A 57,671-nucleotide genomic window follows, 5' to 3' on the forward strand; every position below is an offset into this window, starting at 1 on the left:
TAACGGTCGCGGTATACCGGCTCCAAAACGCCAGGCGATGCTGGAACCCTTTGCCCGGCTTGACCAAAGGACGGAGGGGCTTGGCCTGGGATTAGCCATCAGCCAGCAAATTGCCAGACTCCACGGCAGCCAACTCGCTCTGGAAGATGCAGAGCCAGGCCTGAGGGTTTGCCTGACGTTTGACCACTTAATGCAAAGTTAATATTCCCACCGGCATACTGAACCTGTTGGTCATTCCCAAGGAGTTCAGTATGCGATCTACCAATTTCATTCTTTTCCCGGCTTTAACCATCTCTCTGGCAACGCTTTCTCTGACAGCACATGCAACCCATGCTGTACCGGACCATTGTCCAATCCTTTCTCTCGCTCAGGCCCAGCAAGCTCATGACGACAGTCAGGTCTGCGTTAAGGGCCGTATTATCAAGCGGCTTTCAGATGAAGACTATCTGCTTAAAGACAATAGCGGCACGCTAACCGTCGAAATCAGCAACCACCTATGGCGCGGTCTGCAACTCACGTCGGAACAAACCATTCTGCTCTGGGGTGAGATTGATCAGGACCCGGGGCATACCAGCCTGGAAGTGGATGCTCTGGAAAAAATCATCGCAGACTGAGATCTCTTTTACCGGGCTTTCTTAGCAGACCAACTAAAACATCAGACACATATGGAGTTAACCCATGAAAAAATATCTGCCTCTGGCACTGCTGGCTATTTCACCGCTCTCTCAGGCTGACGCTTATCTGCAACTGGGCTTAGGCACCGCTGAAATGGATCATGATGAAGCGGTTGTATTTTCCGATAACACTCGTCTGAAGCCCGACAGCAATGACAGCTCGCAACAGATCACCCTGGGCTATCGCTTTGAAAGCTTCGGGATTGAGATCAGTCATCGGAATATGGAGGGAAAAGAAGACCATGAGTTCTCAACACTCACAGCTATCCCATCTCTTCCTGGTGGTGTAACAGGGGGTACACCAAATGAATATGAAGAGGATAAAGATGCTACGTTTGATGCCAGCCAGGTGGCTATTAAAGGCGTCTACTATTGGGACCTGGATCGCCAATGGTTACTGAAAAGCGGGCTCGGCCTGACCTATACCGACTACGAGATGCGAGCCTCCTATGTGCGCTCATGGGAGGAAGACAAGCCCGGAGAGGATTGGGAATACGATCAGGTTGTCAGTCAAAGCAAAGAAACCGATACCGCATGGGGTGGCATCGCCAGTATCGGTGTTCACTACACACCACTGCCGGATAGTGTGCCAGGGCTGAACCTGGGCGTTGAAGCATCTGTTGCCACGGATAAATACAACACCGCCAGCGCTCTGTACGGTACTCTGGGTTGGACATTCTGATTTAAAAGAAGGGGCTGGTGACAGCCCCTTAACTTTTAACGCCACCTTGTTCACCGCGCAATATAGAAATCCAACCCTCAACGACTCCTACTCTTCTCTCCGTGATATCTCATTGACATACTCTGCTGGACATTAAAACGCCTCAGCGACGGGTATATTGGATAAATTCTCTGGTATTTCACCTGTAACCCTCTGACACATTTCAGTAAAATGGCCGATTCGAATTCAGCCTCCTTTCGCCCCTGATTGGTCATCAAACCGCTGCCTCAAAAGCAGCCTGAACAGATAGGAAATGCCGTGTCCAGCGAAAAGCATACGCCCATGATGCAACAGTATTTCAGCATCAAAAAAGATCACCCGAACGAGCTTGTTTTTTATCGCATGGGGGATTTTTACGAGCTGTTCTTTGATGATGCAAAAAAGGCAGCCAGCCTGCTGGATATTACACTGACGGCCAGGGGGAAAACCGGCGGGCAGCCGATCCCAATGGCAGGTATTCCGTTTCATGCTGCGGAGAACTATCTGTTTCATGCTGCGGAGAACTATCTGGCACGCCTGGTGCGGGGCGGTCTGTCAGTGGCGATTGCTGAACAGGTCGGTGATCCGGCAACGAGCAAAGGCCCCGTCGAACGCAAGGTAGTTCGCATACTGACCCCGGGCACAGTGAGTGATGAGGCACTACTGGACGAGCGTAAAGATAACCTGCTGGTTGCCCTGACCCGTCGCGGGGAGATATTTGGCCTATCGGCGCTGGATGTGACCAGTGGCCGTTTTACCGTACAGGAACTGAGTGATGATGCGGCGTTGCTGGCCGAGATTCAGCGTCTGGACCCTGCAGAGTTACTGCTGGATGAAGGTGAAGCATTTGAGTCTCAGATCAGTCAGCGTAAAGGTGCCCGTCTGGTTCCACCCTGGCAGTTTGATACCGAAAGCGCTACCACTCAGCTTTGCCGTCAGTTTGAAACCCGTGATCTGGCCGGTTTTGGCTGTCAGCATCTGGACGTGGCAATTGGTGCCGCAGGTGCTTTGTTAGACTACGTGAAAGATACGCAGCGCAGCGGTCTGCCTCATGTGCGTACCCTGCAGGAGGAGTCCCGGGATGAGTGCATTCAGATCGATGCCGCCAGCCGCCGCAATCTGGAGATCGACACCAACCTGGGGGGGGCACCGAGAACACACTGGCCTCGGTACTGGATAACACGGCAACCGCTATGGGCAGCCGTCAGCTGCGCCGCTGGCTAAACCGTCCGATTCGCTGTCACGATCAGCTGCACTTGCGTCAATCCTGTGTGCAGGCGATTCAGGACAGTTTCCAATGGCAGGGTATTTACGACCACCTGAAAGCGATCGGCGATATTGAGCGCATTCTGGCCCGTGTTGCATTACGCAGCGCCCGTCCCAGAGATCTGGCCCGTCTTCGCGATGCTCTGCAGGAACTTCCAGAGCTAACAGCACTGCTAAGCAATATTGAAGAATCCGCTCTCGATCACCTGCGTGAGACCATCATTGACTTCCCGGTTGAAGCAGATCTACTTTCTCGGGCGATTATTGATAATCCGCCGGTGGTCATTCGTGATGGCGGTGTGATTGCTGAAGGTTTTGATGCCGAACTTGATGAATTACGCCAACTGAGCGAACACGCCGGGGATTTTCTGATCCGCTTGGAAGAGCAGGAGAAAGCCACCACAGGTCTGTCGACGCTGAAAGTGGGTTACAACCGGGTGCACGGCTATTACATTGAGATCAGTCGCGCGCAGTCCGATCAGGCTCCGGCACACTATATCCGCCGTCAGACTCTGAAAAATGCCGAGCGTTTTATCACGCCGGAACTGAAAGAGTTTGAAGACAAGGTTCTGAGCAGCAAATCCCGCGCTCTGACCCGGGAAAAAGCGCTGTACGAACAGGTGATCGAACAACTGAATGAAAACCTGATGGGACTACAGAATCTGGCAGTTTCCCTATCTGAACTGGATGCACTGAATAACTTTGCCGAACGGGCGGAAACCCTGAACTTCTCACGTCCAACACTAACGCGTGATAACGGTATTCTGATTGAAGGTGGCCGCCATCCAGTGGTTGAACAAGTATCGGATCAGCCCTTTGTGCCCAATGACCTTACCTTTAGCAATGATAACCGTATGGCAGTGATTACCGGCCCGAACATGGGGGGTAAATCTACCTATATGCGGCAAATTGCCCTTATTGTACTGCTGGCACACACCGGGTGCTATGTGCCAGCGGAAGGTGCAAAAATCGGCCCTATTGATCGTATTTTTACCCGTATTGGCTCCTCGGATGACCTGGCCAGCGGCCGCTCGACTTTTATGGTAGAGATGACAGAAACCGCCAACATCCTTAATAACGCAACACCGTGTTCTTTGGTGCTGATGGACGAGATTGGCCGGGGTACCAGCACCTTTGATGGCCTGTCGCTGGCCTGGGCCTGTGCTGCACACCTGGCACAGAAACTACGGGCTTATACTCTGTTTGCCACCCACTATTTTGAGCTGACCGCCCTGCCGGAGCAGTTTGACGGTGTTATGAACCTGCATTTGAACGCCACGGAGCATAATGACAACATCATCTTTATGCACAAGGTTCAGGAAGGGCCAGCCAGCCAAAGCTATGGACTGCAAGTGGCTAAACTGGCAGGTATTCCCCATGACGTTGTTGGACAGGCCCGGGAAAAACTGGTGCAGCTGGAGCAGCAGGAAAATCAGAACGGTGACCAGGTACGAACCATTTACACGCCAGTGCAGAATGATCTGTTTTCTGTGGCAGAGCCTGCTCCGGCTCTGGAAAAACTGGAAAGCATCAGCCCGGATGACCTGACACCACGACAGGCTCTTGAACTACTCTATGAGTTGAAAGCGTTGACCCGATAAAGGATACCAGCATGGCATTTGTCGTAACTGATAACTGTATTCAGTGTAAATACACCGACTGCGTAGAGGTCTGCCCTGTAGACTGCTTCTATGAAGGGCCAAATTTTCTTGTGATTCACCCGGATGAGTGTATCGACTGTGCGTTATGTGAACCGGAATGCCCGGCAAACGCGATCTATTCAGAGGATGAACTGCCGGACAGTATGCAGCATTTTTTTGAACTGAATGAGATGTTGGCAGAACACTGGCCAAATCTTGCTGAACGCAAAGACCCGTTACCGGATGCTGAAAAGTGGGACGGTGTTGAAAACAAACTGGATAAGCTGGAAGGGCTGCCGGAAGATTTATAATGGGCTGGAAGGTTTATAGTGGGTTGGAAGATTTATAGTGGGCTGAGGCTGGTATGAGTTTTCCATCAGAAAAAGAGAAGGGCGGCCCCGCCGCCCTATGTCCCTTTGCCATCCAATCCATGACAGCGCCATCGTCCTGATAGCAGACTTATCCTAAGTCTTCCCTGTGGCCTCCATGAACGTATGCATCCTGCATCCCTGTTCGCCACGCGTTTCCATTCCTTTTCCCTTAATCCCTGTACCGGTCTCCATTCCGGCTTGCTGCCACTCCCTGACTGCAGGTTCATATTAACAAATATCCGTCATTTAATAACACAATTTTTATGTGGTTAATTCTGCCTCAGCCACCCCATAAAAATATAACCATTTGATTTTAAACGATTAAAATTAATGTCTTATCGATTAAGAGCTTTATACCCTGCTCCGTGGCGCTGATATCTTAGTGTTTTGTAGGAAATATCTTACAAGCTGAGAAGAGATCCGCCCAAGAGCCAAGGGGAGTTAAAATAAAAAAGCCAGCACCCAAGGGCGCCGACCTTCTTTAATCTCCGGCAATCACAGCCGTACAACCTTAAGAAAGAGGTTATTCCGCATCGTTTACATCGAGCCGGTCAACCTTTTGGAAACCACGGGGTAGCTTATTCCCCCGTCGTCCACGTTCACCGAGGTAATGCTCAAGATCGGAGGGCTTCAGCTTAAGGTGGCGCTTTCCTGCAAAAATGGTTAAGGGTTCTTCGGCCTGCATCACGATCAGATCACGAACAAACTCTTCCCGACCCGATGATTTGGCCGATGGAATATCGATCATTTTATTCCCCTTACCTTTACTCAGCACCGGAAGCTGATCCAGGCGAAAGACAAGAAGACGTCCTTCAGTCGTCACCACGGCAACTCGGCTTTCAGTACCTTCCGGGATCAGCTTAGGTGGCAGAACCTCACACCCTTTCGGCACGGTCAGCAGTGCTTTCCCCGCCTTCTTGCTGGCCAGCATATCCGAAGACGCCACAACAAAGCCGTACCCTGCATCACTAGCCATCAGAAAGTGACGTTTATCTTCTGCTATCACCAGCCCCTGGAAAGTTGCACCGGATGGCGGGTTGATACGCCCGGTCAATGGCTCACCCTGGCCTCTGGCTGAGGGTAGCGTGTGCACCGGCAAGGAATAACTTCGGCCACTGCTATCAACAAAAACGGCTTGCTGGTTAGACTTACCCTTACAGGCCAGGTGAAAACTATCACCGGATTTATAGCTCAGGCCTTCCGGATCAATATCATGTCCTTTAGCAGCTCGTACCCATCCTTGTTTTGACAAAACAATAGTCACAGGATCAGCACTTACCAGAGCCGTTTCATCCAGCGCTTTAGCTTCTTCACGACACACCAATGGTGAACGGCGGAGATCACCAAACCTATCGGCATCTGTGGTTAATTCGTCCTCGATGAGCTGATTCAGAGCACTATCGGACCCCAGCAGATGCTCCAGCCCTTCCCGTTCATTCTGCAGCTCATCCTGCTCGCCACGTATCTTTATCTCTTCCAGTTTCGCCAGCTGGCGTAGACGCAACTCAAGAATCGCTTCTGCCTGGCGTTCACTGAGAGCAAAGCGGCCGATCAGCTCCTGTTTTGGCTGATCTTCTGTACGGATAATATCAATCACTTCATCAATATTCAGATAAGCGATTAGAAGCCCTTCCAGCAAATGAAGGCGGTCATTCACTTTTTCTAACCGGTGCTCAAGCCTGCGTTTAACCGTTGCCCGCCGGAAGTTAATCCACTCTCCCAGAATCTGTAATAAACCCTTAACCTGTGGCCGCCCATCAATACCGATCATATTCAGGTTAACGCGGTAACTTTTTTCCAGGTCTGTAGTGGCAAAAAGATGGGCCATCATCGAGTCTGTATCGATCCGGTTTGAGCGAGGAACAATAACCAGGCGCGTCGGGTTTTCATGATCCGACTCATCGCGCAAATCAACAACCATCGGCAATTTCTTAGCCTGCATTTGTGCCGCAATTTGTTCCAGGACTTTGGCCCCGGAAACCTGGTGCGGTAAAGCAGTTACAACGACATCACCGTCTTCAATCTGGTAAACCGCTCTCATTTTCAGGCTACCCTTACCTGACTCATACAGCTTACGAATATCAGCTTCAGGCGTAATAATCTCAGCATCGGTAGGGTAGTCCGGTGCCTTAACAAAGCGCATCAGGTCTGATATCCCTGAGGCTGGATTGTTCAGTAAGTGTACTGTCGCCTGAACCACCTCATTTAAATTATGGGGTGGGATATCGGTTGCCATCCCTACTGCAATACCGGTAGAGCCATTTAAAAGCACATGGGGAACCCGGCTCGGTAATACCGCAGGCTCATTTAAGGTACCATCGAAGTTAGGCAGCCAGTCAGCTGTACCGTGGCCCAGTTCAGATAGCAACAACTCAGAGAACTTAGCCAGTTTAGCTTCGGTATAACGCATGGCAGCAAAAGACTTAGGGTCATCCGGTGAACCCCAGTTGCCCTGCCCATCCACCAGAGGATACCGGTAAGAAAAAGGCTGAGCCATCAGTACCATTGCCTCGTAGCAGGCGCTGTCACCGTGGGGATGGAATTTACCCAGGACATCACCGACTGTACGTGCAGACTTTTTATGTTTGGCACTGGCTTTGAGACCCAGTTCAGACATCGCATAGATTATCCGGCGCTGAACAGGTTTAAGCCCATCACCAAGATGAGGAAGTGCACGATCAAGAATGACGTACATAGAGTAATCAAGGTAAGCTTTCTCGGTGTACTGTTTGAGCGAAATCTGCTCAACACCATCGAAGCTGGGGTCTGCTGGGTTAATTGGTGCACTCATCCGATTTGGTAATCCACTGATTGTTCACACGGAAAATTTTAGCCAAGTCTATCTAACATCTGGTTATTTTTACAGGATTCATCGCCACCAGATCATCAGATACTGGACTTAATCAATTTTCATGCTTTTTAGTCGTTAAGATTTCTGCAAAGCAGCCGATAGATTAAATCTACTAAAATTGCGCGATTTCTGACTACAATCAGTAGGATAAGACTTCACTTTAAGCGTAATATTTTTACCAGAGCCCATTAATAATGATTCTGACCGAATATAAATTTCGTCCTGAAAGTGACTCACGAGCAGAAGAAAGTTGCGCCGATGTCGCTAACAAGCTGAAAACCGCCTTTGCTGAAAGCACTGATATGATTGTGATTAACAATCTTCAGATTGAAGTATATGACCGGCAGATTACCGTCGACCATGCAGTGCTTCATACATATGGCATGACATTGATCAGTAGCCGTACCCTCTATGGCAAGATTGAAGTGAACTATCGCGGCGAGTGGTCACGCAGTGTTAAAGGCCGTGATATTCCAATGGAAAATCCCATTGACCTCTACAAGCACGCCAGCAAAGCTCTTCGGGATGATTTGGTAAAAAATGTTGAAACCATTATGAGCAAACATAATGGCGTTCAGAAAACCTTTGATGGTATGCCCATTGAGTTGATGTTTATTCAGGCTCCCAAGAGTGGATTGCAGGGTAATGGCATTAACTCATCTGCTATCCTGTTCTCTGAGCAACTGACACAAACAATTACCCGGCACTTTAATTCCTATAAAAAGCGGGTGTATCAACAGTTTGGTGGCATGGATGTTTTTCGCTTTTTCTCTTCAGATATGTTTGCCTGCGCAGATTATCTTGTTGGTAACGAGATTGATAGAGAGAGCTACCCTGTAGCCCAGCCAGACCAGACCGCATCCGGAGCAAGCTCGGGCAGTGGGCAGTCGGGAAAACGAGTAATTGTACGTACAAAGCAGATAGGCGGCGGCCCCGGGGTTATAAAAGCCAGCAGCATCAAACCCAGCCGCAAAAAACCGGAGCAAATGGTCAACGAGTCGGATTAAAATCACTTGACTGTTTTATCCTTGCAAGGCCTGGCCTGTAAGCGACAAAAAAAGGGCTGATCAGATCTGATCAGCCCTTTTTCATAAGAATTGTCACACTGGGAAAGCCCCCCATAAAGTGAAGCTTTTTATGGTGTATTCCCTGTAAAACAGATCACTAGCGTAACTTAAACTGATCAACCATCTTCTCAAGATCAACGGCCAACTTCAGCAGGCTATCACTAACAGCGACACCTTCATTAGCCTCTGCAGAGGTCTGCTCCGCAATGGCACTAATCTCTTTCACGTTACGATTAACCTCTGCAGAAGCAATTTCCTGTTGTTGAGCGGAAAGCGTCATCTGACTGTTCAGAGCGTTAATTCCAGTCACGGCCTCGGCGATTTCCTGTAGAGAAGACGCTACTTTTTCGACCTCACTAACACTGTTGTGGGTACTCTCCTGGGCGCTCTGCATCACCTCAATAGCTTCTGTCACTTCTTTCTGTAACTGTTCGATGGTCTGATGAACCTCCTGAGTAGACTCATGGGTTCGGGTCGCCAGTGAGCGTACCTCATCAGCCACAACAGCAAAACCACGACCGGCTTCACCGGCCCGGGCAGCCTCAATAGCAGCATTCAGAGCCAATAAGTTAGTTTGCTCTGCAATTGAGGTGATAACATCCAGGACAGTCCCCACCTCATTACTGTAATTGCCCACCTTACTGATAACACCTGCAGCCTGCTCTATCTCTCCGGTCAGGCGGCTAATAGCTGAAATAGCCGTCCCTGTAAGGGAGGCACCCAATCTGGCTTGCTCATCAGCACTGGAGGACGCACCGGAGGCACTTTCTGCGTACGACTTTACCTCATGGGCATTATTCTCAACCTGCTGCATGGCTGAAACAACCGTTTCTGTACCCGCCTGCTGATCCCGTACTGCAGAGACGGTGCTCTCAGAGACTTTTGATATACGTTCTGCGGCCTCTTTCAACTGATGGGTTGTTCCGGAAACCTGCTGCATACTTCCCCGGAACCGGGTCAGCATATTGTTAAAAGCGGTCGCCAGGGCACCTATCTCATCATTACTCTGGACATTACTGACTTCTACGGCAAGATCTGACTGGCGCTCAACCTGCTGCATTACACTTCGCACCCGGTTCAGAGGCGTTACAATAAGACGTCGTAGCAGGTAGATAATGACCAGAAAACCGACAAAGAAGAGCGCAACTTGTGTAAGCCCAAGACGCCACAAATTAGCGCTGATATGGCTATCCAGGGTCGCCAGTGAGTAACTGACACGCACGGCCCCCAAAACAGTCCCTTCTTCTACAATGTGGCAGGCAAGGCAGTTCGTACCCCGATAATCCTTACTGGCCCGAACAGGGTTCAGGACGGTAAGAACTCTTCCCGTTTCAGTTTCACTGATATGCGTTATTTTTTCACCGGAAAGAGCACGGCGATCCAGTTCATCCGATGCTTTTTCCTCGGGGCGCCCAGGGCCAAAAAACTTATTGATATCCGGGCCCCGAATAATACGGGCATCCACAACATCCGGCTGACTCATCACTTTTTTGCGTAAAATATCCCGATTTTCCAGAGTACCAGTTATCATCATGATATTAACCGCGTCAAAATAAGAGTCAGCAGTATCCTGAGTATGCTGCCAAATAACCTCTTCAACCATCTCCCGCTCATTGCGGACGCTGAAAATCATGGATACAACAAGTACCAAAACAAAGACCAAAAGCAAGGCTACAGTGATTTTGGTTTGAATGGAGGTTCCTGGGGAAGTCTGACTCATTATACTCTCCGCCTTTCCAGCGCTATTTTTTAATTCTGGCTCGTTTTGTGATTATCATGCTTGGCTTAACTTTAACGGTAAAGTTAAGCTATAGAAGTAACCAACCATATATTTTTTGTTAATTCTTTTATGGCTGCTCAGTGTTAACACAACATGCCATGACTTACTCCGTTTGTACATCATCTAACCTACGGCTTTCACAGGAAAATGTCAGTGTCTGAAATCAAAACATCGCCATCCAAATATGATCAGGTTATTGCATTCCAGGGTCACCTTGGCGCGTACTCGCATCTTGCCTGCCGTAATGCACGCCCTCATCTCTCACCCGTGCCCTGTGCAACCTTTACCGAAGCGATGCAAAAAGTAGAAAGAAAAGAAGCGGGTCTCGCTATGATTCCAATCGAAAACTCGACTGCCGGGCGTGTAGAGGAGATCTATCGGCAGCTGCCAAAAACACAGCTCTCAATTGTTGGTGAGCACTTTGAGGGTATCAGCCACTGCCTGATCGCGCTTAAGGGCAGCAGCCTGAGTCAGATAAAGACCGTCTGCTCCCACCCTCAGGCCTTAGCTCAGTGTGATAGCAATATTATGCAACTGGGGCTGGAAACCGATGTGAAATCTGATACCGCAGGGGCGGCCCATGAAATTATGCAGCTACAGGATCAAAGCCGTGCCGCTATCGCATCTTCTCTGGCAGCAGAACTTTACGATATGGATATTCTGAGGGAAAACTTCCAGGATCATGATGGCAACACAACCCGTTTTATTATCTTGTCGCGGGAAGCAGACATGCCGGAGTATCGTTCTGGTCAAAAATATCTGACGTCATTGATGTTCAGAGTGCGCAACCTGCCTGCAGCTCTTTATAAGGCAATGGGCGGGTTTGCCACCAATGGCATCAATATGGTGAAACTTGAAAGTTATATGGACACGGGTAGCTTTCAGGCAACGTCTTTTTATATGGATGTTGAGGCACACCAATGCGAACAGGGAATGATCAATGCCCTTGAGGAACTCTCTTTTTTTGCAGAGGATATCCGTATTCTGGGAACCTATATCCCCAGCCCATGGCGACAATCCAAGGGAGCTATTTCTTAACCCAGTCAGGCAACATTGAGCAGAAAGAAAATACCTGGTACGACAAAAACAAAGCAGCGGGAGCAATGCTCCCGCCAGTATCAGCAGCAGAAAAATTACTGGTTATACGTCGCCGGGTCGATCCAGACCCCAAGAGAGTTGCGGTCAATCCAGTTACCCTGCTTATTCTCTTTGTAGCGAAACACAACAATATCACCCTCACTCACAGAGAGTTCGGGGTCTTCAGTCTGGTAAGAGTATGTAATACCATCCACAATCAGAGCGTGGCGATACAGCTCAGGCATTCCCAGCCATTCCTGAAACGGTCCTTCCGTAACAACAGATTCCAGTTTTCCCTTTCCTTGAAGCTTAGGTGCGCGTTGTCGGCGTGCACCGGGACGGAAGTTACCAGCCATGAATGCTCCTTTTATGTTGAGCCAAATATTTTAAACAAAGTTGCCTGAGCAGAGAAACGTAAAATCTAATCTGTTCACCCAAACGAAAGGCGATGGATTATAGGGCTTATTTCGCAAGAGACAAGTTACAAAACAACAAAATGCCATAAGTCGAAATACAATCCGTCAAAGGTTCTTACTTTTTTAGCTGGTGGTTCAAAAAGCAATCAGTAAACTAACTCTTTTCCCAAACAAGGAATCTGACTCTATGGAAATGCTTCGCGAACTGCTTCTGGCTATGGCTGACTGGATCCGCCCTCACAGCGATAATATTGCACTTGCACTTATTGCTACTTTATTAGTTATTTATGGCGATGAGATAAACCGTATCGTCAAGCAACAACTCCGCCCCTATCCATACATCATCCGGCTGATCGGTTTTGTTGTGTTATGTGCGTTTGGTTACGGTGCTCTCACGGTATATGCAACACCCGTATTGGAAGACATCATTAATCGTATACCAGGTCTTTACCTGGCACCTGCCATCATGCTTCTCTTCCTACTGGTTGGTTTACTGGCTGAAAGGCGCCGTCAGATCTGACCAGTAGCGCCTCAGAAACAGAGAATACGACAGACTTCAACCGTCAGGTATACCCATGATATTTCACCGGAAAAGACACCAGGTCAACCTACAGCATGGATAAACATCATTGTATTTTCCGTAAAAGCTATTCTGCCGCAGGCATCCGGCAAACCCCCGGAGAGCTGGCGGCATTCTCTGATCAGGAAAGGCAGAATTTTGCACTTTTCTGGCTTGCTGATCAGGCTGAAGACAGTCTGATGCTAGGTTATTTTACGTCGGAAGCAATATTAGAAGAGCATGCGAAACGCTTTATACTAAAGCCTTTGACCACACCAGCTATCGCTTTGGGCCAGGCTGAAGCTCAGCAGCTCAGAAGGCTGGATACGCCACCTGTGCTCCCACCCCTCCATGGAGTATTTGGCACAGCGTTTAGCGGCTACCTGCTAAAGCCAGACAGTGAAGAAGCATCAGACAAACTGATGCTTTTCTATACAGCGGATTATCGCTCAGAATTACTGGGGGTGTTTGATGCTGCCGAGGCAACTCAAGTGTTGACTGAACACTATGATCGCCGCCGACAACAGTGCATGCTCTGCTGAGGGGGGAACGGTCTATTCGTCACCGCCCATGGCTTCAACGTACTGAGCATAATGTTCGGGAGCCAGATCTTCAAAACGGGTAAATTGCCCCCGGAAAGCGAGTTTAACACTACCGATAGGGCCGTTACGCTGCTTACCAATAATAACTTCTGCAATGCCCTTATTCGCTTCATCCTCTTTGTTGTACACCTCATCACGATAGATAAAGGCGATAACGTCAGCATCCTGCTCGATCGCACCGGATTCACGCAGATCTGACATCACAGGTCGTTTATTCGGACGCTGCTCCAGACTCCGGTTCAACTGAGAAAGTGCGATTACAGGGCAATTAAACTCTTTTGCGAGTGCTTTAAGAGAGCGGGAAATCTCTGAGATCTCTCCGGTGCGGTTATCCGCTAAACCCGGAACACGCATCAGCTGAAGATAATCGATCATCACCAGCCCTATATCGCCATTCTCCCGATGCAGACGGCGTACACGGGAGCGCATCTCACTGGGGCTTAAACCCGCTGTATCGTCAATAAAGAGTTTTTTCTTTTCCAGCAAGTTAACTGCAGACATAAGCCGCGGCCAATCATCATCATCCAGCTTACCGGTACGCACCTTAGTCTGGTCGATACGTCCCAGGGAAGATAGCATACGCAGCATCAGAGAATCACTGGGCATCTCCATACTGAACACCACCACCGGTTTCTCTTGGGTCAGGGCCACATTCTCGACAATATTCATGGCAAAGGTGGTTTTACCCATCGATGGACGCCCGGCAACAATAACCAAATCGGAGGGCTGCAGGCCGGATGTCATACCATCAAGATCCGTGAAGCCTGTGGCAATACCGGTCATAGAAGAATCCAGGCGATAAAGCTCATCAATACGGTCGACTGTTTTCTGCAGAATAGAAACCACACCTTCCGGCCCCCCCACCTTAGGCCTGTTTTCAGCGATGGAGAACACCAGCTGTTCAGCCTCATTCAGCAGCTCATCAGATGTCCGCCCTTCAGTATCGTAGGCGCTTTCAGCAATCTTATTAGCGGCATGAATCATCTGGCGCAGCGTCGAACGCTCCTGAACAATTGAAGCGTAAGCGGCAATATTGCTGGCAGATGGTGTATTGCGAGCCACTTCAGCCAGATATGCTAACCCGCCGACCTGGTCCAGCTCTTTACGATCATCAAGCAGCTCAGAAATAGTAATCACATCAAACGGCTGAGCGCGTTCAGCAAGCTCCATCATCGCGTTAAAGATCAGCTTATGGTCCCGGCGATAAAAGTCATGGGCACTGATACGTTCAGCTACAGCATCCCAGGCTTCGTTATCCAGCAGCAGACCACCCAACACCGATCGTTCCGCCTCCAGTGAATAAGGAGGGATTTTGAGAGCTTCGGTTTGCTTATCGGTATCAGTTCGTTCGGACATAAACCTGAGATTCTCCTGGGTAAAGATGAAGTGGTGACTAAGTGTATCTGAAAATTGATGCCCGTAAAGATGACAAAAAAGAGGAAGGGACAACACCGGAAAAGGCTTTCGTTAATTTTCCAGGCGCTTAACGATATACCAAAAAAAAGGAATAAAAAAAGGCACCCGGGAAAACCCAAAGTGCCTTTCAGAGCTGATCAGCAGATCTTATTCTTCAGATGTCACGATAACGCGAACTGAAGTCATAACATCGCTATGCAGCTGGATTGCAACGTCGAATTCACCAACGGTGCGAATCGGACCTTCCGGCAGACGAACTTCGCTTTTCGCTACATCGATGCCAGCAGAGCTAATTGCTTCTGCCAGATCACGTGTACCGATAGAACCGAACAGCTTACCTTCGTCACCAGCTTTAGCACCGATAGACAGTTCAATCTCACCCAGAGCAGCAGCACGAGCTTCTGCTTCAGCTTTGATCTCTGCAGCCTGAGCTTCAAGCTCAGCACGGCGGGTTTCGAACTCAGCAATGTTTGCTTCTGTTGCTACAACAGCTTTGCCGTATGGCAACAGGAAGTTGCGGCCATAACCAGGCTTAACGGTTACTTTGTCGCCTAAGCCACCCAGTTTGCCTACTTTCTCGAGCAGAATAACTTCCATCTCGTTAACCTCTTTCTATTTTATGGCGCTTCATCATCTGAAGGCTTCATCAGCCTTTTACGGAAATTCAGACTACTATCAAGCAGCGCCACAAAAATCATCAATACGTACAGTGAGTGTCCGGCAAAAAACAGCACAAAATAGAAGGCTGTCAGCCAAAACGAACTCAGTTGTTTGATCGTTACAACAGCATGTACTAAAGCGATACAGGCAAAAACCAACGGCAGTGTCAGTGAGGGAATCCACTTGATCGCCTCGGGGGTAATACCCGCACCGAAAACAACCATGCCACCCAAAATAAGACCTGCCCAGACCGGAAGACGCAGCTGATGAAATTCTTTCTGGAAACCACCCGGATTATACAGGGCAGCTTGCCAGAAACGGGCCAGCATAAGGCTCCCCGTCATCATCAGCGCATGCACCGCAGAGATAACACCGGAGAAAAGCCCGACCAGAAACTGATCAAGCTCAACACCAGGACTCTCCGCCAGCTCAGCTTCACTCAGAATCATTTCCCGACTTGCCTGGGCAAGATCAAGCATTAATTCCGGCGGTAACCACTGAACTGTACTCGCGGTAACAGCTCCGATACCAGCGCCCACCAATAGCGTTTGCGACCAGCTGACGCTGTGCCTGAGTACCAGTGCCATAATATAGGCACCGATTATTACAAACGCAGGGGTTAGGTCGCCCTGAGCAAACCAAAAGAGAGCAGGCAGCGAGCCCCAGAGCATCACCTGACTGCCATCTTTGCCACCCTTTCTCAGAGTGACCACACTGACAACAGCGGCAGCAATCCAGAATAAAAATGGAATAGCTGCACTTAACGCTGTTGCTATAATCGCGTTAGTCCGCGATTTTAGTGCATATTGTGCGATAGAACGCATGCACCTGCCTTATATCGTTTTAAATCTTACTGGTGGCCGTCGGTGTACGGCAGCAGAGCCAGGTAGCGGGCGCGCTTAATAGCGGTAGCCAGCTGACGCTGATAACGTGCTTTAGTACCCGTGATACGGCTTGGAACGATCTTGCCAGTTTCAGTGATGTAGCTTTTCAGAGTTTCGATGTCTTTATAATCGATCTGATCTACACCTTCAGCGGTGAAACGGCAGAACTTACGACGACGGAAAAAACGTGCCATGGAATATACTCCCAATAAGTCTGTTAAAAATTACTCTTCAGAGTCAGCAGCCGGAGCTACTTCTTCTTTAGATTCAGCCTGGGCTTCCGGAGCACGCTCTGGTTTACGATCGTCACGACGATCTTCACGAGAGGCTTCTGCTTTTACCGGAGATGCTTCAGTTACAGCATTTTTGGTACGAACAACCAGATTACGGATGATCGCATCGTTGTAACGGAAGATCTCAGTCAGCTCATCAACAACCTCACTGGTTGTCTCTACGTTCATCAGAACATAGTGAGCTTTGTGAATCTTGTTAATTGGGTATGCCAGATGACGACGACCCCAATCTTCCATACGATGAACCGAACCACCATTGTCCTGTACCAGGCTGGTGTAACGCTCGATCATTGCTGGAACCTGTTCGCTCTGGTCCGGATGAACCATGAACACAACTTCGTAATGACGCATTATAGCTCCTTACGGTTTTACAGCTTCTCAAAGGGTTTGTTCCCCAGAAAAGCAAGGAGTGGAAAGAAACGTTGTTTAAAAACAACCGCGAGATCTTACAGACCCAGAAAATAAGACGCAAGAGAAATCATCCTGCAAAAGAATATTTCCTGAATAAAGTATATGCGCAGACCGTGTCTAAGCGGTCTGCGAGCGCTGGCGGACGGCTTCGTACAAGCAAACACCGCTGGCTACAGAAACATTCAGACTGCTGACTTCACCGGCCATCGGCAGATTGACCAACAGATCGCAGTGCTCACGGGTCAAACGGCGCATCCCTTTACCTTCAGCTCCCATCACCAACGCAGTCGGGCCGGTCAGATCCGTTTCATATAACCCCTGATCCGCCTCGCCAGCCGTTCCCATGACCCAGACACCATGCTGCTTTAATTCATCCAGGCAACGGGACAGGTTTGTGACACTAACAACCGGCATCACTTCAGCCGCCCCGCAGGCTACCTTACGTACCGTGGCGTTCAGGGTTGCTGATTTATCCTTGGGAACAATAACCGCATCAGCACCTGCCGCATCAGCCGTTCGTAATACCGCCCCCAGATTGTGCGGGTCAGTTACGCCATCTAATACCAGCAGTAAAGGTGACGATCTCTCTGCCAACCGATCAAACAGCCATTGCTCACTATAGGTTTTCAGCGGTTTACAGACAGCAACAACCCCTTGATGGACCAGGCCGCCGGTCATCTCATCCAGCAGGTCTCGCTCCATTAGTTCCTGCTGAAGGCCGATTTGGGAGGCCAAACGAGCAATCTTATCCAGCTTATCATCTTCACGCCCTTTCATAAGATGAAGACTGATCACCTGTTCAGGCTGACGCTCCAGAAGGCTGGTGACAGCATGGATACCAAACACCGCTTCAACCGCTGGCTTCCTGGACGCTTTACGTCTGCCCTGCTGCTTTTTGCCACCGCTATGCTGGGGACGTTCACTTCTGTTTTGGGGGCGTTCATTTCTGTGCTGTTTCACTAACGTACCTGATTACAGTTTCTGGCAGCCCGATGCTGCGCTATCGATTTCTGCCGTCTTGCGGCCTGATACGGAAACAGGGCTCTGATTCAGAGCCCTGCCGGGAAATATTAAGACAGGCAGACAACAACAGGAAGCCGGATGCGCCCATTGCTGCTAACTGCTTGCTCTTAATCTTTTTTTACTTTTTTCTTCTTGGGTCGCTTTTTCCTGATGTCATCATTCAGGCCAGAACGTCCCTTTTCAGCTGGCTTCAGTTTTTTCTTTCTGCCACCTTTATGCTTCGGCTTGCCGGATGCATCGTCACGATCATTTTTCCGTTTCGAATCCGCTGCATCATTAGAAGCGACAACCTTTGAAAGCCGGTCTTCAGCATCCGTCATATTGCGCTTACGGGGCTTACGCTTACGTCCCACGGCATTATCAGGCTGACGGGTATCCAGTTCAAAGTCGATCTTGCGTTCATCAAGATCAACCCGGGCCACAATGACGGTCAATTCATCATTCATACCGTAAACACGGCCACTACGGTCACCGCGCAAACGCTGGGTCAGAGGGTCAAACTGATAGTAGTCCGATGGCAGGCCGGTGATATGTACCAAACCTTCAACATAGATCTCATCCAAACGAACAAAGAGCCCAAAACCGGTAACACCTGTCACTTTACCCGTAAAGCTTTCCCCTACGTGACTGGCCGTGTATTCACACTTCAGCCAGGCAAGAACATCATAGGTGGCATCATCTGCACGCCGCTCTGTCATAGAGCAGTGTTCGCCAAGCTCGACCATCTGAGCTTCATTGTATGGCAACCATTTATCCCTGGGTTCTGTCGGCGTTGTCTCACAACGCTGCAGATGACTACCGGTCAGGTCACTGCGAATCAGAGCCCGAATCGCGCGATGCAGTAGCAGATCCGGGTAACGGCGAATCGGCGAAGCAAAGTGTGTATAGGCTTTGTAGTTCAGGCCGAAATGGCCTTCATTCTCCGGTGTGTAAACCGCCTGCGACAACGACTGTAGCAGCATCGTTTGAATGTTACCGGCATCAGGACGGTCACCGATCGCCTGAAGCACTTCCTGATAATCTTCCGGTGTTGGCTTTAAGCCACCGCCCAGTTCAAAGCCCAGTTCACCCAGAAAAGACTTCAGTTTTTCAAGCCGTTGCTCTTTAGGGCCTTTGTGGACACGGAACAGCCCCGGTATTTTGTACTTCTCCAGCAAACGGGCAGAAGCGACGTTTGCGCAGAGCATGCACTCTTCGATCAGTTTATGGGCTTCATTACGCACCACGGGAACAATACGCTCGATTTTACGGTGCTCATCAAAGATGATGCGGGTTTCCACCGTTTCAAAATCAATTGCACCACGCTCACTACGGGCAACACGAAGTTGTTTATACAGCCCGTACAGCGTTTCAATCGGGTGAACCAGGTCCGTATATTTCTCTTTAAAAATAGCTGCATCCGGCAGTTCTGGATCGTCCAGAAGCGCACCCACCTGGGTATATGTCAGGCGTGCCTGAGACTTGATAATAGCCTCACAGAAACGGTAGCGACTGATCTCTCCTTTAGCACTGATACTCATCTCGCAAACCATCACAAGACGGTCTACGTGGGGGTTCAATGAGCAGAGGCCATTGGATAACAGCTCCGGCAGCATAGGAATCACCTGTCCGGGGAAGTAAACGGAGTTCCCTCGGCGGTGCGCTTCCTGATCCAGTGGCGTATTAACGCCGACATAGTGTGAAACATCAGCAATAGCAACAAAGAGCTTCCAGTTGCCGCTGCGCTTCTTCTCACAATAAACCGCATCATCAAAGTCTTTCGCATCTTCACCGTCAATGGTGACAAACGGCAGGTGGCGAAGATCAACGCGATCACGTTTATCCGCTTCCTGAACCTGGTCAGACATATTGCGGATCTGGTCCAATACGTCTTCAGGGAATTCATTTGGCAGATTATGCTTGCGAATGGCGATATCAATCTCCATTCCCGGAGCCATCTCATCGCCCAATACTTCCTTAATGCGGCCCTGGACATGGGCACGACGGGCCGGTTGCTGGGTTACTTCAGCACATACCACCTGACCATCTTCAGCCCCGGCTTCCTGTCCCGGCGGAATCAGTACATCGTGATGCAGCTTAGGGTTGTCAGGACGGACATAGCCAATACCGTTGTGTTCAACAATGTAGCGGCCGACAATTTCGTGTGTATTATGCTGCAGAACTTCAACAACAGCGCCTTCTTTGCGATTACGGCGATCAACACCAACCACACGCGCCAAGGCCAGATCCCCGTGGTACACGGTCTTCATCTGAAAATTGGACAGAAAAAGATCTTCCCCGCCATCATCCGGCACCATAAAACCAAAGCCATCAGCATGGGCTTCGATTCGCCCTTTGACGAGCTGCATCTTTGAAATCAGGCCATAAGCACCTTTACGGTTACTTAACAGCTGACCATCACGCTCCATCGCCTTCAACCGGCGACGCAGTGCTTCAATATCATTTTCACTGGTCAGTCCCATGCGCTCACAAAGCTGCATATGCGTCAGGGGACGCCCGTAGTTTTCAAGCCATTGCATAATAAACTCTCGGCTCGGCACCGGATTATCATACTTATTAGCTTCACGATCGGCCTGAGGATCCTGCTTCACTGACCAGCGTGTCATATCATTTGCCTTTTTTATCAATCTATATCTTCTTTAATTTATCATTTGTTTTTTAACTACCCCACCAAAGTACCACTGATTATAAGACTTGGCGAAGAAATTTGCTTTTTATACTGTTTTTTCTGCAAAAAAGTATTGCAAGAGAGAAAATCCTCCTTATAATACGCCCCCAGTTGTCCAGCCCAGGTGGTGGAATTGGTAGACACGCTAGCTTCAGGTGCTAGTGGCCGTATGGCCGTGGAGGTTCAAGTCCTCTTCTGGGCACCAACTCTTAATCTTAGGCAGATTAAGCGGTTGATGTGACAACTAGGTTGTAATAAGCAACTTTTTGTTTTGCCTGTGCATTGCGCCCAGGTGGTGGAATTGGTAGACACGCTAGCTTCAGGTGCTAGTGGCCGTATGGCCGTGGAGGTTCAAGTCCTCTTCTGGGCACCATTCCCAATGCAAGCAAAACAAAGACAAGCCTAAAAGAAAATAAATCCCGCGATGGGATTTTTTTCGTTTCTAACACCTGTATTTCCTATCCCGAACAGCTCTACGCCATACAGCCAACCGCAAACCTTTCCAGAGCCCCCTTAACAACAACAGACTCAGAACAAGGCATTCCGGCACTCAACCGTTCAGCCTTAATTTATTTGTCTGAAGTCCGACAGGGCAACTCACTGCCGGCCAGTAACTAAATTGTGAACCAACTAATACCGTGAAGGCTTCCGGGCAACATCATTCAAACGCCAGAGGGAGCTATCTTTCATCGCCTCCAGCTTCACTTCCTGGCTGTCCGGCAACGCATTGAAGAAATTAAGCCCAGTCACTTCCTCTACCTGATCGACACTGACGACAAACTTTGTCAATGGCTCACTACCCCGAACATTTTGCGGCATCAGGAAGGCCAGCATACTTTCTGCTTCACCCTTGCGATTCAGGCCAACAAAAATTTTGTAAAATGCATCCGGCACCTCAACCCAGCTATCCAGGCGCTCTGTTTCCTGATCAAAGACAGGCCCGGTTATAACCGCAATCCGGGCAAACTGGCCTGTAAAATGGTCAACAGCGGCCTCTTCAAGGCGCTGCCAGACTTTACGATTAAGATTCGGCTTCTGCGGCACAATATTGGTCATCAGAAACGTTTCTGTCTGAGCCTGTTTACCATACAAGCGCGAGATCGCATAATTCGGAGCCAAGTGCCCTCTATCATACCCTGAGCGGGTATAATCCCGATGACTGACCCGCCAGACCGTGCGCCAGTCCTCACTAAATTGCCCCGGTCGCTTATAGCTCTGGCGCTTCTGCTCCGCCGTAAGCTCCTGCAGCCAATAGGTTGCCCAGAGCGGATTCATGCGAAGGTCGGAATAACCCACCATAAAGCCGTCATTTCTTAACACCCGATACCAGTGACGCCAACCGGACTCCATCCGCTCCGGCATGCCTCCATAAATAAAACTATTACGACTGTTTTGTTCAAGGAAATACCAGGCGGTACTTCCCAAAAGTGCCAGTACCAATGCAAAAACGACAGGTATAGAGCGCACACTTATTCCTTTTTTAAAATACCGATTGAATCAGAAACGCCAAACCTGATTATTGGGAATCTAAGTTTGGCGTCAGTTTAAATAACAATTTTTTCGGGTCAGGCTATAACCAGAAAGATCTCAACGTTCAGGACGCCTGATTTTCTGCGTTATCATAGCTCATACGGATCAAGTCCAGCTTCTGCCCCGGCTTAGCAATATCCGGGAAGTATCCCAGACGGTTGCCAACTTCATGCTGCAAAGCATCCTGAGCCCCGGGCTCACCATGAACAAGAACAACCTTCGGCTGCTTTTTAAAATGTTTCAGCCAGTTGATAAGACCATCCTGATCAGCATGGGCTGAAAATCCTCCTACCGTATAAACACTGGCCCCAACAGAAATGGTCTCACCCCACAGTTTGACCGTTTCAGCTCCTTCCACTAATTGACGACCCAGCGTGCCTTTGGCCTGAAACCCAACCATAAGCACCTTGGTGTTACGCTTCCAAAGCTGGCATTTAAAATGATGCCGGATTCGACCACCTTCACACATTCCGCTGCCGGCAATAATAATGGCACCAGAGGCGATACGGTTGAGCGCCATGGATTCTTCAGGCGTCTTTGTTAACCGAAGATTAGTAAGGCTATCCAGTGACTCATGATTTAAAACCCTCTGCTTGGCCTCTTTATTATATAGCTCACAGTGATTCAGGTAGACCTCTGTTGCTTCAATAGCCATGGGGCTATCCAAAAAAATCTGCCAACGCCCCATATTCCAGGCATCAAAATTTTCACTAAACAGATATAGCAACTCCTGAGTGCGACCAACCGCAAAAGAGGGGATCAGGATATTTCCTTTGGAGTTTGCCGCATCATTTAAAATCTCCCCCATCTCATCCATGCTCTCCTGCCAGGGGCGATGGCATCGGCCGCCATAGGTGCTTTCCATCAGAACAACGTCAGCCTGATGAATCGGTGTCGGATCTCTGAGTATTGGCGCATCACTATGCCCCAAATCCCCCGTGAATACGACCTTACGGCGATGCTTGCCGTCCTCCAGCCAAAGCTCAACAATTGAAGAACCAATAATGTGACCAGCATCTTTAAAACGGATGCGAATACCTGGCAAAATTTCATCTTCAACGTCATAAGCCATCGGCTGAAAGTGTTTTAATGCTTTCTCCGCATCATCAGCGGTATACAAAGGTTCAACAGGAGGCAAATGTTTCCGGGCCCGCTTCCGGTTCAGGGTTTTAGTGTCATGATCATAAATATTGGCCGCATCCCGAAACATAATGCCACACATCTCACGACATACTTTTTGTGTATACACCGGGCCCTTAAAGCCTCGCTTAACAAGCAAGGGAATACGCCCGCAATGATCAAGGTGTGAATGACTGAGCACCACAGCATCAATCTGCTTAGGGTCGAAAGAAAAAGGTTCCGCATTACGCTGCTCACCGTACTTTCCACCCTGTATCAAACCACAATCCAAAAGCACCCGATAATGCCCAACCTGAACCAGGTGGCAAGAACCTGTCACTTCTTGTGCTGCTCCATGAAATTCGATATGCATAACAACTCCTTGTACCCAGCCAGGCTGCACTAAGCCAAAAAAACGAACTGCCGGTCAACCTAAAAAGCCAGATATAAAATGACTTCTGATGAGCGTTTTGACATAACTAAACATAATTGACAGTTAGCAACCGTTTAACATCAAAAAGCACCAATTACAGCTAGATTACCGCGTTTATAAGGGGTACAGTCAATATAATTAATCAGCAACTGGCAACCGTTTGCAGCCCAAAATGTCACTTATTAAATACGTCTTTAGTATCTCACTGTTTCTTACGTTGTCTCTCTGGCAGCAGTATGGACTTGCCGCAGAAAACCCGGAAGGGTCAGATGATGCGCTTCAGCATTTTCGGTTATTGCTGGGTGAGCAATTAAGCCCCGACCGTGCAACTATTGAACGTGTTTTCAACCCTATTGGAGAGGGCCAGTCATTGCTGATCCGGGCTTATGTTTCAGGTCCACAGGAGTTGGTGTACCGGCCGCTTTTCTCAGAGTCTGAAGATGGCAGCCTGATATCATCCCACCCCGACAGTTTTATTCTGCGCACACTACCGGGCACCGAACTGAAAGAGGTTCTGGTCAACTTTGAAGCAAACAAAGATCATTATGAGCTCTTCTTCGGTAATTTCCGCTATAGCGTAACTCCGGACATGAGTGATGCCAGCCATATATCCGCTCGCCGTGAAGCGGCTCAGTTTCTGACTCAAAATTTCCAGACACTTTTTATCGACCAGCCTTCAGCAGCCCTGGGTATTCGCTACCTATTTGACCAGCAAAACGAGCAGGGTACACAGGCAATTATTCAGCTTAAGAAAGAATATAAGGACAGTACAACCGGTGAATTAATGGTAACCAGTGATGGTGATATTCTGAATCATTATCGCTTTGAGATGTACGAAGCCATTAATGTTGAACCCGTCTACTTTATCGAGCAATACCACCTGGATGATACGGGTACTATTCGCTATTACATTCAACCGGATGGCCTGCAAAGCTATCATCTGGGTGAAACCGGTGAAGCACGTGCCGGAAACTGGATCTCACGCCGCCATATGCAAAAACCCCGGTTATTCGCACCATCCCAGAATCCTTAAAAAATTAACCATGTGCAACATGGAATTAGCGCCCCCTACTGACATCAGTAATCCATCAATGCAGAAAAAGAAAGACGGCATGCGACGTATAGCCGCCTTTTTTTATACCCGAAAGAGAGTATTCTTAGGGCAAATATGATTTGCGCCAATGCATGAAACCAAACCATCTGTTTTGATCTCATGCCCAGTTACAACCACTGAGCATTTTTTCCCGTAATAAGAAAGAACGATCAGTAATCATTTTAAAAATAGCTTGATGATAAAACCTAAGGTGAATCCTATGAAAAAACTATTAGCTATTGCAGGCATCCTTGCAATCTCTGCTTCTGGTTCTGCCCTGGCTGCCGGTGACGCAGCAGCAGGAAAAACAAAATCAGCCGTGTGTGCAGCATGCCATGGTGCCAACGGTGTCAGCATGATACCTATGTATCCAAACCTGGCTGGACAGAAAGCTCAATATCTGGAAAATGCTCTGAAAGCTTATAAAGCGGGTCAGCGTGGTGGTCCTACAGCTGCACTGATGAACCCTCAGGCAGCTAACCTGAGCGATCAGGACATTGCAGATCTGGCAGCGTACTTCAGCTCACTCTAAGCTCTAATCGATCTGTACAAAGGGTTGGATATGCCCGACCCTTTGTGATACCGGAGGACTCAGAGATGGATATTAGTCGTCGCACGTTTCTGATCATGGCCTGCACTCTGCCAGTGACACCCTTTATCAGTCATAAAGCTCTCGCGGCATTTCCACCATTATCTGAACGCTCTGCGCAAGCCAAAGCCCGACACTATAAAAGTAATGTAAGACGGGTTAGACACCCAAAATACAAGAAAGGCCAAACCTGCTCTAATTGTCAGTTTTTTAAATTTCTCGACAGCGGCTGTCAGCTATTCTCTTCCAACAGTGTCGCACCAGCAGGTTGGTGCCAGTCCTGGGTTCTGAAATCCTGACGCTACCTCAACGTCCCTTCCTTCAGCAAACCATATACAACAAGAAAGCCGCCTATACTGGCTTTTCTGACGATCTCTTCTGAGCCTCTGGTTCGCTAGCTTTATCAACTACAGGAAAAATATAGATTAGAATCCGGGAGCTTTTATCTAAGTCCGGATCAAAACCTGCCAGCCATAAGAAGCAAATGCGAATCAATAACAAAAAACCCCTTTACCCGCTAAACCAAAGTCGTACAATGGCTGCTCAGAACGTAAAGTATTGAAACGGGTATCGGAAACAGAGCGATTCGGTACCGGACATCACTGGATGTGTTATCTGAAATCGGTCCAAGAGGCGACCCATGAATACGGCGATCCGCGTAAACCGACTCCCTAACAGCTGCCTGAGCCATGACCATGAATACCATCAACTGGTCGTTGCTTTGTCAGGTAAAGCTGAGTTTGAGATAGAAGGCAACCAAGGTATCGTTACCCCTTGGCAGGGATGTCTAGTACCTTCTGAGCATACGCACTACTACGAAGGCATTGGAAGTAATACCCATCTGATTATCGACCTGCCCCACCGTCATCCATTACTGCAGAGTAGTGTGATTGACCTCAGTCGTTTATTCGATACTCCCGGATACTTCACCATCGACAGCAACCTGAAACTCTTTCTCACATTTATGTTGAAAGAGATTAAGTCCTTTGGCGATGACCCTGGCACAGCGGACTTCCTGGCTTTTGCTTTTCTTCATCGTCTGCATCAACGTATATTTCAACAGGAAGCACCGCTTAAACAGATCGACCGGGTCACTCTGAAACTGGATTTGATTGACCGTTATATTGCGGAGCACCTGGCGGAAAAAATATCAGTTGCCCAATTGGCTGATGTTGCCTGCATGAGCGAAAGCCACTTCCATATCATGTTCCGTAATGTTGCCGGTATTACACCACACCAATACCTGATTCAGGCCAGGCTGAAAGAGGCAGCAAGACTTTTGCGACACTCCCAGTCCCCACTAAATGATATTGCTGAACAAACAGGATTTACCAGTCAAAGCGCCCTTGGAAATGCATTTAAACGATATTTTCAACTAACACCAGGGCAATTTCGTCAGCAACATTAACGCGCTTTTCAGGGGAACATCAGAGTTTTTTACAAAAAAAACACAGTTTTTTGCAAGAAGCACCTGACTTATCTCAATACAGTGCCCTTAGCGTGGTTTTTTGTACCCTCGCGAAATGTCTGGCTTCTCAGTTTGCACGCAGAGAAAGCTCAGCCCACAGTAAATATTTGCCTCGATTGAGGCAGGAACAGAAGTGATCATCTACGCTCTGTAGATATTGCTTAGCAAATGTTCTGCTATATCGTATTGAATTCGGTTTGCTTCACAGCTGAAATCTCATTCCATGCGATGTGGCCCGCTGGGTATAGCCTCCTTAAGAGAGGCAGTCTAAACACCATCCGGTGTGCCCATAAAAATAACTAAAGAGTCTGCACATAAAGGTAACTACCATGGTAGAAACAAACGCGATTGTTGGCTGGACCTTTGTGGTCTATATCGCCCTGATACTAGGGATCGGTATTTACGCCTACCGTAAAACACAAGATCTTTCCGATTATATTCTGGGTGGTCGCAGCTTAGGCCCCTGGCCTTCAGCCTTGTCCGCTGGTGCATCTGATATGAGTGGCTGGCTGCTATCGGGCCTACCAGGCTATGCCCTGGCAGCAGGTTTCGAAGCCTTCTGGCTCGCAGGTGGTTTGCTGGTTGGCACCTGGCTAAACTGGCTGATCGTTGCCGGTCGTCTGCGCGTTTACAGCCAGGTGGCCAGTGATTCCCTGACTCTGCCTGAATTCTTCGAAAAACGCTTCCGTGATAACTCGCATCTGCTGCGTGTCATCTCAGCATTTTTCATTCTGCTCTTCTTCCTGTTCTACACCAGCTCCGGTCTGGTCGCAGGTGGTAAGCTATTCGCAACTGTATTCGGCATGGACTACTTCACTGCTGTACTGGTTGGAACCCTCGCCGTTATTACCTACACCTTCTTTGGTGGTTTCCTGGCGGTATCCTGGACTGACCTGGTACAGGGCCTGATGATGGCCGCAGCTCTGATAATCGTTCCTGTCATCCTGCTGGGTGAAACCGGTGGCATATCCGGCACATTTGCCGCGATGGAAGCGAAAAATCCTGAGTTCCTGACGCTATTTAACGGTATGAATGGCGAGCCTCTGGGCATCATCGCAATCATATCCCTGGTAGCCTGGGGCCTGGGTTACTTCGGACAGCCTCATATTCTGGCACGTTTTGCAGCGATCCGTAGTGAAAATGACATTCCAACGGCTCGTCGTATTGCAACAAGCTGGACTGCAATCAGTCTGCTGGGTGCCTGCTTCGTTGGTTTTGGTGCTGTCAGCTACCTGGACTCAGGTCTTGCCGATGGCGAAACGGTGTTTATGGTACTGGTTAACGCTCTGTTCCACCCGGTTGTAGCGGGTATTCTGCTGGCAGCGATTCTGGCAGCGGTAATGTCTACTGCAGATTCCCAGCTACTGGTATCGTCTTCTGCGCTGACCGAAGACTTCTATAAGTCTTTATTCCGCAAAGATGCAACCCAGAAAGAGCTTGTTATGGTTGGCCGCTTCGCTGTTGTTGGCATCGCGATGATCGCTCTGCTGCTGGCACGTGATCCCGATTCTTCGGTACTGGGTCTTGTATCTTATGCTTGGGCGGGCTTCGGCGCAGCATTTGGTCCGACTCTGATCCTGGCTCTGTTCTGGAAGCGTATGAATACCATGGGTGCTCTTGCAGGTATCATTGTTGGCGGCGTCACCGTGGTTATCTGGAAACAGCTATCCGGTGGACTGTTCGATATCTACGAAATCGTTCCAGGCTTTATTCTGGCATGGATTGCAATCTATGTTGTGAGTATGGCCACTCCTGAGCCTTCTCAGGAAATCCAGGATGAGTTTGATCAGGTGGCTAACCGCTAATCTGCCCCCGTTTAAACACAATATAATCCTTCAGCAAAGGGCCCTTAAGGGCCCTTTGTTGTTTTCAGACAACAGTCCGTCATTGCTCAATTAAAAAGGCCCGGCATATAAACAAACCCGTAGATATCTGAGTTACAATGCTGATAACTGCTTGTATTCCCGTGGATCTCAAGCCTGATTGTGTACCGGACTTCGGAATAAAATCATGTCGTCAAAAGCCACATCAACAAATACTTCTGTTGCCAAAGGACTGACCCAGTGGCGCAAAGAGCTGTTAAAAGTGTCCCTGCCTGCGTTATCGGATACTGGTGCCCGCTTATTGAAATCATTGAAAAAACCGGATGTATGCCTGAAAGACCTTGAACTGATTATTGCAGAGGACCCTGTTCTCTCTTTTCAGATTATTGCCCATGCCAGTAAACTTCGGAACAATCCTGAGAACGATATGCTGTCTCTGCCTCACTCGCTTTCTCTATTGGGGATGGACAAGCTGCAACCAATGCTCAGGAAGGTGAAATACATTCGTTTTGATCCGGCGAAAACAGCCCATAAAGCCTTCCTGCAGGCGCTGAACACCAGCCTGCATGCGGCGACCCAAGCCTATATGATCGCAGAAAGGAAAAGCCCTGGCACAGGCGAAAGTAATTACTGGATATCACTACGTCTGAGTTCGGTATTCTGGCAGTTGGCTTTAGCCTCACCAAAAATTTACCACGCCATTGAGCAGCGGGTTCAAACCGGAGAAAGTCGTCACCACGTTGAAATGACATTGATGGGGTGCACGACTCAACAACTTACCCAGGCAATGTTACCTGATTGGTGTCTGAGTAAATTTACTCAGAATAACCTGTACAAGTTACTCGATTCAAAAGCCAGAATGCTGGCCGATATTGCCAAGTGCGCCTGGAAAGATGGCATAGCACCTGAGATCCCCCAAAATGTCGGGCACTTCTTGCAAACACCTTGGTCAGCAGCGGTTCTGACTCACTGGCTGGCGCTTAATACGGCGGTCACCTGGTTTGGCCCGAAAACGGAACGAATTGAATGCATGATTGCAGCATTTCTGCATCAACATCTTGACGACGTTATCCCTTTCCTGCATCGCAATGCCGTTATCTACTCTGCCAGCCATAAACTCAGCGGTGTCTGGTTACCCGCCATAAAACTGCTACACCCTCCCCTGAAAAAGCGCTCACTGCCGGTAAAAGAAGCACCAACACAGGCTAAAAAAGCAAAGCATTATCAGGACCTATCCAGTGATACGCGCAGAAAAGCTGAATTGCAATCAACGCGAGCTCAGATTACAGAGCCTAAGAAACAAGCTGCCCCAACATCTATAGCCGTCACTGAAAAAGCCAAGGTGGAAGCAGCAACGCCCCCTCCTAATAAAGATCTTGCGGTACAGACAGCGCTATTTAAGATCTATTATCTGCAAACTGTCAGGCAGAAGCAGGTTTTTTCTATTCATCAGATGATGGACGGTGCCAGCCAGGTTTTGCACTTTGACCTAGGTTTAACCCGCTGCATTCTGTTCATGAAGTCCCGCAGCCACGGGAGTGTTAAGGGTGTTTACGCCAAAGGCTTTACCGATAACAGCCCGTTTGCCAAAATGACCCTTAATGCGGACAGTCGACACCTCTTTGGCAAGTTACTGTCAAAACAAGCCGCTTTATGGGCTAAGCCTGAAAACCGTTCACGTTATCTCACTGAGTTACCCGCAGGTTTCTGGCCTCATCTGAACGAGCCTGCAGAGTTTGTACTGGCTTCGATTATGCTGAGAGGTAAGGTTTCCGGGATCTTGTACGCTGATAATAAAGATTCAGATAAAGCACTCACACAGTCCAACTATGCGACCTTCCGGGCTCTGGCTCAGGCTATCAGCCATGGCATGGGAACACTGGCCGACCGGAAAGAGCAGGAGCACCGAAAAAACCGCCTTTAGCCTGACGCCATGGATGGGTCATTAATATAGAGAGCAGCCTTCTGTTACAAAACTCATTGGCAGACTGTTTTAATGGAGGCGATTTTTTCGGAAAACCAGTTCAACATCTTCAAAACCCGTTCCGTCCTCAGATTGGGGGGGTCTTGCAGAGCAGGGTAATAATGCCGTTCAATATAAAGACTTACCCCGGGAAAGTCCCAGTGCCCGACATAACCCTCCCGCAGGTACTGACCTACCTCAGCAGGCATAGTATGTCCCAAAACCGGTAAAGATAAGCTTTGCCCGAAGCGAACCAATTCATTAACAGCACTCGCCTCACCGTAGCGCCCCAGCCGGAGACTGATCCGCATCTCTTCGATCACATTTCCCCGGCCCAGCGCCATATAGCGCAACGTGTGCTGGTTATTTACACCTAGGTAGCGCACCGGACTTAAACAACGTACAGAGCCGTCTTTCTGGTACTGGTATGCTCCTGCCAGATCCAGATGGCTTAAATAGTGACACTCATCGGTTTTATGCATATTGGGGTAGCGGGCATCACTCTGAATAAAGCTGAAAATGCCATACAAAACCAGACCAAAAGCAGTTGCTGCAAGGGAGCATGCTGCAAAGGAATAACGGGGAGCAGGTGAGTCAATACAGGCTGATGGCGGAGAGGCACTTGTCATGGAGTCATTCTGCTGACGGGCCGCAAGGTTGCGCCGGGGCACCAGCTTAGGCAAAGCCGTCGGTTTTAAGGACTTCATTGGCTTCTGTTCCTCTCCTTGCCTGTAAGCCACATAGATAATCACACTCTGCCCGTACTGTCTAACCCTTTAGTCTAAAATCATCTGATAAAAAGAAAGGAAGTTCCATTCGGTTATATATAATATGCGGGCAGAAGTAAAACCGGCCCCTACCTGATATAAGATCCCTGAACAGCCTAAAACCGAGACTGCCCAGGGAAAGATGAACCAGGATTCTGCACGCAGGTCCAGGGTTTAGTTCATCAGGGATAGCAGTTCATGCCTCAGGCGAGGGTCGAGCAAAATGACACTCTGGGGCATCCACTCTTTGCGTAACATCAGTTTCCGGATCAAAGCGTTAGAACTGATAGCCAACTGCCAACAGCTCCCTTTAGCAGAACCATCAACGCAAGGCTGGGCATATTCATTCATATATTCCTGCCAGAACTCAGGAAGGAAACGGCGCACGGGTCGTCCGGTTTCCCCTGCAATATGCTCAGCTAGTGCCAGCCCGCTCGGATCAAGATCACCAAAATGTATATGGGGGACATACTGAGGAATCATCTTCAGCACTTTAATAGCCAGATCCGGGTAATTTAGCGGAGCCCAAATCAGCATAAGATGATCAGGAATATCCATATCAGCAAACACGGAAAGGTTCTCAACCGTCATCACCATATATGGCTGTTCACCGTCAACTTCCGTCAGCTCCATTACATCCCGTTCAGGAATGGCGGCATGTGACATCATCTGAAGAATCGGGCCTAATCGAATCGGTTTTAGCATCTTTCTCATCAGATGCATATCCGTTGTCCCTCTGATCCTTAACATCGCATCCTCACTGATACGATATTTTGGTAGCAGGGCCTGAAGATCATCAGAGACCTGCGTTTTTTCATCCCCGCCATACAAGGTATTAAAGCTCTTGCGATTAATCCAGACCGGCAGATCAAAACGGGTATTAGCCCGAATAAACTCAAGACGGCGCATAAAGGCATCGCGCTCTTCATCCTGCATATTCATACCGGACAGCGCCAGCTCCTGCCATTGAGGTAAGTTCTGATCCAGAAGTTTGGGATACTGATGACGCCCTTTTGGGGTCAACGTATATACATCCTCATTATCAACCTGACTCAGCCACTCAAGCTCAAGCAGCTCACTAATTAATGGCCCAGTATAAACATCGCGCCGGATTCGCTCCGTTTTAAACAGACCGATTGCCGCATCTCTCAATATCTGGCTTTGCCAGTCTACCGCCAACTCTGGCTGATCACTCATTGAAAACCTCTTCCTTACAGAACCTGCTTTGCTCTGCATCATACCGAAAGGGCGGCGGCGGGAATAGTTTCTGCGCTGATCACTCAGAAATGAGTGTCAGCGCACACAGGAAGGAATTACTCTTATAGGCTGAATAAATCAGGCTTGAGCTAATGTCTGCCCAGTACGACCGCCGGAAACCGGCCGCGCAGGATTAGGCTGCAACTGCCTAAGCAGATCATCGGCAACACCCTGAAAATGCCCCCGATCACCCGATGCACGCGCTACCAGCATAGCACCTTGCAGTGTTGCCAGAATAATACGTGATTGAGACTGGAAGCTACCGGAAAACTGAAGTTCGTGAGCCCGCTTACCCTGCTCCAGAGTCTGCCCTAACCAGCGCTCTGTTTCACTGATAAAACGTTGCAGATGTTCTCTCGCAGAGCTTGGTAACGCCTCCACCTCAGCAGATAACATTGTCACCGGACACAGCTTTTCTTTGTCTTTGATGATCCGGCTGTAGATCAGAGTAAACTCCCGGAGCCTTGTCAGGCTGGAGTCATGTTTGCGGTCTAGCTGGTGCAGTCGTTCCAGAAACTGGTCCACGTAACGTTTACAGAGACTGACAACCAGATCCCCCTTAGATGGGAAATGATAATGAATACTTGCTTTGCGAATTTTGACCCGTTCGGCTATATCCTGATAGCTAAAGCCGTTAAAGCCCTGACGCTGTAACAGATCCTGGGCAATATCCAGAATTCGTTCAGCAGTTGATGAGTTATTGTTTTTATTCATCTTGACCCTAATAAGCAACAGGCTGGCACCTGTCGCTTTTCTTTATTGATTTTATTGTCCGCAGTCTGTGGAACACTCAGTGCTTCACACCTGCTTTTGCAAATATTTTTGCTCTGCTACTAATCAGTAACCAAGCACGTCCTACAACAATCAAGCACACCGTTTTATTCTTCGTTCCAATATGCTGACCGACATACTAGCACTAACATCCATCGCGTATCACCTCACCGAAAGACATAAAAAATATCAGTCCGGCACCATAGCTTCAATGAACCTCAACCTCATCTATAGAAATTCAGTACCTGCCAGATATCACGTAGTAACCTGAGCCGGTGCGTCATCAAAACGCTGTATTTCATTTTAGCTGTACAATGTTAATCTCAAAATACAAAGCACTAATACTAAAACAAAAATAAACAAGGGCTGCCGCCTGAGGACACCGATGTTAGAAAACACTGACTATTTCAACCAGGTGATGATTATTCTGGGTGGCTCCGTCATATCCACAGCACTGTTGCGCAGATTACGCTTACCCCCTGTTCTCGGCTATCTGGCCGTAGGCCTGTTAATTGGCCCTTATGCATTTCAGTTAATCCCTAACCCTGATGATCTGAGTTTTCTGTCAGAGTTTGGCCTGGTTTTCCTGCTCTTTTCCCTTGGTCTTGAGTTCTCTTTAGGCAAAATGAATGCCCTGCGTAAAACCGTGTTCGGCCTGGGCAGCAGCCAGGTTATTCTATGCAGCTTCTTTTTCTGGTCCGTTCTCCACTTTATGCTGGGATTCAGCTCAGAAACATCACTCATTGTAGCCGGAGCATTAGGCCTGTCTTCAACGGCCATTGTCACTCAGGAACTAACCCGATGGAACGAACTCAACAGCAGCCATGGCCACTCGGCAATTGGAATACTCCTGTTCCAGGATCTCGCTGCCGTTATCTTTCTTATCATGATCCCTGCCCTAGCCGGAACCAGTGATAACAGTTTCTCGTTTGCTATCGGCCTTATTCTGCTCAAGGGCGTTGCCCTCTTCATTGTGATGCTTGCTGTAGGCAAATGGCTTATGCCTTTTATATTTCATGAGATCAGCAAAACCCGCTCGGAAGAGCTTTTTGTCATGACAGTACTCCTGGTCGCTCTGACAGCCGCCTGGATCACCCACGCCCTGGAGTTATCCATGGCACTAGGTGCTTTTCTGGCTGGCATGATGCTGGGTGAAAGTCACTTTAAACACCAGATTGAAGCCGATATCCGCCCATTCAGGGATATTCTGCTGGGGCTGTTCTTTGTTACCGTGGGTATGCAGCTTAATTATCAGGTTCTGATCGGTAATCTGCACTGGGTCATACTCGGCAGCATAGGCCTGGTACTCTCAAAAGCCTTTCTCATCGCTCTGTTGGCCCAGTTATTAGGTAAAGACAAATCGTCTTCCATACGTACCGGACTTATATTAGCCCAGGGCGGTGAGTTCGGTTTTGCACTGCTGACATTAGCCTTAACGAACGGGCTATTAGAAGCTAAAACCGCCAGTCTGGTCGTCGCTATTATCGTATTTTCCATTGCCGTCACACCATTTCTTATCCGCTATAATGCAGATATCTGTCAGCGGCTTATCCCCAATAAGCCTTATGAGGAAGTACCACCCCACAATTCGGAAGAGCTTGCAGAGGCAACCTCTGAGTTAAACAAACATATTATTGTTTGTGGCTTTGGCCGCGTTGGGCAAACGGTCGCTCGCTTTATGCGTAAAGAAAGCCTGCCTATTCTGGCCCTTGATAACGACCCTATACGGGTACAAGAAGCCACAGGTGGTGGTGAAAATATTTTCTTTGGCGACTCAGCCAGCCGCAAGGTTCTGGAGGCTGCTGGCTTACACCGTGCAAGCCTCGTGGTTATCACCGTCAATGAATATGAACAAACCCTGTCGATTCTCCGTAGTGTCCGCGCTCTGGATTATCAGATCCCTGTGGTGGTGCGCACCCGGGATGACTCCCATCTGGAGGACCTGAAGCAGGCAGGTGCTACCGAAGTCATTCCGGAGGCACTGGAAGGCAGTCTTATGCTGGTAACTCATGTAATGACCCAAATGCACATTCCTTTTCGCCGTATAGCCCGTATGGTGCAGACCGCCAGAGAGCAACGCTACCAGCTGCTTCATGGATATTTCCATGGCCGCCTTTCCCAACTTCTTGATAAACAAGGAAACCCAAGAGTCCGTCTTCACCCGGTGAAAATCAGTAACAGCTGTTATGCTCACGGCAAAACCATAGAAGAAATTAAATTAAACAGTTGTCAGGTTCAGATTCTGCGCATTCATCGCAAAAATGAAGATATTGAGCACCCGGAGGCTAATATCCGGCTTACCAGTGGCGACACCTTAATCCTTCAGGGATTAACTGATCAGATCGAACAAGCTGAATCCCTGATCTATAGTGGTTAGACTAAGTAGTACAAGAGTATTCGTCAGCTAAAGAATATAATGAACAGAGGTAAGATAACTCTGATTACCGGAGAAATATTATGCTGCTTCAGAACGTACAGAACTACTATGAAAAACTGGTACTGGAAGAACTCACCGAACGGGGTCTTATATCAGGCTACGAGCAAGGCTACGCCGAAGATATCGCCTGTGTGGCACTGAATAACCTGCCACCGCAATATTTCCGTTTTGAGGTCGATATGGGATTCTATCTCGAAGATGAAGATCACATTATGATGTCCAAGCAGGTAAAAGAGGCCGTTGATAACGCGATTGCTTTTATCAACGACAAAATAGATAAAGAAAAAACCTGATCTGATTATCGGTATTAATAAAGCAGGCCCAAGCCGGTTTTATGGCAGCCCGACTTACTCCGATTCTGTATTACCTGTAAGCAGAGGTGCAGTTCGGGGTAAGTGCATTTTTAAAGCGCCTGGGACAGCTTCAAATCTCAAATGACGGCCAGAAACCGGCTCCCCATCGATATTGATATTCATGCTTTGTTCAGCTTCAATTTCAAGCCAGGGAATCCGTCGATGAATCATCTGATCCTGCATAACGGAACCATTATCCAGCATAAAATACTGCAGAGTATCCGTCAGTGTCTGCTGATCTGCCTTTGGTAACAGATTAAGATCCAGCAACCCATCATCCAGTAAAGCCTCCGGGCATAGTTCGTGACCTCCCCCGGCCTGCCTGCCATTGCCAACCCCAAGCACCATAAACTGACCATGCCAGCTGAAATCAGGTGCTGTAATCTGTCCTTCAACAGCAGCAATACTGGTGAACTTACTCATCCCGGTCAGCAGATAAGCCAGGCTCCCCAACGCCCGCTTCAGTTCATCCGGAGTCGCTGTCGTTATCTGAGCACCAAAGCCACCGGACGCCATATTCAGATAATAGCGCTGATTCACCCGTGCCAGATCCACAGCGACAGGACCGACCTCAGTAATCAGCATCAACGCCTCCAGAGGGGCTAAAGGAATTCGGCAACTTACGGCAAAATCATTGGCCGTTCCGAGAGGAATAACACCTAAAGAGGGCATCTCGAGTCTCGAGTCCGCTGCCATCAGACCATTAATCACTTCATTGAGCGTACCGTCCCCACCGGCGGCGACGACAATATCCACCCCTAGTTGACGAGCTTCACAGGCCAGCCTGCGGGCATCACCTTCTTCCCAGGTGACACGCACATCAATTTTGTAGCGATGATCCCGAAGCAAACGTACTGCATCGCGTAAAGCAACATTCTGAGCTTCTTTACCATGCAGGATAATGCGTAGATGGTAACGGTTATCCGATAAAGTCATTAGGGCTCGTCTCTTTGAGCTTTAATCTGGTCTGTTACGTCTCTGATGGCATTTGATTTTTGCCACCAGTCTGTGGAAAACCCAGATATTTCAACCAGAAGCATAAAGCTGTGGATAAAACCTGAATAGGCTGGGACTTTAACGGGAGTATACTGTTATTTCCGCTAAATGCACGGCCCTGAAGGGCATGACAAATTCGCCCAATGCCAACAACAATACACAAAACACTGGATATAAAAACACCTTAACCAGCTGTTTTGATTCAAGTTTCAAAGAAAAAGAGGTCAAGTAACAGTAAACCGCCGTCCTGAAACAGATTTATGGCAAAACAAAGTAGCTATACACAAGTATCCGGTAAACAGCTGTGGATAATTATGGGACAACTCATGCCGTACAAGGCTGCATCGCACCTGTAGAAAACTGTCTATTTTTTGATCAAAGAAGAAACCCTCTCCCTGGCCCGATAGCAGCCACTGGCACAACTGGCTTAAAAGCAGTAATCTCTGCAACCTCTGAAAACCCGCACAATTGAAACTGTCTTCAGCTTGGCAAAACAGGAAGCTCTATGTCTGACATCACAACCCTCACTGACTTTCTCGAAAAAACCGGGGCCAATCTTCGTGTCTTCGATATGGGACGACGGGTATCCCTGGTGTCTGCTAATACCTTTTCCCGATTTGAGCAATGCGAGATACCTTATCCGCAGCCATACATGTACCACGCACGACTGGGTGTTCTTTTCTGGTATCCACAGGCACCTGAACAGCACTTTATCTGGTTTCTGCAATTCCCGCTGGATGAACAGGGCTTTATTATTCAGGCTGCCCGGGACGACTTTCTAAAGCGCCTGCTGGAGACTATCGGCCAGAACGCGAAAGACCTGTCAGAAGAGGAAAATCAACAGGCCCAGAACCTGATGAAGGACAACCCATTGGCCTTCACACCCGATCAGGAAAGAATCGCCATATTTAATGCCAAAGCCAAACTGGCACTGGGGCAGCCCGCTTCCCGCTTCCACGATCAGGCGGAAGAATATTTCACCGGTCAGCGAGAAATGGACAACTGGGAAGATATAGGTCTGCAGGGTATTGCAGATTTTACCGTGCGACTGGAAAAGCAGGACAATGGCGCAGAGCTGACGCAACATATCGCTGACTTTCCTGATATCCCTTTCAGTGCACTTTGCCGCTGCCTGGAAAACGAAGCCATTGATCATAAACTGGCCGCAGCCATTTGTGAGAGGGCAGAAAAACTGATCGCAGACCCCGAAGCCGACCGTCTGACCCTTGCCGCAGCAATTCGGGGAGTAGGCCACAGTCAGGCTAAAGGTCTTCGTGACGGGCTGATCCGAAGTGTGCTGGAAAGCAGCCATAGTGAGGATATTGAAATATTGACCGTCATTGCAGCCCGGGCCTGGGAGTCACTGGAAAGCCCCGCACTGCTGAAGCCTTATCTTGAAAAGCTGGCCATCTGCTCTGCCGGTGACCAGGCCTTTGTTAAAATTGTCCGGGATCTGATATTTGTTCCCGGCCTGCGCACACTGATAATTGCTCAATTCCGAGATCCGGATCGTAGTGAAGCTCTGAGTAATGCGATCGGCCTGCTCATGGGACAGGATAGCTAAAACCCTGCAGGTCGCGTCAAAAAGCCCAATAGAAAAGCCGTTCTTTTAACAGAACGGCTTTTTATTCAGCGTGTGAAGGTTTGTTTCATTGGGGGCCGGTTACATCTGCCCCTCTTCTTCATAACGCTGGTGCCAGCTCAGAGCCTCGCCTAAAAGATGAGGCGTGTGCATGCCTCGCCCGGAATGCAGCGCCCGCTCGAAGTAGTCATGCAATGCCGGACGGAAATCCGGATGAGCACAATGGTTAATAATCTCCCGGGCCCGCTGGCGAGGTGATAATCCACGTAAATCAGCCAACCCTTGCTCGGTCACGATCACTTTTACATCATGCTCGGTATGATCCACGTGGGAAACCATAGGGACAATGGAGGAGATCGCACCGTCTTTGGCTATCGATGGCGAGACAAAAATCGACAGATAACCGTTACGGGCAAAGTCGCCGGAACCGCCAATACCATTCATCATACGAGTACCCATAATATGGGTAGAGTTGACGTTACCGTAGATATCGCATTCGATCATACCGTTCATGGCGATAATCCCGAGGCGACGCGCCAGCTCAGGATGGTTGCTGATATCCTGCTGGCGCAGAATGATCTTGTCCCGATAAAGATCAATATTCTCATCAAACTCTTTAATGCCCTCGGGGCTCAGTGAAAAGGCCGTCGCCGACGCCACACTCAAGGTGCCTGATTTCAGCATTTTCAGCATGCCATCCTGAATCACTTCCGTAAAAGCGGTCAGGTTTTTAAACGGCCCTGCATCCAACCCCTCAAGCACGGCATTCGGAATATTACCGACACCGGACTGAATCGGCAGCAGCTCTTTTGGCAGGCGACCCAGTTCAATTTCACGCTCAAAAAAGTCCAGAATATGCTGAGCAATCTTCTGAGAAGTCTCATCGGAGGCTTTAAAGGGAGAGTTACGATCAGCAGCATCACTTTCAACCACCGCAATCACCTTTTCCGGAGGACATTCAAAATAGAATTCTCCGATCCGGTCTGCAGGGTCTGTCAGCATAATGGGCTTACGGTCAGGGGGCAGAGCCGTGCCGTAGTACACATCATGCATCCCTTCCAGTTTAATATTCTGTTTGCTGTTAACTTCCAGAATGATCTTATCCGCCTGCTCAATCCAGGTTTTGTTATTACCGATGGAGGAGGAGGGAATCAGGCTACCATCTTCGCGGATGCCTGCCACTTCAATCAATGCAATATCCATCTTGCCCAGAAATCCAGACCAGGCGTACTGGGAAACTTCAGACAGATGCAGATCCACATAATCCATGGTCCCATTATTGATGCGTTGCCGACAAATAGGGTCACTCTGAAAAGGGAGGCGCATCTCAATACCATCAACCTCTGCCAGAACACCATCCAGCTCCGGTGCGGTGGAAGCACCTGTCCAAACATTGATACGAAAAGGCTCACTGCCTTCACGGGCATTCAGCTTACGGATGCGCTCAGCCAGAGCACCGGGCACCACTTTAGGGTAGCCGGCACCGGTAAAGCCACTCATGCCAACATTAGCACCGGCGGGTATCAGCTCTGCAGCCTTCTCGGCAGTCATCAGGCGCTGTTTCAAAGTCGGACAGAGAATTCTGGCGTTAGCTGACATGGTGTTTTCTCACTTACTATCGAGTCAGGTTTTGCCTGCAACAGAAGGTTGCTAAGCTGTTTTACGAGGCAGGAATTTTAGCAGCATTTAATTCTATATTTAGAAATAATTACAGAAAAAAGCTACACATTTAGTCTAAATAGATAGTTTTATCTGCAACTTATCAACATTTAGGCACAAAATAGCAATCCAACCAATCAGAAGGAAGGCTCGGATTTCAAAGCATTATCCTCCCGTGATAACACCTATCACGCTCAACAGCACACCACCGCTTTTAACCCCTGTCATTGAGCGCTATTTAACCCGTAGCGACTTATAAACAAATAGCGGCGGACTTATAAGCAGGTACAAAAAAAGCCATCAGAGTCGCCTTACGGCCAACTCTGACAGCTTTATTCTGCGCTCAGCGACCGGTTTAAACATCAATAAACCGAACGCTGATGAATCACCCTTAAGCCTGCTGGCTTAACCAGGCTTCCAGTTCGTCAGCACCACCAATATGCTCACCTTCAATAAAGATCTGAGGCGTCGTGCCGCGACCTGAGATCGCATTCAGAGTTGCCAGGCTAATACCATGACTACCCACGGTGATCTCTTCAAACTTCATGCCCTGTGCTTTAAGTGCATTCTTTGCCCGGGTACAGTGGCTACAGCCTGGCTTGCCAATCAAGGTCACACGCTTAGGTGCCGCCGCATCCGGCGCAAGATAGTTCAGCATGGTGTCAGCATCAGAGACTTCAAACGGGTCACCCGGTACATCCGGCTCAATGAACATCTTCTCAACAACACCGTCACGAACCAGCATAGAATAGCGCCAGCTACGATCACCGAAGCCCAGATCAGCTTTATTAACCAGCATCCCCATTCCCCGGCTGAAATCACCATTACCATCCGGCAACATAGTGATATTCTCAGCATTCTGGTCACCAGCCCACGCATCCATTACGAACGGATCATTCACTGACAGGCAGATGATGTCGTCAATCCCCTGGGACTTAAAGACCGGAGCCAGCTCGTTATAACGTGGCAGGTGAGTACTGGAACAGGTCGGAGTAAAGGCACCCGGTAAGGCGAACAGAATGACATTTTTACCCTTGAACAGGTCATCCGTTGTTAGCTGAACCCACTCATTATCAACGCGTGTATTAAAAACAACCTGTGGAACCTTCTGGCCTTCACGATTCTCTAACATGGTATACATCCCCTTCAATTCAGATAAACCAACGTCTGGCTTTCAGATATCGGTGTTACGGTGGGCTGAAAGCCCTCTGGTATATGTTTGACAGCATTCAGGTTAACAGTCGGCTTCACTGCTGTCTTTGATGCGTTCACTATATCCCTCGTCTTTTGATCGATAAAATATAACTTTCATATCATATCAATAGCCAAAACCTATCAGAGGCAGTGCCGATGCATTTTTTTACAGTCATCAACCTGCCACCTTATTGTGATCAACCATCAGCCATGCTATCTATAGTTATCCGGTTCAAGCCGATTTATGATGTTTTACTCAACGCTAACCTAAAGAGATACTCACCATGAAAACACTCATTATGAAGACCATGACGACCAAACCTATGATGCGCAATATTATGACCACAACTGCAGATAACCTATCGCGACCAGAACCTTTGCTTCAGAATCAGGAACATCATCATGCTGTCTCAGACCACCACTGCTAATTCTTTAGATTTTGCTTCACCGGCACAGCTGACAAACACTCTGTTTGATCTCGGCGACTGTTTTGGCAATCTTTGCCGACTCCCTCTTAAAAGTGCTCTGAAAATTTTCCAACCATTATCCCAACCCCAAACCAATAGCTCTGATCATTCTGAGCCGGCACAGAAACACCACCTTTTTTCCCAACAGCTGCAGACAAATATTCCTTTTGCGGTGAGCCGTGAATGGAAAAATCAGGTCTGGAGTTATCAGCTTTCCCTGCACACACCCCATACCGGTTCTGACAGTCATGCACTGCATCGCCACCTGTCAGCCCGCAGCCTGACAAGTATTCCAACGGAACAGAAAGATAGCGTGCAGGACTGGCTCTACTTCGCCAGCCCCCTTGATCATCTCACCAGACTCCACTGGCAACTGCTTACGGCAGAAGAGCTGAAACAGCAACGCCTGCTGAATCTGGCCTTCTGGCTGAAACAAAAACTCGACCAGGGCAGCCTGATTAACAATCTGCTACTAACCCCTCTGACTGACCTGCCCCTGGGAGATGGATTAAATCTGCAACCAGCCCGCAGCTTCGCACGGGTTGGAAAACAATCACTGCCTGACCAGCGACGCCTTCCATCTCTGCACTTTGCAATCTTTCGCCAGCACAGATTAACTGAAGGTTATGGCCTACAGCCATCAGAGCTCTTTGCTGCTCAGGAAAAGCTCGCAGCCCAGTCTTCTGTAATGGCTTCAAACCAAGCCCTGCTGATTCTCGATTACCGACAGTGCTCAGAGCTTCTGGAGCTGCTGGAAAAAGCGCTTCTCTTAAAAAAAAGCTAGGCTTCGGCTATACAGTTGTGGCGGTTGAAAACCCTTTGACCGCCCTTATATAAGATTTAACTAACAGATCTTATCAATGGAAATTATCATGTCCGAGCAACCAATATCGCACGTTGTCTGCCCTCACTGCACTGCCGTAAATCGCATCCCCGATAACAGGCTGGCGGATCAACCCAACTGCGGTAAATGCAAGCAGCCTTTATTTACCGGAGAACCTCAGAACCTGACGCAGTCAACAATGAGCAAAGTGATTGCGAATTCGGATCTGCCGCTTGTTGTAGATTTCTGGGCACCGTGGTGCGGTCCTTGCCAAATGATGGGGCCAATGTTCTCCCAGATGACTAAGGAGCTTGAGCCGCAGGTAAGAATGGCAAAAGTGAATACTGAGCAGGAGCAGCAACTGGGTGCTCAGTTTGGTATCCGAAGCATTCCGACATTGGTGATCTTTAAAGGAGGGAAAGAGGTTGCCCGACAGTCAGGCGTCATGCAGCCCGCTCAGCTGAAAGCCTGGATTCAGGCCAACAGCTAACCACAGCAAGATGAGAGATAAGGCGAGGGCAGATTAAAAACGATGGCGCACTAAGCAGGAGCGCTTAGCTCTTTTTTTTGCCTTGCTTGCGATTTTCTTCTGCGGTCTCATCACCCGTATTCAGGCGTGCGATCTCTTTATCAGAAGGAACATAGACCACCTCTGATTCCGAGAAACTATCCGGCCAGGTTTTCTTCCCAGGGGAAAACAGCATCCAGAAATGCCCCACCCCTAAACAGATCAGGGAGAAAGCGCCACAGAAAAAGCGCATCAGTGACTGCGTCAGAGAGATCGGGCGACCATCACTGTTCTGGATACGGATGCGCCACGCCTGCATACCCAAGGTCTGACCGGTACGACGCCAGAAGAAGGTGAAAAAGCCAAAGGTCACCAGAAACAAAACACTCTGAAAACCCGGCCCGGCATGGTCATTCATCGCATCAACCCCTTCCGGCAGGAAGGGCAGCCGGGCAAAGCCCAGCAGCATCCAGATAGCGACAATAATAAGAAAATCGTACATCATCGCCCCTAATCGGCGAACCAGTCCCGCCGGGCGTGTATAAATCTGTTTTGGAAACGGGCGACCACTTGTTGTCATTTCTCAGCCTTAATATGCATTAAAAGAATAAAACTAAACTGCCTCTAACCGGTTCTTCGGATAAGAAAAACCCCATACAAGGCGCAGCCTATTGCCGGTGTCAGCACGGCCCACACAGGATCGAAACCATACACAACACTGGCGGGGCCTAAAATATCCTGAACATATTTCACAGCCAGACCGACGATAACACCACTGAAGACACGGGTACCTGCCGGTGCGGATCGTAGCGGGCCAAACACAAAGGATGCCGCAACCAAAACCAGCGATGACAGTGTTAATGGCAGCAACACTTTCTGCCAGAAAGCCATCTCATGCTCGTGGGATTTCAAGCCCTGATCCTTGAGGTATCGGGAATACCGCCACAGATCTGAAGGTGCCAGATACCGTTGCTCCAGAATAATAACTTTCATCAGCTCCGGCTTCAGGTCACTGCTCCAGAAAATAGAAGGGATCTGTTCATTGATAACCCGGTGAGTGCCAATATTTGCCTTTACAGCCTGGTCCAGTATCCAGCCTTTTTTATCAAAATCATAACGCCCGGACTGAGCATAAGTGATTGAGAGTAATCTTTTACCGGTTTCATCAAAGCTATGGCGCTGGACTCCGGATAACTTTCCATCCGTCCGGATCGATCTGAAATAGAAGTAATCATTACCATCCCTGAGCCACACACCCCACTTCCCTGCCGCATTGGTTGTATCCCAACGCTTCATCGTGCGGTAGTTCTGCGCCTCTACCTCTGTTTTCGGAGAGATAAACTCCCCTACAAAAGCCGTTACCGCGATAATAAGTAACATCGGCTTCATCACAGACCAGATAATTCGGGTGATTGAAACCCCTGCGGCCCGAATAACAGCTAATTCGTTATTACTGGCGAGGCTACCCAAGCCAATCAGGGCTCCGACCATGACGCCCACTGGTACAAGATCATAAAAGCGACGCGGAGCACTCAACATCACATAATAAAGTACATTGCTAAGTTGATAACTGTCATTCAGGTTATCAAGCTCATTAACCAGCGCCAACATCATATCCAGACCCAGTAGTAACATCTGAACAATCAGAACCGCTGCAAAAACACTCTTAGCAATATACCGGTCCAGGGTTTTCATACCTCTTGCCCTCTCAGGCCAGAGGACTTAAACATATTCGCCACGGGCTCTTTTAGTAACAGATACGCTGCAATCATTAAGAAAACACCATGTACTACCCATAAACCAACTGCAGGGTCCAGCTTTCCTTTCTCAATCATCCCCTGAACAGAGATCAAACCACTCAGATAAAAGATATGTAGAAAAATGGCAGGAAAAAGCTTCGCAAAGCGCCCCTGTCTTGGGCGCACATAACTTAAAGGCACTGCAATCATGGTCACAACAATCACCATCAAAGGCAACGATATCCGCCATTGAAAAGCGGCCTGATGCTCAACCTTATCGGAGTTCCACACAGCCGATGTTGGCATCTGACGGACTTTATAAGAGATCGTCGCGGCTTTTCTTTCTGACATGCGCACGGCATAACGCCCGAAAGTCAATAATGAAAAGTCCCCCGAACCGGCCCGCCCCTCAGTACGGGAGCCATTCTCTAAAACCAGGTAACGGCTGCCGGTTGTCGCATCCAAATACTGATACCCCTGCTCAGCTTTAAAAACTGCGGTTCGTTTCTGCCCATCATCACCAGTGATCTCCTGTGACAAAAATACCGTATGCATCCGGGTATTTGAGTCAGTCAACTCCTCCGTATAGACCACCTGTCCGCCGGAGAACTCCTGAAAACGACCTGGCTTAATCGTGGAAAAATCGACCCGCTGCTTCTGCTCCTCCAGAATCTGAGCAACCCGGGACTCACTCCAGGGCGTCAACCAGAGGCTAAAACTGGCAACAACAGATGCTACAAGCAGGCCTGTCATCAGGGTATAGCTCAGTAATCGATTGGGTGAAAAACCACAAGCCATCAAAACTCCCATCTCATTTTCCTGGTAAAGCCGGCCATAGGTCAGCATGACAGACAGAAAAAAACCAAGAGGGAGAATCAACTCCAGCACCGAAGGAAACTGCAACAGAAGAAGTGTCCAGAGAAAATCAAGAGACAGGGAGCCTTCCGCAACATCCTGAAAAAGACCAATAAACCGCCCGCCAAGAATAATCAGCAGCAAAACGGCAGATACCGCTGTCAGCGTCAGCAGTACCTCTCGGACCAGATAGCGAAACAGGATCAAAAGATGCTCCTAAGATATGAAACGATAAGCCAAAGTGCTTATGTCAGGTTCGATAACCTCTTCTGTGATACGTCCATATCACTTTCGGTTACCACAGGCATTGCGTAAACTGTCAGCAGTCACCATATACTACTGAGTCAAACGGGCAAATTATCTAATAACAGACTGCTTTTGTCTTGCCTGTCATCATTTCAAGTGGGGTTTTTATGTTCTTTAACGCTACAACTCAAGCACTATCCGAAGTAACCGCTGACTGCCACATCGCATTTGTCGCTGCAGACGCAACACTTGGCAACAACGCACAACAGCTGGATAAAGCCAGCGGTGATGCCATTAGCCGTATCTTAAAACTCGGGGACTTCAGCGGAAAATTTGGCCAGACACAACTGCTGCCGGAAGCGGGTGAACTAAAAGGCCGGCTACTACTGGTGGGCACCGGTAAAGCTGAAGAGCTGAAAGAGGGTAAATTCCGTACCCTGATCAAAAATATTATCAGTGCCGTAAAAGACACCAAAATCAAATCTCTGGCCCTGAGCCTTGAAGATGTTGAGTTCAAAACCCGCGATCTGAACTGGAAAGCACGCCAGTTTGCTGAAAGTACAGTCACCACCCTCTATGTTTTTGACCAGCTGAAAAGCAAGCAGGCTGACCCCAGCGCTCTGAGCAGCATCACCTTGTCTATACCGGGTGCAGAAGGAGCGGTTCAGAAAGCACTGGATACCGGTGCAGCAACCGGTGAAGGCATGAACCTGACACGTACCCTGGGCAACCTGCCGGGTAACATCTGTACGCCGGTTTATCTGGCACAACAGGCGGAAGAGCTGGCAAAAGATTTTGACGAGCTGTCCCTGACCATCCTGGATGAGAACCAGATGGCCGAGCTGGGCATGGGCTCTCTGCTGTCCGTTGCCAAAGGTAGTGTCGAAGCACCACGCCTTGTGGTCATGGAGTACAAAGGCAACGGTGATGCCAAACCCCATGTTCTCGTGGGCAAAGGCGTTACCTTTGACTCCGGCGGTATCAGCCTGAAACCTGGTGAAGGCATGGATGAGATGAAGTACGACATGTGTGGTGCCGCCAGCGTATTTGGCACCATGCAGATGCTGAAGCAGCTGAAACCTGCCATCAATGTTGTCGGTGTCGTTGCTGCTGTTGAGAATATGCCCGCCGGTAACGCCTCTAAGCCAGGGGATATCGTTACAACGATGTCCGGTAAAACCGTCGAAATTTTAAATACTGATGCTGAAGGCCGCCTGGTTCTTTGCGACGCTCTGACGTATATCGGCAAATACAACCCGGAAACGGTTGTTGATATCGCCACGTTAACCGGAGCCTGCATTATTGGTTTGGGTCATCACGCAACCGGGCTTCTGTCCAATGACGATACCCTGGCCGCTGAGCTATTAAGCGCAGGTATTGACGCAAGTGACAAAGCCTGGCAAATGCCGCTGTGGACAGAGTATCAGCAACAGCTGGATTCTAATTTTGCCGATATGGCCAATATTGGAGGTCGTCCTGCCGGCACCATCACGGCAGCCTGCTTTCTGTCCCGCTTTACTGAAGACTACCGCTGGGCGCACCTGGATATCGCTGGAACAGCCTGGCATAGCGGAAAAGAGAAAGGTGCTACAGGACGCCCGGTACCTTTGCTGACCCAATACCTGCTGTCTAAGGCTGATAAAGCCTCATAAACAGAACCGGTGATAACCGGAGGTATTGATTACTAAGCACTCAGTCGCTTCCGGGCCAGAGGGGCTCAACCAACATGGTTGAGCCCCTTATGTCTTAATGACTCAAATATTTAAGTGATTTTTATAGCGTAGCGGGTTACAGAGTGACCGGCGTTAATGTTGTGGCAGTGATACCGACTCAGCACAAACCCGATTGCGCCCCATATTTTTGGCACGGTAAAGTGCTTCATCCGCCCGGTAAACCAATTGATCCAGTGTCGAAGCTTCAACAGCATCATAAACCGCCACACCAATAGATACCGTAAAAGCAATATTGTCTCTTGCACTATTATTGATGCGCAAAGCCTCTGTTGCAGCCCTTATATGTTCAGCGCAGGCGGCAGCGGCCGACAGGTTCATTCCAGGTAAAACCGCCAAAAACTCTTCACCACCAAAGCGTGAGAAGTATCCCTGAGCCCCCAGGCACTCCTGGCATAACCGCGTAAATGCAACAAGAACGTCGTCCCCGATACTATGGCCGTAGGTGTCATTGATATTTTTGAAATGATCAATATCCAGCATCAGTATGGCCAGATTATCCTTTTCTGAAGACATCTCTTCCAGAGCATGAAGAAACAGCTTTTCAACATATCGACGGTTATAGGCACCGGTTAAAGCATCGGTATTAGCAAGCGCTTTCAAACGTTGTTCCAACTCTAACTGCAAACTAATATCCTGCACACTGCAGCGACTGATCGTTAATGCGGAGCCGTGAAATTTGGATGAGATCGCACTGGCAACAGGTAGCCAGCGGCCATCTTTACACTGAAGATCCAGACGTAAATCACCCACATAATGTGTCGACATCGCCAGATTAAGCTGGGCCTTCGAAGCATCTGACAGCATCTCTCTCAGGTGTTTTTTATTGACTAACTCATCCCGGTCATAGCCCAGATATTCCAACGTTTTATTGTTGGCATTCGTGATAAGGCTGGTCGCATCAAAGGTCAGATAACCCACGGGGGCATTGTAATAAAGGTCTTCCAACTCTGCGGTATAGCTGTTTCTTTGCTGCTCATTAATTTTTTTAGCCACTTGGTGTTTTAAAAAAAACCAAACCAAAGTAAAGGTAGAGAAATAGATGATAAAGATAAAAAACTTAACACCGGAATGATGATAAAAAGCGTTGGCCAACCACTCATCTTTTGAGGTCCGAACCATAGAAAACCATGACTGGACTTTTACATCCTGCTTTAAGCCCAGGTCAGCGGTAAAGCGCCCATCCGAGAACTCATCAAACTCTGCGGGCCGAATTTTACGGTAGCTAATCAGCTCATCGTTAGCATCAAAAGCCCCCTTTGGTTCTTGCTGCATCTGCTGCCATAGCTCAGGGTTCCATGCCGAGAGCACTTTGTCCGGCATACCCAACTGCCAACCCCATTCGCTTTCTCTGAAGTGATTTGACAGCCAATAACCATCACTATTGACCAACATACCCCGATCACCAGCTTCAAAATGTGCCCGGAAACGATTCAGAAAATAGCCGGCTTTATAGTTAAGCACCACCATAGCGATAGGCGCACCAAGGTCATCGGTGAGCAGCGTGACCGCACGAATAACAGGTTTATGGGGCTGTTCAATCTCACCCCGCTCTACATTCAGATCTAATGGCGACAGGTAAACCTGACCCGGTGCGAGCTTCAAGCCCTCCTGAACGTAATAACGGTCGTGTTTATTTTGCAGGTGTTCAGCAGCAACAGGACGTGCTCCATCGGTATAGTCATTGATACGGATAAGCTCCTGACCCGACAGGTCAATAATCCGAACCTGATCATAACGACTGTCAACATCCGTAGCACGGCGGAAAACATCCTCTACTACCAGCCGGTTTGCTTTAGAGGGCGTCAAGATAAAATGCCGCACACTTGGCAGAATACTCAGTTGCTGTGCATCCAAAGCAACACGCAACACAAACTGATGAATACGGTTTTCGGTAAGATTCAGCAGATACTGATGGCGCTCAATCGTTTTACTCTTAAGCCCCTGATCGTATGCTTGTTTTCCCGCCAGGAGAGCCAGGCTTATAACAAGATAGGCACCACAGGTGAGTATAAATAAACGCTTCCATTCCTTTTTTAGGAACTGGACAGATTCAAACATTAAGTGTGCTCTCCCGGTAAAAGCCAACATGCTGTCCCTGCCTTAGAAACATCTGTCCCATACCGACCATCCAAATACGGATGCCTTTAGGGTCAGTCAACGATAGCCAGACGTCCAGCCCGTCAGGATACTACCATATCCATTTCTGGTGTTATCGTATTGTTTTTTCAGGTGTTACAATACCCATATGCTCTACCGGTGACATTTGTATTTATGTCAAAACCACCAACAATCTGTTACAAAAAGCCTGCTGGAAGCAACTGATTCAGCGACTCGTTACGGGCACCCTACCGATATGACACAAGTTGACTTCTACATTTTGCCTGCCACCGAGCCTGAAAATCAGCTTCATTTCGCCTGCCGTTTGGTTGAAAAAGTGCTGCATAAGGGCCACCAGGTCTATATCCAGGCCGCTGATGAAACTCAGGCAAAAGAGATTGATCGCCTGCTTTGGGAATTTCGCCCGGATAGCTTCATCCCGCATCTGATGGTTGATGATGAAAAGATCCAGGAAGTTCCTGTTGCCATCGGTCATGCGGATGACTGCGCCCACCATCACGATGTGATGATCAACCTTTGTTCCCATGTCCCGGATCATTTCAGCCGTTTTGAGCGAGTTGCCGAGATCATTTTTCAGCAGGAGCCGCTCTTAAAGGCTAAGCGTAACGACTGGCGCTTTTACAAAGAGCGGGGCTATGTACTGAACCGCCATGATATGCGCCGCTGATCACCAACAGGAAAATCACCCTCCAGCCACAATTTCTGGCTTCACGCTGGTATCAGGCGGTTATCACAGCCTTAAACGCCATGTATAATCGACCGATTATCAAGTACTGATCCGTATCGAGTCCGAAACAGTCTCCAGTACGATCTAACAATTTCCGTTCGCTGCCCGCCTGTGTCCTTCTGACCTTTCAGCAGGCAGCCAACCTGATTAGCGGTGAACCAGACCTCCATGGAAAAGACTTACCAACCCGAACAGATTGAACGCACCTGGTATCAGAACTGGGAAGAGAACAAATACTTCCGCCCGTCCGGCGAAGGTGATGCTTATTCCATCGTGATTCCACCGCCAAATGTCACGGGTAGTCTGCACATGGGTCACGCTTTCCAGTACACCATTATGGATGCGCTGACCCGCTACCGCCGTATGCAAGGCCGCAATACACTCTGGCAGGTGGGTACAGACCACGCAGGTATCGCCACCCAGATGGTAGTTGAGCGCAAGCTGGCCGCTGAAACAGGTGAGAGCCGTTATGATCTGGGCCGAGAATCTTTTGTCGAAAAAATCTGGGAATGGAAAGAGGAGTCCGGCGGCACCATCACCAAACAGATGCGTCGACTGGGCAACTCCGTAGACTGGGAAAACGAACGTTTTACCATGGATTCCGGCTTCTACCATGCGGTGCAGGAAGTCTTTATCCGCCTGCATGATGAGAGCCTGATCTATCGCGGCAAACGTCTGGTGAACTGGGACCCGAAACTGCACACCGCCATCTCTGATCTGGAAGTTGAGAACAAAGAAGTTAAAGGCAAGATGTGGTACCTGCGTTACCCGCTGGCTGATGGTGTTAAAACTGCCGCCGGTGAAGACCACATTGTAGTGGGTACAACCCGTCCGGAAACGCTTTTAGGCGATACCGGTGTTGCGGTAAACCCGGAAGATGAGCGTTATAAAGATCTGATCGGTAAGTTTGTTGAGTTGCCACTGGTGGGTCGTCGTATCCCGATTGTGGGTGACGAACACGCGGATATGGAAAAAGGAACCGGCTGCGTAAAAATCACGCCGGCACACGATTTCAACGATAACGAAGTGGGTAAGCGCTGTGGTCTGCCGATGATCAACATCCTGACCCTGAACGCAGACATCCGCGACGCCGCACAAACCTTTAACACCGACGGCTCCGTTAACACTGAGATCGACACCTACATCCCTGAGCAATACCGTGGCATGGAGCGCTTCGCCGCCCGTAAAGCGATTGCCGCCGAAATGGAAGAGAAGGGGCTGCTGGTTAAGATTGAAGAGAACAACATGACCGTGCCTTACGGTGATCGCGGCGGCGTGGTGATCGAACCCATGCTGACCGACCAATGGTTCTGTGATGCCAAAACACTGGCTAAGCCGGCCATCGAAGCGGTTGAAAATGGCGACATCAAGTTTGTGCCTAAGCAGTACGAAAACATGTACTTCTCCTGGATGCGTGATATTCAGGATTGGTGTATCTCCCGTCAGCTGTGGTGGGGTCACCGTATTCCGGCCTTCTACGATAACGAAGGCAACGTTTATGTAGCCGCTTCTGCTGAAGCAGCCCGGGAGAAATACAATCTGGATCTGGAAACCGAGCTGCGTCAGGACGATGACGTACTGGATACCTGGTTCAGTTCCGCCCTGTGGACTTTCGGCACCATGGGCTGGCCAAACGATATCGAGAAGATGAAAACCTTCCACCCGACCGATACCCTGGTGACCGGTTTCGACATTATCTTCTTCTGGGTCGCCCGCATGATCATGATGACCATGCACTTCATCAAAGATGAAGATGGCAAGCCGCAGGTACCGTTCAAAAACGTCTACGTCACCGGTCTGATCCGTGATGAGAACGGCGACAAGATGTCCAAGTCCAAGGGTAACGTACTGGACCCGCTGGATATGATCGACGGTATCGATCTGGAAACTCTGCTGGAAAAACGCACCGGTAATATGATGCAGCCTCAGCTGGCTGAGAAGATCGGCAAGCGCACCAAGAAAGAGTTCCCGGAAGGTATCACCGCCCACGGCACTGACGCCCTGCGCTTCACCCTGGCGGCACTGGCCTCTACCGGCCGTGACGTTAACTGGGATATGAAGCGCCTGGAAGGTTACCGTAACTTCTGTAACAAGATCTGGAACGCCGCCCGTTACGTGCTAACCAACACCGAAGGTCAGGATTGCGGTCAGAACGGCGAAGACGTGATTCTGTCTCTGGCAGACCGCTGGATCATCAGCAGCCTGCAACGTACCGAAGAAACCGTCATGCGTCAGATGGACGAATACCGTTTCGATCTGGCATCCCAGACCCTGTACGACTTTATCTGGAACCAGTATTGCGACTGGTATCTGGAGCTTTCCAAGCCGGTACTGTGGGATGAGTCCGAAGGTGAAACCGAGGAAGAAAAAGCCCAGTTGGCAGCACTGAAACGCGGCACCCGTGGCACTCTGGTTCGCGTTCTGGAAGCGATCATGCGTCTGTCGCACCCGATCATGCCGTTTATCACCGAAGAGATCTGGCAGCAGATCAAAGGTCTGGCCGGTAAAGAGGGCGATACCATCATGCTGCAGCCATACCCGGCTCCTGTGGCTGAACTGATCGACGAAACCGCTGAAGCCGATATCGAATGGCTGAAGTCTGTGATCGTCAGCATCCGTAATATCCGTGGCGAAATGAATATCGCACCGGGTAAAGAACTGCCGGTACTGATTCAGCACGGCAGCGACGACGACTTCCGCCGTCTGCAGGATAACTACGTATCTCTGTCCAAACTGGCCAAGCTGGAAAAAATCACCTGGCTGGAAGATGACGAAGAAGCTCCTATGTCGGCCACCAAGCTGGTGGGCAAAATGGAAGTACTGGTTCCCATGGCCGGCCTGATCGATAAAGACGCTGAACTGGGCCGTCTGACCAAAGAGATGGAAAAACTGCAGAAAGAGGTGGGGCGTCTGGAAGGCAAACTGGGCAATGAGAAGTTTGTGGCCAGTGCACCGGAAGAGGTCGTTGCCAAAGAGCGTGAAAAACTGGCATCCGCACAATCATCACAAGCCAAACTGCAGGAGCAGTATAAAAAGATCGAGGCACTCTAAACGCCCCGATACAGGTATGACCTGATCAGAAATGCAAGCCCGGTTCGCCGGGCTTTTTTATGTCGGACGTTTATCTGACCGGAAGCAAACCGGATACAATAAGCATCTGTACACCTAACCAGTATTTACCTAAACTATTTGCCCTTCACCGATTCGCTCGATACGGCAGAATGAGAGGTCATTGTGGATAACCCGATTCAACATCACATTATTTATGTGCACGGTTTTAACAGCTCCCCCGGCTCTTTTAAGGCGCTGCAACTGAAAGCTTTTGTCGAGCAGAACCAACTGGAGCCGACCTACCACGCCCCAATGCTCAGCCACTGGCCGGAAAAAGCCATGGAGGCACTGGAAGATCTGTTGGAACAGATCAAATCCGGTGATCAGGCCAAAGGGAAAATCACCCGAATTTTGTTGGTGGGCAGCTCATTAGGCGGCTTTTACAGTACCTACCTAATGGCTCGCTACCCCGGTCTTAAAGCTTTTCTGATTAACCCTGCTGTTTTCCCCCAGGAGTTGCTACCTGCTTATCTGGGCCTGAATACAAACCTTTATACCGGCGAACAGTACGAGCTGACACAGGATCATATGCAACAGCTGCGACACTTGCACCTTGCAGAACCTGCCTGCACCCAAAATATCAAGGTATTGCTGCAAACAGATGATGAAATTCTGGACTACCGCCGGGCCGAAAACTACTACCGTCAGGCTGATGTCACCGTCATTCTAGGTGGCGACCACGGCTTTCAGAACTTCGAGCAACACTTCACAGACCTGCTGGACTTTGCAGGTATCAGCTACCCCGATCAGCTGACCATGCCGGAAGATGATGCTGTACTGAAATTACGGGAACAGGTTTAAACCCGTAATCCCCAGCACAGCCGGTATCACAGAAGATAAAAGAGATTCAGGAACATCCATGAGTGCAGATAAACCGACACAAAGTTATAACGCCCAGGCCATTGAGGTATTAAGCGGACTGGACCCGGTGAAAAAACGTCCGGGTATGTACACAGACACCACCCGCCCCAACCACCTGGCCCAGGAAGTAATTGATAACAGTGTCGATGAAGCACTCGGCGGTTTTGCTCAAAACATTCAGGTCTGCTTGTTTAAGGATGGTTCCCTGTCAGTGGAGGATGACGGTCGGGGCATGCCCACGGACATCCACCCGGAACACGGCGTATCCGGGGTTGAGCTGATCCTGACCCGCCTGCATGCCGGTGGTAAATTCTCGAATAACAACTACCAGTTCTCCGGCGGCCTACATGGTGTCGGTGTCTCCGTCGTTAACGCACTATCCACAAGATTGGAAGTCTATGTAAAGCGTGGCGGTGAGCAACTAAAGGTTGCCTTTGCCCATGGTGACAAGGTTGAAGATCTGGAAGTAATCGGTACCGTAGGTAAACGTAATACAGGCACCAAAGTTCACTTCTGGCCAGAAGTGAGCTATTTCGACAGCCCTAAGTTCTCCGTCACCAAACTCAAGCATAACCTACGGGCAAAAGCGGTTCTTTGCCCGGGTCTGCATATCACCTTCTGGGATGAGAACACAGGGGAAACCACTGAATGGCAGTTTGCTGATGGCCTGACAGACTATCTCAAGCAGGCCTCTGTTGACTGGGAAACCTTACCGGCCTCCCCTTTTACTGGTAGCTTCAGTGCATCAATAGAAGCCGTGGACTGGGCATTACATTGGCTACCGGAAGGTGGTGAGTTACTCACAGAAAGCTATGTAAACCTGATTCCCACTGCCCAGGGCGGCACCCATGTCAACGGCCTGCGTGCGGGCTTACTGGATGCTCTGCGGGAGTTTTGTGAGTTTCGTAACCTTATTCCCCGAGGTGTAAAACTAACCCCGGAAGACCTTTGGGAGCGTTGTAGTTACGTTTTATCCGTCAAAATGCAGGACCCTCAGTTTGCGGGTCAGACCAAAGAGCGCCTCTCCTCCCGTCAGACCGCCAGCTTTGTTTCCGGCGTGGTAAAGGATGCTTTCAGCCTCTGGCTGAACCAGCACACCGCTGAAGCAGAAGCCCTTGCAGAAATGGCCATCAGTATCGCCCTGAAACGCCTGCGCGCCAGCAAAAAAGTGGCCCGGAAAAAAGTGACCCAGGGCCCGGCTCTGCCCGGAAAACTGGCGGACTGCTCCGGTCAGGACACGGCACGTTCCGAACTGTTTCTGGTGGAGGGGGACTCTGCAGGCGGTTCCGCCAAACAAGCCCGGGATCGTGAGTTTCAGGCGATTCTGCCCCTGCGAGGTAAAATTCTGAACACCTGGGAGGTCAGCTCCGATCAGATTCTCGCGTCTCAGGAAGTACACGATATTGCCGTGGCACTGGGTATCGACCCCGCCAACCCGGATCTGACCGGTCTGCGTTACGGCAAGATCTGTATCCTGGCCGATGCCGACTCTGATGGCCTGCATATCGCCACCCTTTTGTGTGCTCTCTTTATCCGCCACTTCCCGGCGATGGTCGACAACGGCCATGTCTTTGTTGCTATGCCGCCACTGTACCGTATCGATATCGGTAAAGAGGTGCACTATGCACTGGATGATGATGAGAAACAGGGTATTCTGGATCGGCTGGAAGCGGAAAACAAACGCGGTAAGGTAAACGTGCAGCGCTTCAAAGGCTTGGGTGAAATGAATCCACTGCAGTTACGGGAAACCACCATGGACCCGAACACCCGCCGCCTTGTCCAGCTAACCCGTGAAGAACACGACGGGACAAATGAGATGATGGATATGCTGCTGGCGAAGAAACGCTCCGGTGACCGTAAGGACTGGCTGCAAACTAAAGGAAATCTGGCAGAGGTTTAAGCCTTTCCCGCAATCAGAATAACCTTCACCCTCGTTCCCACGCTCCGCGTGGGAATGTATAGCTGTTCCCGTGCTGCTACCACGCAGAGCGTGGGAGCGAGTTACACAGAAACGAACTCTATGTGAGTCGGGCTTTAGCCCGTCAATCTCCCTATTGTTGCCCTAAGACCGGAGCTTTATGAGCCTCTTCCTACTTTATCTGGCCACCATCTTTCTGATTATCGCCACACCCGGCCCTTCGATTCTGCTGATCATGCAGCACTCGGCATCCTATGGTGTAAAACGCAGCTTTTATAACGCTTTAGGCGGCGTCAGTGCCGCACTCATTCTGATCATATTATCACTGGGTGGTGTCGCGTTTCTGATTCAGGGCATCTGGATCAATGTACTGTCGATTCTCGGCGCTTGCCTGTTAGTTTGGATCGGCTTTAAAAACTTCAAGCCGATAGTCTTGAGCGAAGAGGGCGATCATACAGAAAGTAATAAAGAGCTCTTTAAAACGGCGTTCTATACCGGCATCAGTAACCCCAAAGATCTGATCTTTTTTGCCACCCTGCTACCGCAGTTTATCATCACCGACCTGCCCTACTGGCAGGCGTCACTGTATCTTGCCTTCGGTTGGCTGGTGTTGGATGTCAGTATTATGATGAGTTATGCACTGGGCGCGCACCTGCTGGCGCAAAAACTCAGTATGGGCGCACTGAACAAAACCCGAGCCTTTAGCGGCGTATTACTGATCCTAATCGGCGGGGCGCTACTATCAAGCAACGCATATCAGTTGGTGTGATATCTCAGGCTTTGCGGTAAAAAACCTCTCCAACACGCTCGATATGATCAAGCAAATCAGGATTCTCAATCTGGTTATAAATTGAGAGATCAATTTGATAGGGCAACATAAGATCATCAAGACACGTTTCCAGAGCGGTAAAACGCTCCCAACTTATATTGCCCATCAGAGTCAGGTCGATATCAGATGCCGCTCTAAAATTACCTTTTGCGCGTGAACCGTAGAGAACAACCTGCTCAACTTCCTGAAAATCAGCGAAAATACTCTGATACTGCTGGATATCCTGCTCGGAAAGACCAAAACGTGCAGTCATCTTAAAACTCTTCATCCAGCTGGTTTTGTTTTTCGCTAAAGGTTTTGAAGAACTCAGCAAACAAAACAGAATACTTGTGCTGCAGGTGATT

At 49.2% G+C, this 57,671-nt stretch carries 50 protein-coding genes, 2 tRNA genes and 1 pseudogene (2 of these 53 cut by a window edge); 29 read left to right on the forward strand and 24 right to left on the reverse strand.

From position 1 onward, the window contains the following. From BTA35_RS08280 to fdxA, 5 genes and pseudogenes are all read left to right on the forward strand, one after another. On the forward strand, positions 1–202 hold the end of the coding sequence (locus BTA35_RS08280; protein ID WP_078319355.1) for an ATP-binding protein. 1,106 nt of this gene lie to the left of the window's left edge; 202 of the gene's 1,308 nt are visible here — the last part of the coding sequence; its start codon lies beyond the left edge, outside the window; it ends in the stop codon at positions 200–202. Between the two features lie 49 nt (positions 203–251). Continuing rightward, a complete protein-coding gene (locus BTA35_RS08285; RefSeq protein ID WP_078319356.1) occupies positions 252–614 on the forward strand; it encodes a YgiW/YdeI family stress tolerance OB fold protein in 363 nt (120 codons plus the stop codon). 64 nt (positions 615–678) lie between these two features. Further along, positions 679–1,356: an AcfA family outer membrane beta-barrel protein gene (locus tag BTA35_RS08290; protein ID WP_078319357.1), complete on the forward strand. Its 678-nt coding sequence runs from the start codon at positions 679–681 to the stop codon at positions 1,354–1,356. Between the two features lie 321 nt (positions 1,357–1,677). After that, a pseudogene (gene mutS, locus BTA35_RS08295) lies at positions 1,678–4,241 on the forward strand (DNA mismatch repair protein MutS). A gap of 11 nt (positions 4,242–4,252) precedes the next feature. After that, positions 4,253–4,591, forward strand: coding sequence for a ferredoxin FdxA (fdxA, locus tag BTA35_RS08300; RefSeq protein ID WP_078319358.1), 339 nt, complete (start codon positions 4,253–4,255; stop codon positions 4,589–4,591). Between the two features lie 583 nt (positions 4,592–5,174). Here the strand turns inward: fdxA and parC are convergent. Further along, positions 5,175–7,442, reverse strand: a complete 2,268-nt coding sequence (gene parC / locus BTA35_RS08305; protein ID WP_078319359.1) for a DNA topoisomerase IV subunit A — start codon at positions 7,440–7,442, stop codon at positions 5,175–5,177. A 254-nt stretch (positions 7,443–7,696) separates the two neighbouring features. On the opposite strand from parC, the gene BTA35_RS08310 reads away from it, so the two are divergent. Then, positions 7,697–8,509, forward strand: a complete 813-nt coding sequence (locus tag BTA35_RS08310) for a nuclease-related domain-containing protein (protein WP_078319360.1) — start codon at positions 7,697–7,699, stop codon at positions 8,507–8,509. Between the two features lie 157 nt (positions 8,510–8,666). Here BTA35_RS08310 and BTA35_RS08315 read toward each other — a convergent pair whose 3' ends face one another. Further along, the gene (locus tag BTA35_RS08315) at positions 8,667–10,289 is read right to left on the reverse strand and encodes a methyl-accepting chemotaxis protein (protein WP_078319361.1); all 1,623 of its coding nucleotides are present in this window, start codon (positions 10,287–10,289) and stop codon (positions 8,667–8,669) included. 207 nt (positions 10,290–10,496) lie between these two features. Here BTA35_RS08315 and BTA35_RS08320 point away from each other — a divergent pair, with 207 nt between their 5' ends. Continuing rightward, positions 10,497–11,387: a prephenate dehydratase gene (locus BTA35_RS08320; RefSeq protein ID WP_078319362.1), complete on the forward strand. Its 891-nt coding sequence runs from the start codon at positions 10,497–10,499 to the stop codon at positions 11,385–11,387. A 95-nt stretch (positions 11,388–11,482) separates the two neighbouring features. Here the strand turns inward: BTA35_RS08320 and BTA35_RS08325 are convergent, their stop codons facing one another. Continuing rightward, positions 11,483–11,782, reverse strand: coding sequence for a hypothetical protein (locus tag BTA35_RS08325; protein ID WP_078319363.1), 300 nt, complete (start codon positions 11,780–11,782; stop codon positions 11,483–11,485). 247 nt (positions 11,783–12,029) lie between these two features. Here BTA35_RS08325 and BTA35_RS08330 point away from each other — a divergent pair, with 247 nt between their 5' ends. After that, positions 12,030–12,362: a DUF3392 family protein gene (locus BTA35_RS08330; protein WP_238377536.1), complete on the forward strand. Its 333-nt coding sequence runs from the start codon at positions 12,030–12,032 to the stop codon at positions 12,360–12,362. Positions 12,363–12,457: 95 nt separating this feature from the next. Beyond that, the gene (locus BTA35_RS08335; protein ID WP_078319364.1) at positions 12,458–12,943 is read left to right on the forward strand and encodes a hypothetical protein; all 486 of its coding nucleotides are present in this window, start codon (positions 12,458–12,460) and stop codon (positions 12,941–12,943) included. 12 nt (positions 12,944–12,955) lie between these two features. Here BTA35_RS08335 and dnaB read toward each other — a convergent pair whose 3' ends face one another. The 7 genes from dnaB to rnr form a co-directional block, all read right to left on the reverse strand. Then, positions 12,956–14,359, reverse strand: coding sequence for a replicative DNA helicase (gene dnaB, locus BTA35_RS08340; protein WP_078319365.1), 1,404 nt, complete (start codon positions 14,357–14,359; stop codon positions 12,956–12,958). Between the two features lie 207 nt (positions 14,360–14,566). Continuing rightward, positions 14,567–15,016 carry a 50S ribosomal protein L9 gene (gene rplI, locus BTA35_RS08345; protein ID WP_078319366.1) on the reverse strand — a complete coding sequence of 150 codons (450 nt, stop codon included), beginning with the start codon at positions 15,014–15,016 and terminating at the stop codon, positions 14,567–14,569. Positions 15,017–15,036: 20 nt separating this feature from the next. Then, positions 15,037–15,903 (reverse strand): hypothetical protein, encoded by an 867-nt coding sequence (locus tag BTA35_RS08350; protein WP_078319367.1) that lies wholly within the window; start codon positions 15,901–15,903, stop codon positions 15,037–15,039. A gap of 26 nt (positions 15,904–15,929) precedes the next feature. After that, the gene (gene rpsR / locus BTA35_RS08355) at positions 15,930–16,157 is read right to left on the reverse strand and encodes a 30S ribosomal protein S18 (protein ID WP_028299482.1); all 228 of its coding nucleotides are present in this window, start codon (positions 16,155–16,157) and stop codon (positions 15,930–15,932) included. A 30-nt stretch (positions 16,158–16,187) separates the two neighbouring features. After that, positions 16,188–16,607 (reverse strand): 30S ribosomal protein S6, encoded by a 420-nt coding sequence (rpsF, locus tag BTA35_RS08360; RefSeq protein ID WP_078319368.1) that lies wholly within the window; start codon positions 16,605–16,607, stop codon positions 16,188–16,190. A 177-nt stretch (positions 16,608–16,784) separates the two neighbouring features. Then, positions 16,785–17,627 (reverse strand): 23S rRNA (guanosine(2251)-2'-O)-methyltransferase RlmB, encoded by an 843-nt coding sequence (gene rlmB / locus BTA35_RS08365; protein WP_078319369.1) that lies wholly within the window; start codon positions 17,625–17,627, stop codon positions 16,785–16,787. 170 nt (positions 17,628–17,797) lie between these two features. Then, complete coding sequence (rnr, locus tag BTA35_RS08370) at positions 17,798–20,296, reverse strand: ribonuclease R (RefSeq protein WP_078319370.1); 2,499 nt, start codon at positions 20,294–20,296, stop codon at positions 17,798–17,800. Positions 20,297–20,476: 180 nt separating this feature from the next. Here rnr and BTA35_RS08375 point away from each other — a divergent pair. Together BTA35_RS08375 and BTA35_RS08380 are read left to right on the forward strand one after the other, a co-directional pair. Beyond that, a tRNA-Leu gene (locus tag BTA35_RS08375) sits at positions 20,477–20,563 on the forward strand. Positions 20,564–20,644: 81 nt separating this feature from the next. Further along, positions 20,645–20,731, forward strand: a tRNA-Leu gene (locus BTA35_RS08380). Positions 20,732–20,988: 257 nt separating this feature from the next. Here BTA35_RS08380 and BTA35_RS08385 read toward each other — a convergent pair. Both BTA35_RS08385 and BTA35_RS08390 read right to left on the reverse strand, forming a co-directional pair. Next, entirely contained in the window at positions 20,989–21,825 is an 837-nt protein-coding gene (locus tag BTA35_RS08385) for a DNA/RNA non-specific endonuclease (RefSeq protein WP_238377537.1), read from the reverse strand. A gap of 127 nt (positions 21,826–21,952) precedes the next feature. Then, on the reverse strand, positions 21,953–23,380 hold the full coding sequence (locus BTA35_RS08390) for an MBL fold metallo-hydrolase RNA specificity domain-containing protein (RefSeq protein ID WP_078319371.1): 1,428 nt from the start codon (positions 23,378–23,380) through the stop codon (positions 21,953–21,955). 232 nt (positions 23,381–23,612) lie between these two features. On the opposite strand from BTA35_RS08390, the gene BTA35_RS08395 reads away from it, so the two are divergent. The 6 genes from BTA35_RS08395 (at position 23,613) to BTA35_RS08420 (ending at position 30,337) form a co-directional block, all read left to right on the forward strand. Further along, positions 23,613–24,473, forward strand: a complete 861-nt coding sequence (locus BTA35_RS08395) for a hypothetical protein (protein WP_078319372.1) — start codon at positions 23,613–23,615, stop codon at positions 24,471–24,473. Positions 24,474–24,753: 280 nt separating this feature from the next. Further along, positions 24,754–25,065 carry a c-type cytochrome gene (locus BTA35_RS08400; RefSeq protein WP_078319373.1) on the forward strand — a complete coding sequence of 104 codons (312 nt, stop codon included), beginning with the start codon at positions 24,754–24,756 and terminating at the stop codon, positions 25,063–25,065. A gap of 65 nt (positions 25,066–25,130) precedes the next feature. Then, entirely contained in the window at positions 25,131–25,421 is a 291-nt protein-coding gene (locus BTA35_RS08405) for a high-potential iron-sulfur protein (protein ID WP_078319374.1), read from the forward strand. 341 nt (positions 25,422–25,762) lie between these two features. Beyond that, complete coding sequence (locus BTA35_RS08410) at positions 25,763–26,530, forward strand: AraC family transcriptional regulator (RefSeq protein WP_078319375.1); 768 nt, start codon at positions 25,763–25,765, stop codon at positions 26,528–26,530. A 389-nt stretch (positions 26,531–26,919) separates the two neighbouring features. Further along, the gene (gene putP, locus BTA35_RS08415) at positions 26,920–28,395 is read left to right on the forward strand and encodes a sodium/proline symporter PutP (RefSeq protein ID WP_078319376.1); all 1,476 of its coding nucleotides are present in this window, start codon (positions 26,920–26,922) and stop codon (positions 28,393–28,395) included. 205 nt (positions 28,396–28,600) lie between these two features. Further along, the gene (locus BTA35_RS08420; RefSeq protein ID WP_078319377.1) at positions 28,601–30,337 is read left to right on the forward strand and encodes an HDOD domain-containing protein; all 1,737 of its coding nucleotides are present in this window, start codon (positions 28,601–28,603) and stop codon (positions 30,335–30,337) included. 53 nt (positions 30,338–30,390) lie between these two features. Here the strand turns inward: BTA35_RS08420 and BTA35_RS08425 are convergent, their stop codons facing one another. The 3 genes from BTA35_RS08425 to BTA35_RS08435 all read right to left on the reverse strand — a co-directional run bounded on the left by BTA35_RS08425 (position 30,391) and on the right by BTA35_RS08435 (position 33,114). Beyond that, positions 30,391–31,083, reverse strand: a complete 693-nt coding sequence (locus BTA35_RS08425) for a hypothetical protein (RefSeq protein WP_078319378.1) — start codon at positions 31,081–31,083, stop codon at positions 30,391–30,393. Positions 31,084–31,317: 234 nt separating this feature from the next. Then, positions 31,318–32,340 carry a hypothetical protein gene (locus BTA35_RS08430; protein WP_078319379.1) on the reverse strand — a complete coding sequence of 341 codons (1,023 nt, stop codon included), beginning with the start codon at positions 32,338–32,340 and terminating at the stop codon, positions 31,318–31,320. A gap of 138 nt (positions 32,341–32,478) precedes the next feature. Then, complete coding sequence (locus tag BTA35_RS08435) at positions 32,479–33,114, reverse strand: TetR/AcrR family transcriptional regulator (RefSeq protein ID WP_078319380.1); 636 nt, start codon at positions 33,112–33,114, stop codon at positions 32,479–32,481. 442 nt (positions 33,115–33,556) lie between these two features. Here BTA35_RS08435 and BTA35_RS08440 point away from each other — a divergent pair, with 442 nt between their 5' ends. Then, positions 33,557–35,548 carry a monovalent cation:proton antiporter family protein gene (locus BTA35_RS08440; protein WP_078319381.1) on the forward strand — a complete coding sequence of 664 codons (1,992 nt, stop codon included), beginning with the start codon at positions 33,557–33,559 and terminating at the stop codon, positions 35,546–35,548. An 80-nt stretch (positions 35,549–35,628) separates the two neighbouring features. Beyond that, positions 35,629–35,901: a late competence development ComFB family protein gene (locus tag BTA35_RS08445; RefSeq protein ID WP_078319382.1), complete on the forward strand. Its 273-nt coding sequence runs from the start codon at positions 35,629–35,631 to the stop codon at positions 35,899–35,901. A 54-nt stretch (positions 35,902–35,955) separates the two neighbouring features. On the opposite strand, the gene yegS is transcribed toward BTA35_RS08445, so the two are convergent. After that, on the reverse strand, positions 35,956–36,897 hold the full coding sequence (gene yegS / locus BTA35_RS08450; RefSeq protein WP_078319383.1) for a lipid kinase YegS: 942 nt from the start codon (positions 36,895–36,897) through the stop codon (positions 35,956–35,958). 565 nt (positions 36,898–37,462) lie between these two features. On the opposite strand from yegS, the gene BTA35_RS08455 reads away from it, so the two are divergent. Further along, on the forward strand, positions 37,463–38,521 hold the full coding sequence (locus BTA35_RS08455; RefSeq protein WP_078319384.1) for a DUF3549 family protein: 1,059 nt from the start codon (positions 37,463–37,465) through the stop codon (positions 38,519–38,521). A 99-nt stretch (positions 38,522–38,620) separates the two neighbouring features. Here the strand turns inward: BTA35_RS08455 and scpC are convergent, their stop codons facing one another. Both scpC and BTA35_RS08465 read right to left on the reverse strand, forming a co-directional pair. Next, entirely contained in the window at positions 38,621–40,138 is a 1,518-nt protein-coding gene (gene scpC, locus BTA35_RS08460; protein ID WP_078319385.1) for a succinyl-CoA:acetate CoA-transferase ScpC, read from the reverse strand. Positions 40,139–40,589: 451 nt separating this feature from the next. Continuing rightward, entirely contained in the window at positions 40,590–41,330 is a 741-nt protein-coding gene (locus tag BTA35_RS08465) for a glutathione peroxidase (RefSeq protein ID WP_078319386.1), read from the reverse strand. A gap of 346 nt (positions 41,331–41,676) precedes the next feature. Here BTA35_RS08465 and BTA35_RS17895 point away from each other — a divergent pair, with 346 nt between their 5' ends. The 3 genes from BTA35_RS17895 to trxC all read left to right on the forward strand — a co-directional run bounded on the left by BTA35_RS17895 (position 41,677) and on the right by trxC (position 43,172). Further along, entirely contained in the window at positions 41,677–41,820 is a 144-nt protein-coding gene (locus BTA35_RS17895; protein ID WP_160054948.1) for a hypothetical protein, read from the forward strand. Further along, on the forward strand, positions 41,795–42,643 hold the full coding sequence (locus BTA35_RS08470; protein ID WP_078319387.1) for a hypothetical protein: 849 nt from the start codon (positions 41,795–41,797) through the stop codon (positions 42,641–42,643). The genes BTA35_RS17895 and BTA35_RS08470 overlap by 26 nt, the downstream gene beginning before the upstream one ends. 88 nt (positions 42,644–42,731) lie before the next feature. Beyond that, positions 42,732–43,172: a thioredoxin TrxC gene (trxC, locus tag BTA35_RS08475; protein WP_078319763.1), complete on the forward strand. Its 441-nt coding sequence runs from the start codon at positions 42,732–42,734 to the stop codon at positions 43,170–43,172. A 64-nt stretch (positions 43,173–43,236) separates the two neighbouring features. On the opposite strand, the gene BTA35_RS08480 is transcribed toward trxC, so the two are convergent. From BTA35_RS08480 to lptF, 3 genes are read right to left on the reverse strand one after another with little or no spacing between them, the layout of a single operon-like run. Next, positions 43,237–43,770, reverse strand: coding sequence for an RDD family protein (locus BTA35_RS08480; RefSeq protein WP_078319388.1), 534 nt, complete (start codon positions 43,768–43,770; stop codon positions 43,237–43,239). A 44-nt stretch (positions 43,771–43,814) separates the two neighbouring features. Further along, a complete protein-coding gene (gene lptG / locus BTA35_RS08485; protein WP_078319389.1) occupies positions 43,815–44,885 on the reverse strand; it encodes an LPS export ABC transporter permease LptG in 1,071 nt (356 codons plus the stop codon). After that, positions 44,882–45,991 (reverse strand): LPS export ABC transporter permease LptF, encoded by a 1,110-nt coding sequence (gene lptF, locus BTA35_RS08490; protein WP_078319390.1) that lies wholly within the window; start codon positions 45,989–45,991, stop codon positions 44,882–44,884. The genes lptG and lptF overlap by 4 nt, the downstream gene beginning before the upstream one ends. 206 nt (positions 45,992–46,197) lie before the next feature. Between lptF and BTA35_RS08495 the strand changes: the two genes are divergently transcribed. Continuing rightward, positions 46,198–47,682, forward strand: a complete 1,485-nt coding sequence (locus BTA35_RS08495; RefSeq protein WP_078319391.1) for a leucyl aminopeptidase — start codon at positions 46,198–46,200, stop codon at positions 47,680–47,682. A 153-nt stretch (positions 47,683–47,835) separates the two neighbouring features. On the opposite strand, the gene BTA35_RS08500 is transcribed toward BTA35_RS08495, so the two are convergent. Continuing rightward, positions 47,836–49,821 (reverse strand): sensor domain-containing diguanylate cyclase, encoded by a 1,986-nt coding sequence (locus BTA35_RS08500; protein WP_160054954.1) that lies wholly within the window; start codon positions 49,819–49,821, stop codon positions 47,836–47,838. Between the two features lie 295 nt (positions 49,822–50,116). Here BTA35_RS08500 and BTA35_RS08505 point away from each other — a divergent pair, with 295 nt between their 5' ends. From BTA35_RS08505 to BTA35_RS08525, 5 genes are all read left to right on the forward strand, one after another. Continuing rightward, positions 50,117–50,548 (forward strand): DNA polymerase III subunit chi, encoded by a 432-nt coding sequence (locus BTA35_RS08505; RefSeq protein WP_139363639.1) that lies wholly within the window; start codon positions 50,117–50,119, stop codon positions 50,546–50,548. Between the two features lie 228 nt (positions 50,549–50,776). Beyond that, positions 50,777–53,659 (forward strand): valine--tRNA ligase, encoded by a 2,883-nt coding sequence (locus BTA35_RS08510; protein WP_078319394.1) that lies wholly within the window; start codon positions 50,777–50,779, stop codon positions 53,657–53,659. Between the two features lie 183 nt (positions 53,660–53,842). Further along, entirely contained in the window at positions 53,843–54,520 is a 678-nt protein-coding gene (locus tag BTA35_RS08515; RefSeq protein ID WP_202931224.1) for a YqiA/YcfP family alpha/beta fold hydrolase, read from the forward strand. A gap of 58 nt (positions 54,521–54,578) precedes the next feature. Next, positions 54,579–56,480, forward strand: a complete 1,902-nt coding sequence (gene parE / locus BTA35_RS08520; RefSeq protein WP_078319395.1) for a DNA topoisomerase IV subunit B — start codon at positions 54,579–54,581, stop codon at positions 56,478–56,480. 178 nt (positions 56,481–56,658) lie between these two features. Further along, the gene (locus BTA35_RS08525) at positions 56,659–57,267 is read left to right on the forward strand and encodes a LysE family translocator (protein ID WP_078319396.1); all 609 of its coding nucleotides are present in this window, start codon (positions 56,659–56,661) and stop codon (positions 57,265–57,267) included. 4 nt (positions 57,268–57,271) lie between these two features. On the opposite strand, the gene BTA35_RS08530 is transcribed toward BTA35_RS08525, so the two are convergent. Both BTA35_RS08530 and BTA35_RS08535 read right to left on the reverse strand, forming a co-directional pair. After that, positions 57,272–57,580 (reverse strand): nucleotidyltransferase domain-containing protein, encoded by a 309-nt coding sequence (locus tag BTA35_RS08530; protein WP_078319397.1) that lies wholly within the window; start codon positions 57,578–57,580, stop codon positions 57,272–57,274. Position 57,581: 1 nt separating this feature from the next. Then, positions 57,582–57,671 carry the end of a nucleotidyltransferase substrate binding protein gene (locus BTA35_RS08535; protein WP_078319398.1) on the reverse strand. The gene runs 336 nt beyond the window's last position, so 90 of the gene's 426 nt are visible here — the last part of the coding sequence; the start codon falls outside the window, past its right edge — the gene reads right to left on this strand; its stop codon occupies positions 57,582–57,584.

Source organism: Oceanospirillum linum (assembly GCF_001995095.2).
Taxonomy (GTDB): domain Bacteria; phylum Pseudomonadota; class Gammaproteobacteria; order Pseudomonadales; family Halomonadaceae; genus Oceanospirillum; species Oceanospirillum linum.

Coding starts and splice junctions, on each gene's coding strand:
- BTA35_RS08285 (WP_078319356.1), top strand. CDS start 252: ATGCGATCTACCAATTTCATTCTTTTCCCGGCTTTAACCATCTCTCTG.
- BTA35_RS08290 (WP_078319357.1), top strand. CDS start 679: ATGAAAAAATATCTGCCTCTGGCACTGCTGGCTATTTCACCGCTCTCT.
- fdxA (WP_078319358.1), top strand. CDS start 4,253: ATGGCATTTGTCGTAACTGATAACTGTATTCAGTGTAAATACACCGAC.
- parC (WP_078319359.1), bottom strand. CDS start 7,442: ATGAGTGCACCAATTAACCCAGCAGACCCCAGCTTCGATGGTGTTGAG.
- BTA35_RS08310 (WP_078319360.1), top strand. CDS start 7,697: ATGATTCTGACCGAATATAAATTTCGTCCTGAAAGTGACTCACGAGCA.
- BTA35_RS08315 (WP_078319361.1), bottom strand. CDS start 10,289: ATGAGTCAGACTTCCCCAGGAACCTCCATTCAAACCAAAATCACTGTA.
- BTA35_RS08320 (WP_078319362.1), top strand. CDS start 10,497: ATGTCAGTGTCTGAAATCAAAACATCGCCATCCAAATATGATCAGGTT.
- BTA35_RS08325 (WP_078319363.1), bottom strand. CDS start 11,782: ATGGCTGGTAACTTCCGTCCCGGTGCACGCCGACAACGCGCACCTAAG.
- BTA35_RS08330 (WP_238377536.1), top strand. CDS start 12,030: ATGGAAATGCTTCGCGAACTGCTTCTGGCTATGGCTGACTGGATCCGC.
- BTA35_RS08335 (WP_078319364.1), top strand. CDS start 12,458: ATGGATAAACATCATTGTATTTTCCGTAAAAGCTATTCTGCCGCAGGC.
- dnaB (WP_078319365.1), bottom strand. CDS start 14,359: ATGTCCGAACGAACTGATACCGATAAGCAAACCGAAGCTCTCAAAATC.
- rplI (WP_078319366.1), bottom strand. CDS start 15,016: ATGGAAGTTATTCTGCTCGAGAAAGTAGGCAAACTGGGTGGCTTAGGC.
- BTA35_RS08350 (WP_078319367.1), bottom strand. CDS start 15,903: ATGCGTTCTATCGCACAATATGCACTAAAATCGCGGACTAACGCGATT.
- rpsR (WP_028299482.1), bottom strand. CDS start 16,157: ATGGCACGTTTTTTCCGTCGTCGTAAGTTCTGCCGTTTCACCGCTGAA.
- rpsF (WP_078319368.1), bottom strand. CDS start 16,607: ATGCGTCATTACGAAGTTGTGTTCATGGTTCATCCGGACCAGAGCGAA.
- rnr (WP_078319370.1), bottom strand. CDS start 20,296: ATGACACGCTGGTCAGTGAAGCAGGATCCTCAGGCCGATCGTGAAGCT.
- BTA35_RS08390 (WP_078319371.1), bottom strand. CDS start 23,380: ATGCATATCGAATTTCATGGAGCAGCACAAGAAGTGACAGGTTCTTGC.
- BTA35_RS08395 (WP_078319372.1), top strand. CDS start 23,613: ATGTCACTTATTAAATACGTCTTTAGTATCTCACTGTTTCTTACGTTG.
- BTA35_RS08400 (WP_078319373.1), top strand. CDS start 24,754: ATGAAAAAACTATTAGCTATTGCAGGCATCCTTGCAATCTCTGCTTCT.
- BTA35_RS08405 (WP_078319374.1), top strand. CDS start 25,131: ATGGATATTAGTCGTCGCACGTTTCTGATCATGGCCTGCACTCTGCCA.
- BTA35_RS08410 (WP_078319375.1), top strand. CDS start 25,763: ATGAATACGGCGATCCGCGTAAACCGACTCCCTAACAGCTGCCTGAGC.
- putP (WP_078319376.1), top strand. CDS start 26,920: ATGGTAGAAACAAACGCGATTGTTGGCTGGACCTTTGTGGTCTATATC.
- BTA35_RS08420 (WP_078319377.1), top strand. CDS start 28,601: ATGTCGTCAAAAGCCACATCAACAAATACTTCTGTTGCCAAAGGACTG.
- BTA35_RS08425 (WP_078319378.1), bottom strand. CDS start 31,083: ATGAAGTCCTTAAAACCGACGGCTTTGCCTAAGCTGGTGCCCCGGCGC.
- BTA35_RS08430 (WP_078319379.1), bottom strand. CDS start 32,340: ATGAGTGATCAGCCAGAGTTGGCGGTAGACTGGCAAAGCCAGATATTG.
- BTA35_RS08435 (WP_078319380.1), bottom strand. CDS start 33,114: ATGAATAAAAACAATAACTCATCAACTGCTGAACGAATTCTGGATATT.
- BTA35_RS08440 (WP_078319381.1), top strand. CDS start 33,557: ATGTTAGAAAACACTGACTATTTCAACCAGGTGATGATTATTCTGGGT.
- BTA35_RS08445 (WP_078319382.1), top strand. CDS start 35,629: ATGCTGCTTCAGAACGTACAGAACTACTATGAAAAACTGGTACTGGAA.
- yegS (WP_078319383.1), bottom strand. CDS start 36,897: ATGACTTTATCGGATAACCGTTACCATCTACGCATTATCCTGCATGGT.
- BTA35_RS08455 (WP_078319384.1), top strand. CDS start 37,463: ATGTCTGACATCACAACCCTCACTGACTTTCTCGAAAAAACCGGGGCC.
- scpC (WP_078319385.1), bottom strand. CDS start 40,138: ATGTCAGCTAACGCCAGAATTCTCTGTCCGACTTTGAAACAGCGCCTG.
- BTA35_RS08465 (WP_078319386.1), bottom strand. CDS start 41,330: ATGTTAGAGAATCGTGAAGGCCAGAAGGTTCCACAGGTTGTTTTTAAT.
- BTA35_RS17895 (WP_160054948.1), top strand. CDS start 41,677: ATGAAAACACTCATTATGAAGACCATGACGACCAAACCTATGATGCGC.
- BTA35_RS08470 (WP_078319387.1), top strand. CDS start 41,795: ATGCTGTCTCAGACCACCACTGCTAATTCTTTAGATTTTGCTTCACCG.
- trxC (WP_078319763.1), top strand. CDS start 42,732: ATGTCCGAGCAACCAATATCGCACGTTGTCTGCCCTCACTGCACTGCC.
- BTA35_RS08480 (WP_078319388.1), bottom strand. CDS start 43,770: ATGACAACAAGTGGTCGCCCGTTTCCAAAACAGATTTATACACGCCCG.
- lptG (WP_078319389.1), bottom strand. CDS start 44,885: ATGAAAACCCTGGACCGGTATATTGCTAAGAGTGTTTTTGCAGCGGTT.
- BTA35_RS08495 (WP_078319391.1), top strand. CDS start 46,198: ATGTTCTTTAACGCTACAACTCAAGCACTATCCGAAGTAACCGCTGAC.
- BTA35_RS08500 (WP_160054954.1), bottom strand. CDS start 49,821: ATGTTTGAATCTGTCCAGTTCCTAAAAAAGGAATGGAAGCGTTTATTT.
- BTA35_RS08505 (WP_139363639.1), top strand. CDS start 50,117: ATGACACAAGTTGACTTCTACATTTTGCCTGCCACCGAGCCTGAAAAT.
- BTA35_RS08510 (WP_078319394.1), top strand. CDS start 50,777: ATGGAAAAGACTTACCAACCCGAACAGATTGAACGCACCTGGTATCAG.
- parE (WP_078319395.1), top strand. CDS start 54,579: ATGAGTGCAGATAAACCGACACAAAGTTATAACGCCCAGGCCATTGAG.
- BTA35_RS08525 (WP_078319396.1), top strand. CDS start 56,659: ATGAGCCTCTTCCTACTTTATCTGGCCACCATCTTTCTGATTATCGCC.
- BTA35_RS08530 (WP_078319397.1), bottom strand. CDS start 57,580: ATGACTGCACGTTTTGGTCTTTCCGAGCAGGATATCCAGCAGTATCAG.